Source organism: Amycolatopsis speibonae (assembly GCF_042647925.1).
Taxonomy (GTDB): domain Bacteria; phylum Actinomycetota; class Actinomycetes; order Mycobacteriales; family Pseudonocardiaceae; genus Amycolatopsis; species Amycolatopsis speibonae.
The window spans coordinates 56,617-111,923 of the sequence record NZ_JBHRWK010000003.1; the positions used below are offsets into that span (position 1 = coordinate 56,617).

At 69.0% G+C, this 55,307-nt stretch carries 57 protein-coding genes and 1 pseudogene (2 of these 58 only partly in view); 27 read left to right on the forward strand and 31 right to left on the reverse strand.

Annotated features, from left to right (window positions below):
• The 5 genes in view from ACFOSH_RS01115 to ACFOSH_RS01135 are tightly spaced (at most 31 nt apart) and all read left to right on the forward strand, a layout consistent with a single transcriptional unit that may run on beyond the window.
• Positions 1-500 carry the 3' portion of an enoyl-CoA hydratase family protein gene (locus tag ACFOSH_RS01115; RefSeq protein WP_378236667.1) on the forward strand. 250 nt of this gene lie to the left of the window's left edge, so the window shows 500 of its 750 coding nt (coding positions 251-750); its start codon lies beyond the left edge, outside the window; its stop codon occupies positions 498-500.
• Positions 500-1,360, forward strand: a complete 861-nt coding sequence (locus ACFOSH_RS01120) for a CoA transferase subunit A (protein ID WP_378236668.1) — start codon at positions 500-502, stop codon at positions 1,358-1,360. Before ACFOSH_RS01115 ends, ACFOSH_RS01120 begins: the two co-directional genes overlap by 1 nt.
• On the forward strand, positions 1,357-2,082 hold the full coding sequence (locus tag ACFOSH_RS01125; RefSeq protein WP_378236669.1) for a CoA-transferase subunit beta: 726 nt from the start codon (positions 1,357-1,359) through the stop codon (positions 2,080-2,082). The genes ACFOSH_RS01120 and ACFOSH_RS01125 overlap by 4 nt, the downstream gene beginning before the upstream one ends.
• Positions 2,079-3,125 carry an NAD(P)H-dependent flavin oxidoreductase gene (locus tag ACFOSH_RS01130; RefSeq protein ID WP_378236670.1) on the forward strand — a complete coding sequence of 349 codons (1,047 nt, stop codon included), beginning with the start codon at positions 2,079-2,081 and terminating at the stop codon, positions 3,123-3,125. The genes ACFOSH_RS01125 and ACFOSH_RS01130 overlap by 4 nt, the downstream gene beginning before the upstream one ends.
• A 31-nt stretch (positions 3,126-3,156) precedes the next feature.
• Complete coding sequence (locus tag ACFOSH_RS01135) at positions 3,157-3,948, forward strand: alpha/beta fold hydrolase (protein WP_378236671.1); 792 nt, start codon at positions 3,157-3,159, stop codon at positions 3,946-3,948.
• A gap of 3 nt (positions 3,949-3,951) precedes the next feature.
• On the opposite strand, the gene ACFOSH_RS01140 is transcribed toward ACFOSH_RS01135, so the two are convergent.
• Entirely contained in the window at positions 3,952-4,428 is a 477-nt protein-coding gene (locus ACFOSH_RS01140; RefSeq protein ID WP_378236672.1) for a DUF2000 domain-containing protein, read from the reverse strand.
• 103 nt (positions 4,429-4,531) lie between these two features.
• On the opposite strand from ACFOSH_RS01140, the gene ACFOSH_RS01145 reads away from it, so the two are divergent.
• Positions 4,532-4,999, forward strand: coding sequence for an Lrp/AsnC family transcriptional regulator (locus ACFOSH_RS01145; protein ID WP_378236673.1), 468 nt, complete (start codon positions 4,532-4,534; stop codon positions 4,997-4,999).
• A 3-nt stretch (positions 5,000-5,002) separates the two neighbouring features.
• On the opposite strand, the gene ACFOSH_RS01150 is transcribed toward ACFOSH_RS01145, so the two are convergent.
• The 4 genes from ACFOSH_RS01150 to ACFOSH_RS01165 form a co-directional block, all read right to left on the reverse strand.
• A complete protein-coding gene (locus tag ACFOSH_RS01150) occupies positions 5,003-5,560 on the reverse strand; it encodes a sugar O-acetyltransferase (protein WP_378236674.1) in 558 nt (185 codons plus the stop codon).
• 252 nt (positions 5,561-5,812) lie between these two features.
• The gene (locus ACFOSH_RS01155) at positions 5,813-6,997 is read right to left on the reverse strand and encodes a DUF1996 domain-containing protein (RefSeq protein ID WP_378236675.1); all 1,185 of its coding nucleotides are present in this window, start codon (positions 6,995-6,997) and stop codon (positions 5,813-5,815) included.
• 155 nt (positions 6,998-7,152) lie between these two features.
• Complete coding sequence (locus ACFOSH_RS01160) at positions 7,153-7,905, reverse strand: anti-sigma factor family protein (protein WP_378236676.1); 753 nt, start codon at positions 7,903-7,905, stop codon at positions 7,153-7,155.
• Positions 7,902-8,453 carry a sigma-70 family RNA polymerase sigma factor gene (locus tag ACFOSH_RS01165; protein WP_034317190.1) on the reverse strand — a complete coding sequence of 184 codons (552 nt, stop codon included), beginning with the start codon at positions 8,451-8,453 and terminating at the stop codon, positions 7,902-7,904. The genes ACFOSH_RS01160 and ACFOSH_RS01165 overlap by 4 nt, the downstream gene beginning before the upstream one ends.
• Before the next feature lie 283 nt (positions 8,454-8,736).
• On the opposite strand from ACFOSH_RS01165, the gene ACFOSH_RS01170 reads away from it, so the two are divergent.
• The 5 genes from ACFOSH_RS01170 to ACFOSH_RS01190 are packed head-to-tail and all read left to right on the forward strand — an operon-like array spanning position 8,737 to position 12,260.
• Positions 8,737-9,297 carry a hypothetical protein gene (locus ACFOSH_RS01170; protein WP_378236678.1) on the forward strand — a complete coding sequence of 187 codons (561 nt, stop codon included), beginning with the start codon at positions 8,737-8,739 and terminating at the stop codon, positions 9,295-9,297.
• Entirely contained in the window at positions 9,281-10,048 is a 768-nt protein-coding gene (locus tag ACFOSH_RS01175; protein WP_378236679.1) for a DUF4142 domain-containing protein, read from the forward strand. Before ACFOSH_RS01170 ends, ACFOSH_RS01175 begins: the two co-directional genes overlap by 17 nt.
• The gene (locus ACFOSH_RS01180; RefSeq protein ID WP_378236680.1) at positions 10,041-10,646 is read left to right on the forward strand and encodes a ferric reductase-like transmembrane domain-containing protein; all 606 of its coding nucleotides are present in this window, start codon (positions 10,041-10,043) and stop codon (positions 10,644-10,646) included. Before ACFOSH_RS01175 ends, ACFOSH_RS01180 begins: the two co-directional genes overlap by 8 nt.
• 32 nt (positions 10,647-10,678) lie before the next feature.
• Complete coding sequence (locus tag ACFOSH_RS01185) at positions 10,679-10,915, forward strand: ferredoxin (protein ID WP_378236681.1); 237 nt, start codon at positions 10,679-10,681, stop codon at positions 10,913-10,915.
• The gene (locus tag ACFOSH_RS01190; protein ID WP_378236682.1) at positions 10,908-12,260 is read left to right on the forward strand and encodes an NAD(P)/FAD-dependent oxidoreductase; all 1,353 of its coding nucleotides are present in this window, start codon (positions 10,908-10,910) and stop codon (positions 12,258-12,260) included. The genes ACFOSH_RS01185 and ACFOSH_RS01190 overlap by 8 nt, the downstream gene beginning before the upstream one ends.
• Positions 12,261-12,826: 566 nt before the next feature.
• On the opposite strand, the gene ACFOSH_RS01195 is transcribed toward ACFOSH_RS01190, so the two are convergent.
• Positions 12,827-13,279 (reverse strand): winged helix-turn-helix transcriptional regulator, encoded by a 453-nt coding sequence (locus tag ACFOSH_RS01195; protein ID WP_378236683.1) that lies wholly within the window; start codon positions 13,277-13,279, stop codon positions 12,827-12,829.
• A 69-nt stretch (positions 13,280-13,348) separates the two neighbouring features.
• On the opposite strand from ACFOSH_RS01195, the gene ACFOSH_RS01200 reads away from it, so the two are divergent.
• The gene (locus tag ACFOSH_RS01200; protein ID WP_378236684.1) at positions 13,349-14,497 is read left to right on the forward strand and encodes an MFS transporter; all 1,149 of its coding nucleotides are present in this window, start codon (positions 13,349-13,351) and stop codon (positions 14,495-14,497) included.
• Here the strand turns inward: ACFOSH_RS01200 and ACFOSH_RS01205 are convergent.
• From ACFOSH_RS01205 to ACFOSH_RS01220, 4 genes are read right to left on the reverse strand one after another with little or no spacing between them, the layout of a single operon-like run.
• Positions 14,481-15,632: an acetyl-CoA C-acetyltransferase gene (locus tag ACFOSH_RS01205; protein WP_378236685.1), complete on the reverse strand. Its 1,152-nt coding sequence runs from the start codon at positions 15,630-15,632 to the stop codon at positions 14,481-14,483. The two genes, ACFOSH_RS01200 and ACFOSH_RS01205, sit on opposite strands and share 17 nt — an antisense overlap.
• Complete coding sequence (locus ACFOSH_RS01210; RefSeq protein WP_378236734.1) at positions 15,625-16,230, reverse strand: TetR/AcrR family transcriptional regulator; 606 nt, start codon at positions 16,228-16,230, stop codon at positions 15,625-15,627. The genes ACFOSH_RS01205 and ACFOSH_RS01210 overlap by 8 nt, the downstream gene beginning before the upstream one ends.
• Before the next feature lie 7 nt (positions 16,231-16,237).
• Positions 16,238-17,005, reverse strand: a complete 768-nt coding sequence (locus ACFOSH_RS01215) for an SDR family oxidoreductase (protein WP_378236686.1) — start codon at positions 17,003-17,005, stop codon at positions 16,238-16,240.
• On the reverse strand, positions 17,002-18,120 hold the full coding sequence (locus ACFOSH_RS01220) for an acyl-CoA dehydrogenase family protein (protein WP_378236687.1): 1,119 nt from the start codon (positions 18,118-18,120) through the stop codon (positions 17,002-17,004). Before ACFOSH_RS01220 ends, ACFOSH_RS01215 begins: the two co-directional genes overlap by 4 nt.
• A 71-nt stretch (positions 18,121-18,191) precedes the next feature.
• Here ACFOSH_RS01220 and ACFOSH_RS01225 point away from each other — a divergent pair, with 71 nt between their 5' ends.
• From ACFOSH_RS01225 to ACFOSH_RS01245, 5 genes are read left to right on the forward strand one after another with little or no spacing between them, the layout of a single operon-like run.
• Positions 18,192-19,682, forward strand: a complete 1,491-nt coding sequence (locus tag ACFOSH_RS01225) for a FadD3 family acyl-CoA ligase (RefSeq protein WP_378236688.1) — start codon at positions 18,192-18,194, stop codon at positions 19,680-19,682.
• A complete protein-coding gene (locus tag ACFOSH_RS01230) occupies positions 19,679-20,518 on the forward strand; it encodes an enoyl-CoA hydratase (RefSeq protein ID WP_378236690.1) in 840 nt (279 codons plus the stop codon). The genes ACFOSH_RS01225 and ACFOSH_RS01230 overlap by 4 nt, the downstream gene beginning before the upstream one ends.
• Positions 20,518-21,651 carry an acyl-CoA dehydrogenase family protein gene (locus ACFOSH_RS01235; RefSeq protein ID WP_378236691.1) on the forward strand — a complete coding sequence of 378 codons (1,134 nt, stop codon included), beginning with the start codon at positions 20,518-20,520 and terminating at the stop codon, positions 21,649-21,651. Before ACFOSH_RS01230 ends, ACFOSH_RS01235 begins: the two co-directional genes overlap by 1 nt.
• Positions 21,648-22,577, forward strand: coding sequence for an acyl-CoA dehydrogenase family protein (locus ACFOSH_RS01240; protein WP_378236692.1), 930 nt, complete (start codon positions 21,648-21,650; stop codon positions 22,575-22,577). Before ACFOSH_RS01235 ends, ACFOSH_RS01240 begins: the two co-directional genes overlap by 4 nt.
• Positions 22,574-23,554, forward strand: coding sequence for an acyl-CoA dehydrogenase family protein (locus ACFOSH_RS01245; protein WP_378236693.1), 981 nt, complete (start codon positions 22,574-22,576; stop codon positions 23,552-23,554). Before ACFOSH_RS01240 ends, ACFOSH_RS01245 begins: the two co-directional genes overlap by 4 nt.
• A 139-nt stretch (positions 23,555-23,693) precedes the next feature.
• Here the strand turns inward: ACFOSH_RS01245 and ACFOSH_RS01250 are convergent, their stop codons facing one another.
• Positions 23,694-24,614, reverse strand: coding sequence for an RNA polymerase subunit sigma-70 (locus ACFOSH_RS01250; RefSeq protein ID WP_378236694.1), 921 nt, complete (start codon positions 24,612-24,614; stop codon positions 23,694-23,696).
• A 94-nt stretch (positions 24,615-24,708) separates the two neighbouring features.
• Between ACFOSH_RS01250 and ACFOSH_RS01255 the strand changes: the two genes are divergently transcribed.
• Complete coding sequence (locus ACFOSH_RS01255; RefSeq protein ID WP_378236695.1) at positions 24,709-25,077, forward strand: nuclear transport factor 2 family protein; 369 nt, start codon at positions 24,709-24,711, stop codon at positions 25,075-25,077.
• A 170-nt stretch (positions 25,078-25,247) separates the two neighbouring features.
• Here the strand turns inward: ACFOSH_RS01255 and ACFOSH_RS01260 are convergent, their stop codons facing one another.
• The 4 genes from ACFOSH_RS01260 to ACFOSH_RS01275 all read right to left on the reverse strand — a co-directional run bounded on the left by ACFOSH_RS01260 (position 25,248) and on the right by ACFOSH_RS01275 (position 27,761).
• Positions 25,248-26,429, reverse strand: coding sequence for an HNH endonuclease signature motif containing protein (locus ACFOSH_RS01260; RefSeq protein ID WP_378236696.1), 1,182 nt, complete (start codon positions 26,427-26,429; stop codon positions 25,248-25,250).
• Positions 26,430-26,537: 108 nt separating this feature from the next.
• Positions 26,538-27,161, reverse strand: coding sequence for a transposase (locus tag ACFOSH_RS01265; protein ID WP_378236736.1), 624 nt, complete (start codon positions 27,159-27,161; stop codon positions 26,538-26,540).
• Positions 27,109-27,261, reverse strand: a complete 153-nt coding sequence (locus ACFOSH_RS01270; protein ID WP_378236697.1) for a helix-turn-helix domain-containing protein — start codon at positions 27,259-27,261, stop codon at positions 27,109-27,111. The genes ACFOSH_RS01265 and ACFOSH_RS01270 overlap by 53 nt, the downstream gene beginning before the upstream one ends.
• Positions 27,262-27,455: 194 nt before the next feature.
• Positions 27,456-27,761 (reverse strand): DUF6881 domain-containing protein, encoded by a 306-nt coding sequence (locus ACFOSH_RS01275; protein ID WP_378236698.1) that lies wholly within the window; start codon positions 27,759-27,761, stop codon positions 27,456-27,458.
• Positions 27,762-27,846: 85 nt separating this feature from the next.
• On the opposite strand from ACFOSH_RS01275, the gene ACFOSH_RS01280 reads away from it, so the two are divergent.
• Entirely contained in the window at positions 27,847-28,893 is a 1,047-nt protein-coding gene (locus ACFOSH_RS01280) for a fatty acid desaturase family protein (RefSeq protein WP_378236699.1), read from the forward strand.
• Between the two features lie 292 nt (positions 28,894-29,185).
• Here ACFOSH_RS01280 and ACFOSH_RS01285 read toward each other — a convergent pair.
• From ACFOSH_RS01285 to ACFOSH_RS01310, 6 genes and pseudogenes are all read right to left on the reverse strand, one after another.
• Positions 29,186-29,955 (reverse strand): annotated as a pseudogene (locus ACFOSH_RS01285) (S8 family peptidase); the annotation flags it as partial.
• Positions 29,956-30,037: 82 nt separating this feature from the next.
• Positions 30,038-30,583, reverse strand: a complete 546-nt coding sequence (hsaB, locus tag ACFOSH_RS01290) for a 3-hydroxy-9,10-secoandrosta-1,3,5(10)-triene-9,17-dione monooxygenase reductase subunit (RefSeq protein ID WP_378236700.1) — start codon at positions 30,581-30,583, stop codon at positions 30,038-30,040.
• A 5-nt stretch (positions 30,584-30,588) separates the two neighbouring features.
• On the reverse strand, positions 30,589-31,503 hold the full coding sequence (hsaC, locus tag ACFOSH_RS01295; RefSeq protein ID WP_378236701.1) for an iron-dependent extradiol dioxygenase HsaC: 915 nt from the start codon (positions 31,501-31,503) through the stop codon (positions 30,589-30,591).
• Positions 31,503-32,351, reverse strand: coding sequence for a 4,5:9,10-diseco-3-hydroxy-5,9,17-trioxoandrosta-1(10),2-diene-4-oate hydrolase (gene hsaD, locus ACFOSH_RS01300; RefSeq protein WP_378236702.1), 849 nt, complete (start codon positions 32,349-32,351; stop codon positions 31,503-31,505). Before hsaD ends, hsaC begins: the two co-directional genes overlap by 1 nt.
• Positions 32,351-33,526, reverse strand: coding sequence for a 3-hydroxy-9,10-secoandrosta-1,3,5(10)-triene-9,17-dione monooxygenase oxygenase subunit (hsaA, locus tag ACFOSH_RS01305; protein WP_378236703.1), 1,176 nt, complete (start codon positions 33,524-33,526; stop codon positions 32,351-32,353). Before hsaA ends, hsaD begins: the two co-directional genes overlap by 1 nt.
• Before the next feature lie 43 nt (positions 33,527-33,569).
• Entirely contained in the window at positions 33,570-35,168 is a 1,599-nt protein-coding gene (locus ACFOSH_RS01310; RefSeq protein ID WP_378236704.1) for an FAD-binding protein, read from the reverse strand.
• 99 nt (positions 35,169-35,267) lie between these two features.
• On the opposite strand from ACFOSH_RS01310, the gene kstD reads away from it, so the two are divergent.
• From kstD to ACFOSH_RS01345, 7 genes are all read left to right on the forward strand, one after another.
• Positions 35,268-36,938 carry a 3-oxosteroid 1-dehydrogenase gene (gene kstD, locus ACFOSH_RS01315; RefSeq protein ID WP_378236705.1) on the forward strand — a complete coding sequence of 557 codons (1,671 nt, stop codon included), beginning with the start codon at positions 35,268-35,270 and terminating at the stop codon, positions 36,936-36,938.
• Positions 36,935-38,074, forward strand: a complete 1,140-nt coding sequence (locus ACFOSH_RS01320) for a Rieske 2Fe-2S domain-containing protein (RefSeq protein ID WP_378236706.1) — start codon at positions 36,935-36,937, stop codon at positions 38,072-38,074. The genes kstD and ACFOSH_RS01320 overlap by 4 nt, the downstream gene beginning before the upstream one ends.
• Positions 38,071-38,331 carry a hypothetical protein gene (locus ACFOSH_RS01325; RefSeq protein ID WP_350583845.1) on the forward strand — a complete coding sequence of 87 codons (261 nt, stop codon included), beginning with the start codon at positions 38,071-38,073 and terminating at the stop codon, positions 38,329-38,331. Before ACFOSH_RS01320 ends, ACFOSH_RS01325 begins: the two co-directional genes overlap by 4 nt.
• Positions 38,328-39,353 carry a 2Fe-2S iron-sulfur cluster-binding protein gene (locus ACFOSH_RS01330; protein ID WP_378236707.1) on the forward strand — a complete coding sequence of 342 codons (1,026 nt, stop codon included), beginning with the start codon at positions 38,328-38,330 and terminating at the stop codon, positions 39,351-39,353. The genes ACFOSH_RS01325 and ACFOSH_RS01330 overlap by 4 nt, the downstream gene beginning before the upstream one ends.
• 10 nt (positions 39,354-39,363) lie before the next feature.
• Positions 39,364-40,227, forward strand: coding sequence for a MaoC/PaaZ C-terminal domain-containing protein (locus ACFOSH_RS01335; RefSeq protein ID WP_378236708.1), 864 nt, complete (start codon positions 39,364-39,366; stop codon positions 40,225-40,227).
• 52 nt (positions 40,228-40,279) lie between these two features.
• Positions 40,280-41,029, forward strand: a complete 750-nt coding sequence (locus ACFOSH_RS01340; RefSeq protein ID WP_378236735.1) for a methyltransferase domain-containing protein — start codon at positions 40,280-40,282, stop codon at positions 41,027-41,029.
• 99 nt (positions 41,030-41,128) lie between these two features.
• Complete coding sequence (locus ACFOSH_RS01345; RefSeq protein WP_378236709.1) at positions 41,129-41,587, forward strand: riboflavin kinase; 459 nt, start codon at positions 41,129-41,131, stop codon at positions 41,585-41,587.
• Positions 41,588-41,637: 50 nt separating this feature from the next.
• Here ACFOSH_RS01345 and ACFOSH_RS01350 read toward each other — a convergent pair whose 3' ends face one another.
• The 7 genes from ACFOSH_RS01350 to ACFOSH_RS01380 form a co-directional block, all read right to left on the reverse strand.
• A complete protein-coding gene (locus ACFOSH_RS01350) occupies positions 41,638-42,225 on the reverse strand; it encodes a DUF5134 domain-containing protein (protein WP_378236710.1) in 588 nt (195 codons plus the stop codon).
• 74 nt (positions 42,226-42,299) lie between these two features.
• Complete coding sequence (locus ACFOSH_RS01355; RefSeq protein ID WP_378236711.1) at positions 42,300-43,469, reverse strand: lipid-transfer protein; 1,170 nt, start codon at positions 43,467-43,469, stop codon at positions 42,300-42,302.
• The gene (locus ACFOSH_RS01360; RefSeq protein WP_378236712.1) at positions 43,469-43,864 is read right to left on the reverse strand and encodes a MaoC family dehydratase; all 396 of its coding nucleotides are present in this window, start codon (positions 43,862-43,864) and stop codon (positions 43,469-43,471) included. Before ACFOSH_RS01360 ends, ACFOSH_RS01355 begins: the two co-directional genes overlap by 1 nt.
• Positions 43,861-44,775 (reverse strand): bifunctional MaoC family dehydratase N-terminal/OB-fold nucleic acid binding domain-containing protein, encoded by a 915-nt coding sequence (locus tag ACFOSH_RS01365; protein ID WP_378236714.1) that lies wholly within the window; start codon positions 44,773-44,775, stop codon positions 43,861-43,863. The genes ACFOSH_RS01360 and ACFOSH_RS01365 overlap by 4 nt, the downstream gene beginning before the upstream one ends.
• Complete coding sequence (locus ACFOSH_RS01370; protein ID WP_378236715.1) at positions 44,772-45,944, reverse strand: acyl-CoA dehydrogenase family protein; 1,173 nt, start codon at positions 45,942-45,944, stop codon at positions 44,772-44,774. The genes ACFOSH_RS01365 and ACFOSH_RS01370 overlap by 4 nt, the downstream gene beginning before the upstream one ends.
• Before the next feature lie 2 nt (positions 45,945-45,946).
• On the reverse strand, positions 45,947-47,011 hold the full coding sequence (locus tag ACFOSH_RS01375) for an acyl-CoA dehydrogenase family protein (protein WP_378236716.1): 1,065 nt from the start codon (positions 47,009-47,011) through the stop codon (positions 45,947-45,949).
• A gap of 108 nt (positions 47,012-47,119) precedes the next feature.
• Entirely contained in the window at positions 47,120-48,511 is a 1,392-nt protein-coding gene (locus ACFOSH_RS01380; RefSeq protein WP_378236717.1) for a WS/DGAT/MGAT family O-acyltransferase, read from the reverse strand.
• 66 nt (positions 48,512-48,577) lie between these two features.
• Between ACFOSH_RS01380 and ACFOSH_RS01385 the strand changes: the two genes are divergently transcribed.
• Complete coding sequence (locus tag ACFOSH_RS01385) at positions 48,578-49,825, forward strand: alpha/beta hydrolase fold domain-containing protein (RefSeq protein WP_378236718.1); 1,248 nt, start codon at positions 48,578-48,580, stop codon at positions 49,823-49,825.
• A 53-nt stretch (positions 49,826-49,878) separates the two neighbouring features.
• Here the strand turns inward: ACFOSH_RS01385 and ACFOSH_RS01390 are convergent, their stop codons facing one another.
• The 3 genes from ACFOSH_RS01390 to ACFOSH_RS01400 all read right to left on the reverse strand — a co-directional run.
• Positions 49,879-51,063, reverse strand: a complete 1,185-nt coding sequence (locus ACFOSH_RS01390; RefSeq protein ID WP_378236719.1) for an SWIM zinc finger family protein — start codon at positions 51,061-51,063, stop codon at positions 49,879-49,881.
• Entirely contained in the window at positions 51,063-53,828 is a 2,766-nt protein-coding gene (locus ACFOSH_RS01395) for a DEAD/DEAH box helicase (RefSeq protein ID WP_378236720.1), read from the reverse strand. The genes ACFOSH_RS01390 and ACFOSH_RS01395 overlap by 1 nt, the downstream gene beginning before the upstream one ends.
• A gap of 129 nt (positions 53,829-53,957) precedes the next feature.
• Positions 53,958-55,307: the 3' portion of an acyl-CoA dehydrogenase family protein gene (locus ACFOSH_RS01400; RefSeq protein WP_378236721.1), read on the reverse strand. It continues 726 nt past the right edge of the window; 1,350 of the gene's 2,076 nt are visible here — the last part of the coding sequence; its start codon lies off the right edge, out of view — the gene reads right to left on this strand; its stop codon occupies positions 53,958-53,960.

Sequence of the window (55,307 nt, forward strand, 5' to 3'; positions counted from 1 at the left end):
CGGCGGCGTTCTCCGCCGTGTACGACTGCGCGGTCCCGGTGATCGCCGCGGTGCAGGGCTTCTGCCTCGGCGGCGGCGTCGGCCTGGTCGGCAACGCGGACGTGGTGATCGCCAGCGACGGCGCGACCTTCGGGCTCCCCGAGGTCGATCGCGGCGCGCTGGGCGCGGCGACCCATCTCGCGCGGCTGGTCCCCCAGCATCTGATGCGGGCGCTGTACTACACGGCTTCGACGATCACCGCGGCCCAGCTGCACCACCACGGTTCGGTCTACGCCGTGGTCTCGCGGGACGAGCTCGAGGAGACCGCGCTCGGCGTGGCGCGGCAGATCGCGGCGAAGGACACCCGCGTGATCCGCGCCGCGAAACAGGCCATCAACGGCATCGACGTCCAGCCCGTGCACCGCAGCTACCGCTTCGAGCAGGGATTCACCTTCGAACTCAACCTGGCGGGCGTCTCGGACGGCGCGCGCCAGGAGTTCTTGGACGGTAAGGGGAAGTGATGGCCGACAAGCGGATGACGCCGGACGAGATCGTCGCCGAACTCAGGGACGGCATGACGATCGGGATCGGCGGCTGGGGCTCCCGGCGCAAGCCCATGGCACTGGTGCGCGCGCTCCTGCGCTCACCGGTCAAGGACCTCACCGTGGTCTCCTACGGCGGCCCGGACGTCGGACTGCTGGCGTCGGCGGGCAAGATCAAGCACCTCGTCTTCGGCTTCGTCACCCTGGACACGATCCCCTACGACCCGTGGTTCTCCCGGGCGCGGGAAACGGGGGCGATCACCGTCACGGAGTACGACGAAGGTGTTTTCGGGACAGGCCTTTCCGCTGCCGCGCAACGACTTCCGTTCCTGCCGACGCGCGCGGGCCTCGGCTCCGGCGTCCTGGACCTGAACCCGTCCTTGCGGATCGTCCGATCGCCGTACGACGACGCCGAGGAACTTCTGGCGGTGCCCGCGCTCGACCTCGACGTGGCCTTCGTCCACCTCAACCGCGCCGACGCGCGGGGCAACGCGCAGTACCTCGGACCGGATCCGTATTTCGACGAACTGTTCGCGCTCGCCGCCGACAAGTGTTACGTGTCCACGGAAAAGATCGTGGAGACGGCCGAGCTCGCCGAAGCGGGGCCGGTGCAGAGCCTGCTGCTGAGCCGGATGCTCGTCACCGGGGTCGCCGAAACGCCGAACGGCGCGCATTTCACCACCGCCGCCCCCGACTACGGGCGCGACGAACGCTTCCAGCGTCACTACGCCGAGGCCGCCAAGGATCTCGACGCGTGGCCGAAATTCGTCGACAGGTTCCTGTCCGGGGACGAAGCGCACTACCAGAAGGCCGTCGCAGAATTCGGGGAGTCCGCATGAGTGACCTCAGTCGTGCCGAAGTGGCGGTCGTCGCCTGCGCCGAACTGTTCCGCGGTGACGGTGAGATCGTGGTGAGCCCCATGGGTTTCATCCCGTCGCTGGGCGCCAGGCTCGCCAGGCTGACGTTCGAACCGGACATCGTGCTGTCCGACGGCGAGGCGTACCTGATGACCTCCGACGCCGTCGTCGAAGGCTGGCAACCGTTCCGCAAGGTCCTCGACACGGTGGTACCGCGCGGAAAACGCCATGTGGTGATGGGCGCCAACCAGATCGACGGTGAAGGAAACCAGAACATCTCGGCGATCGGTGACCATGCCCAGCCGAAGAAGCAGCTTCTCGGCGTCCGAGGCGGGCCGGGCAACACGGCCAATCACCGCACGAGCTACTGGGTTCCCCGGCACAGCAAGCGGGTCTTCGTCGATCAGGTCGACATCGTGTCCGGTGTCGGCTACGCCAGGGCACGCGAGGCAGGCTTGCGGTATCACGACGTCCACCGCGTCGTCACCAACCTCGGCGTCCTCGACTTCGGCGGCGAAGACCACGCCCCGAGGCTGGTTTCCGTGCACCCGGGGGTTTCCGTGGACGAGGTCGTCGAGGCGACGTCGTTCCCGCTGATCACCGATGGCGTCACGGAATCCCGGCTGCCGACCGAGTCCGAGCTGCTCCTGATCCGGACCAGCCTGGATCCGAAGTCCTTGCGGGACAAAGAAGTCCCGTCGTGAAGACCGCGCTGACCGAACTGGCCGGGATCCGGCATCCGGTCGTGCAGACCGGTATGGGCTGGGTCGCCGGGCCGCGGCTGGTGTCCGCGACGGCGGAAGCGGGCGGCCTCGGCGTCCTCGCCTCCGCGACGATGACCTACGACGAGCTGGCTGCGGCGATCAAGGAGGTCAAAAGCCGTACCTCACGGCCGTTCGGGGTCAACCTCCGGGCGGACGCCGAAGACGCCCAGCGCCGGGTCGAACTGCTCATCACCGAGGAGGTCAAGGTCGCCTCCTTCGCGCTCGCGCCGAAGAAGGACATGATCGCGCGGCTGAAGGACAACGGCGTCCTCGTCGTCCCGTCGGTCGGCGCGGCCCGGCACGCGGAGAAGGTCGCGGGCTGGGGCGCCGACGCCGTCATCGTGCAGGGCGGCGAAGGCGGCGGGCACACCGGTGGGGTCGCGACGACGCTCCTGCTGCCGTCGGTGCTGGACGCCGTCGACATCCCGGTGGTCGCGGCGGGCGGCTTCTTCGACGGCCGGGGGCTGGCCGCCGCGCTCGCCTACGGGGCCGCCGGGGTCGCCATGGGCACCCGGTTCCTCCTGACGAAGGAAAGCACCGTCCCCGACGAGATCAAGCAGGCGTACCTCGCCCGTGACCTCAACGGCACCGTCGTCACCCGCAAGGTGGACGGGATGCCGCATCGCGTCCTCCGGACGGAGCTGGTCGACCGGCTCGAATCCGCCGGTCCGGTGAGCGGGCTCGCCAGGTCGGTCCGTAACGCCGCGAAGTTCCGGAAGCTGAGCGGGCTGTCGTGGCGTTCCCTGGCCACTGAGGGCCTGCGGATGAAACGAGGCGGCGACCGGACGTGGTCACAGGTGCTGATGGCAGCCAACACGCCGATGCTGCTGCGCGCCGGGCTGGTCGAGGGCGATCGGAGCGCCGGTGTACTGGCGTCCGGGCAGGTCGTCGGCCTGCTGGACGACCTGCCCGCGGTCGGCGAGCTGATCGAGACGATCGTGGCCGACGCCACCGACGCGCTGCGGCGGCTGGGCTCCGGGTGAAGGACCGAGCGCGCTGTGCTTGACTTCGGCCATGATCTCGGAGAGTCGTTGTCCGGTCGAGGACGGTGAGCTGTATGTCCGCAGTACCGGCGAAGGGCCGCTTCTGCTCCTGATCGCCGGTGGGCTGGGCTCGGCGGACACCTTCCGGGCGATGACGAAGCTGCTCGCCGACGACCACACCGTCGTCACCTACGACCGGCGCGGCCATTTCCGCAGCACCGACACCAGCACCGGCCCGGTCAGCGTGCCGAAGCAGGCCGACGACGCCCACGCCGTCCTCCAGCACGTCGGCGGCGGGCCGGCGAGCGTGTTCGGGACCAGCGCGGGCGCCCTGATCGGCCTCGACCTCGTCGCCCGCTACCCGGACGCGGCGAACGTCCTGGTCGCGCACGAGCCCCCCGCCGTCCAGCTGCTCCCGGACGCGCTCGGCTGGCTCGACGAGGCCAACGCCCAGGTGCGGCTCGCGCAGGCCGGTGACCTGATGGGGGCGTTCAAGCGGTTCACCGACGGGATCGCCGGTGCCGCGCTGCCCGAACTGCGCGCGATCCGGCTGCCGAACGAGGAGGACTGGAAGCGGCTGTTCGGCCGCGAGCTGGCCGAGATCCTCGACTACCTTCCCGACCTGCGGGCGCTGCGGCGGAGCACCACCGAGATCTTTCCCGTCGCGGGCGTCGGCAGCCGGGGGCACTACCACTACCAGCCGGCCAAGGTCCTCGCGCTGGAGCTGGGTTTGCCGTTCACGGAGGTGCCCGGAGCGCATCTGGCGCCGCAGCGGAACCCGGCCCGGTTCACCGAAGCACTGCGGGATCTCCTCGACGGCTGAGGCTCACGCCATCAGAGGCAGCTTCCCGACCAGCTTGTCGATCCGGTTGCGCGGGCCGACGATGCCGATCGCGCAGAAATCCATCTCCTCGGTCGGGATCTCCTTCATTGTCGCGAGGAAATCGGTGTAGACGCGGATCTGCTGGGCGACCCCGGGCATGTCGGCGACGTGGCAGCCCGGCGAGGCCGCGGCCTTGGCGCGGATGGCTCGCAGCTTCTCGGCGTCGGCGGTCAGGATCGAGCAGCCGACCCACGGCAAGCCCGTGTAGTGCTCGCCGTCGGCGTCGACAGCTTCGTCGCCGAGGAGACCGGTCACGGCCTGCGTGGTGGCGACCGCGGTGCAGACCGCCGCGTTGACCGCGCGGCCGGGCGGCAGCTCGCTGTTGACCACGATGACCCACTTCAACCTGGCCGATCGGGTGGAAGCGGTGAAGTCGATCTCGTCGGGGGCGAACCCGATGGCCGTACCGTGCTCGGACATTCAGCTGGACTCCTGCTCACATCAACGGATGAACAAGGTCAAACTAAGAGGACATACGAGTAGAGTCCACCGTGTTCGTACTTAATACGGTGAGAGGGCTGAGATGGCGCGCTTGGACGAACTTGATAAGGCGATCCTGGCGCAATTGCAGTCGGACGCACGGAAGACCAACCGCGAAGTGGCCGCCGCGGTGGGGGTTTCGCCGACCACCGCGCTGGACCGCACCCGCGGTCTGCGGGAACGCGGCGTGATCCGCGGCGCGCTGCTGGACGTGGACCTGCCGTCGATCGGCCGCGGGGTGCAGGCGCTCATCGCGGTGCGGGTGCGCCCGCCCTCACGGCGGAACATCGAAGGCTTCCGGAACTGGGTCAACGCGCTGCCCGACCTCGTCGGGCTCTACGTGACCACCGGGACCGAGGACTTCATCCTCCACGTCGCGGTCCCCGACAACGACAGCCTCTACGCCTTCGTGATCGACAAACTGACCGAGCGCTCGGAGGTGGCCGACGTGCGCACCTCCATGGTCTTCGAGCACAGCCGGCGCACCCGGATCACGCCGGTGGACCGGTGAGCCTCAAAGCTCCCGGATGACGCGGGCCGGGTTGCCCGCGGCGAACACCTTCGACGGCAGATCACGGGTGACGACGCTGCCCGCGCCCACCACCGTGTCGTCTCCGATCGTCACCCCGGCACAGACGATGACGCCGCCGCCGAACCAGACGTTGTTCCCGATGGTGATCGGCGCGGCCGATTCCCAGCGGGCTCGCCGCAGCTCGTGGTCCTCCATCGGATGCAGCGCGGTCAGCAGCTGGCAGCGCGGGCCGATCGAGCAGTCCGAGCCGATCTTGATCGGGGCGCAGTCGAGGAGGATGGCGTCGTAGTTGAGGAAACTGTTGGCGCCGATCTCGATCAGAGAGCCGTAGTCGCACTGGAACCGCGGCATGATCCAGGAACCCTCACCGAGTTTTCCCAGCAGCTCGCGCAAAATCGTGTCCCGCTCACCGGTCTCCTCGGCGCCCGTGCCGTTGAACCGGTCCACAAGCGCCTGCGCGCGCCTGCGGTCCTCGACCAGCTCGGGATCGTTGTCCCGGTACAGCTCGCCGCGCAGCATGCGGTCCTTCTGCTCACCCATGTCGCCAACCTACCGAAAAGAGCCCTGCCGGCGGCTTCCTCGGGAAGCTGCCGGCAGGGCGGGTAAAACGCTGGCGGAGCGTTCTTCAGTTGTGTCGATCGTTTCGAGTAGGGCCGGCCCGGCGGGTGGGTGAGGTGTAGGGGGGGACCCGCCGGGCCGGAGTATTTTCCTCCTGTTCGCCGGTCTGGCTTGGCGTTGACCGCCTCGGCCGTCGGAGTGAGCCGAGGACGTCTGGAGTGGTCGCTCAGCGCCTCATTCGCGGCACTTGCGACCTTCGTTGACGCAGTCGACGAGGCGATCCATGATCTGGTTCGACATCACGTTCGCGAAATCGTCGTGGTCGGAGAAGGGGTTGTGGTCCTCTTCGGGGAAAGAGTCCACTTTGTACTGTCCGTTGACCTGGATGTCCCGGGGGATCTTGTAGGTCAGCGAGATGGTGAGCTCCGGGACCGCGGTCAGGCCGTTGGCGCATTCGCCGTTCTCATCGGGATACTTGATGTGGTCCCGGTGGTTCTCGCTGTCGATGTTGTCGCCATCGAGACAGCTCGGGAACGTGTGCACCCGCTTGACGTCACTGCCGCCGGGGCAGATCGGATACTGCTTGATGACCCTGTCCTCGAAGCCGGTGCAGGTCCAGCTTTCCCGCGCGTTGGCGGGACCGTTCGTGGTGACCTTCGCGTCACCGTAAAGGATCCGGAGGAACTTCGGCATCTCCTTCACCTTCTCCTGGGCGTTGCCCTTGAAGGTGATGTCGACGGTCGCGGGGCGCTGGATCTCGCCGTCGTTGCCGGCGAGTTCGTTGTTCGCGTTCGGCTCGTCCAGCTGGGCCTGCTCCTGGTCGTTGTTCTGCTGGTCGTTCTGGTTGCCGTTGTTCTGGTCTCGGCCTTGCCGCTCGTCGCCCTGATTCCGTTGCCGGTTCCGGTCGCCGCCGCGGTCCTGGTTCTGACTCTGGTTCTGGTTCTGCTCGCCTTGCCGCGCTTCGTCTTCCTGACCGGTGTCGATGCGCACCACCGGCCAGAAGTACGTCGATTCGTCGCCGTTCTCACAGGTGGTACCGGCGCCCAGCAGGCTGTTGTTGTCCGAATCCGCGTTCGTGGAAAGGTTCCCGACGTAATCGTGCAGATGCTGGGCGCCGTTGCGGATACCCGGCTGCGCGATGAAGTTGTCGGGATTGAAGTGCCCGTTCTCGTTCCGTCCACAGTCGACGGTGAACGAGCCCGTGGAAGCGTTCCGGCCCGGCCGTGGTTTGTCGGCGTTCGGCCGCACTTTGGTGATGTCCACGAACTGCGACTTGTCCACCTCGTCCGCGGAAGCGCGGTCGGAGTCGCCGGTCGTGGTGGCCACCACCAGTCCACCGACCGCGATCGACAGGCCCAGCAACGCGGTCGCGATCTTGGTCCTGCGGGCGATACGGTGGCGCCCTTGATTTCGTGCCATTGATTCGCTCACCTCATTCGTTTCCGAACACATCGAAAACTCATGTCCGGTATGAGCCACGCCTTTGCCGAATATCCATCCGGCTACTGGGAGATACGGTTCCCGACGACAAGCGGTTCAAAAAGCGATCCCGCCGTTATCTTTCCGTTATATGACTAGCGGCGCACGACGGCCAGCACGGTGCCGTCCTGCTTGTGCACCTCGAAGCGTTCGATGTCGGCCTTCCGCAACGCCGTCGAGCCTGTGACGACAAGAGGCTCCGGGGAGCCGGGTACGCCGTACCCCTTGGACGGCACGCTCCAGTTGTTGACGACGTAGGCGTCTCCGCCGTGGGAGTAGGCGAAGAGCTGGCAGGTCATCGGCCCGATGAGGCCGCGCAGTTCGAGTTCGACCGCGCTGCCCCACTCCTTGTCCTGGACCGTGACTTCGGCGGCGACCGCGTTGCCCGCCTCGGACCAGCCGAAGGGGGCGGCGCCGCCGTCCGGGCCCGCCTCGCGGGACAGCGGCGCGGGCGACGGCACCACCGAGGTGACGACGGTGGGCGCGGCCTGCGTGACGACCGGTTCACGGTCGGTGAGCGAAAGAACGGTGAGCGGTCCGCCGACGACGAGCACGAGCACGGCGGCGGCCGTCGCGAGCCGGATGACCTTGCGACGGCGGCCCGCCCTGGCGGCGTCCGCGAGCAGCATCCGCAGCACCCGCGGCCCGGGGCCCTTCACGGGCGGATCCGGCCAGCTCTTCTTGACCATGTCGAGGATGTCGGGCAGGTGGTACATCTCCACCAGCTCGACCTGACACTCGGGGCACTCCAGCAGATGCGCCTCGAAATGGGCGTGATCCTCCTCGCCGAGGACGCCCAGCACGTAGGCGGCGATATCCGTGTGCGGCTCTCCGGACACCTCGCTCACCCCCGCTCCTGCAGCGCCCTGCGCAGCGCGCGCACAGCGTGGTGGATCCGCGATTTCACCGTACCCGGCGGAACCCCGAGCGTCGCCGCGACCTCGTTCACGGTGCGGTCACGCAGGTAGGTCTGCTGGACGGCTTCACGTTGCTCCGGGGAGAGATTGCGCAGGGCCTCGTAAACGATCATGGCCGCGAGCGTCTTCTCCGATTCGTCCGGCACTCCGATCGAATCCGACTCGAGTTCCTCCACCTCTTGAGGGCGGGCGCTCCGGCTCCGCCAGCCGTCGATGACGATGCGCCTGGCCACGGTGAACAGCCAGGCACGCAGCATTTCCGGCTGCCGGTCGAGTTTGCCGGCGTTGCGCCACGCCTTGATGAGCGTCTCCTGGACCACGTCCTCGGCCCACTGGCGATCGTGGCCGGTCAGCTTCAGCACGAACGCCATCAGGCTCGATCCGAACTCCTGGTACAACGCCCTGATGAGGTCGTCATGCCCGTTCGAAGCGGGTTCATGATCGACTATTGGCTGCAGTATCCGAGAGTGGCGTCCCACGCGGCACATCTTTGTGCGATCAGGGGCGATAAGTCCAGTACCAAAACTGTTCCTGCCCGGTTCACCGAGCGTGGCAAAGTTTTTTGAACCGTTCCCGACTCGTGACCGTATCCCCTACCGAAGACCCCGACCCGGCGCTGTCCCCCGCATCGCCGAATCCACTGTGGATCATGAGAGTCCGGCTTGAATGTCCGACTTGACCGTCCACAGTGGACTTGAACCTGCCTGCACACCATCTCCCCGCGGCGATGGCGTTCTCCTCTGCCCCGACAGGAGGATTTCCGTGAACCCCGTGTCACGCTCGGTCATACCTCTGACCCTCACCTTGTCCGCGATCGCGCTGACCGCGGCCTGCACCACCGGTACCGCGGGACCGAACGGCTCTCCCGGCGCGGCCCCCGCCGCCGGCGTGGCGCAGATGCCGGGAATGCCCGACCCGGCTGCCGAACCGGCCCCCGGTGTCACGGCGGCGATCCTGTTCGACCTCGGACCGATCGTCACCGACACGAACGGCTTCACGCTTTACCGCTACGACAAGGACACCGTCAACCCGCCCAAGTCGAACTGCGTCGAAACCTGCTCGCAGACCTGGATTCCCGCCAAGGCCGACGGCGACCTCGTGGTGACCGGGATCGACCGCGCACTGATCGGCACCGTGACCAGGGGCGACGGCGTCGAGCAGGTCACCCTCGCGGGCTGGCCGCTCTACCGCAACGCGAAGGACGCGATGCCCGGCAACACCGGCGGGCAGGGCGCCGACGACGCGTGGTTCCCGATCAAACCGGACGGCACGAAAGTGCTGCTCACCGCGGACACCTGGCAGGCCGATGACCTCGGCATCTGATCTCCCCCGATTCTCCCGTCCGCTGATCGTGCTGCTGGCGACGGCCGCGGTGACCCTCCTCGGCCCCGCCGGTGAAGCGCACGCCCAAGAGCTCAGCGCGGCGGACAAGAACCTGATCGTCAACGTCAAACTGGCCGGGCTGTGGGAGATGCCCGCCGGGATGTGGGCGCAGGAACGCGGGAAGAGCAAGCGGGTCCGCGAAGTCGGCCGGACGCTGATGATCGACCACGGCAGGCTCGACACCGCGACACACGCCATCGCCGACAAGTTCGGCATCACCCTGCCGCGCGAACCGTCGGACCAGCAGTCGGCGTGGCTCGGCGAGATGAAGGCCGCCCGCGACGACACCGAGTTCGACCGGATCTTCACCAACCGGCTCCGGTACGCGCACGGCGTGCTGTTCCCCCTCATCTCCCAGGTCAGGGCCGGTACCCGCAACGACGTCGTGCGCGACTACGCCACCACGGCCAACCAGGCCGTGCTGCGGCATATGACCCTGCTGGAAAGCACCGGTCTCGTCGACCAGTCGCTGATGCCGGAGGCCCCGGTGCCCCAGGCGAACACGGCCAACGCCGCGATGGACGTCGGTTTCGGCGACCTCGCCCTCGGCCTGCTGCTCGCGGTGGTGCTCGGCGGTGGACTGTTCTTCGCCGTCCGGACCCTGCGCAGCAAGAACACCCGGACCCGCAAACGCGCGGCCGCCGACGAACCGGAACCGGTTCCCAGTGCCCCAGGAGCGACCCATGTATGACCAGTGGTCCGAGGTGGTGCTCGTCCTGACCCAGAAGACGGACACGGACCCCGGTATCAAGGGCATGGCGCAGACCTCCGCCCGGATCGCGTACGGCTTCATGTGCCTGACCCTGTGCTGGGGCGTGTTCACCGCGACCGGCTGGATCACATCGCTGACCGGGCGGAAGGCGCTGCGCAACTCGCATATGGTGCTCGGCATCCTTGCGCTGTCGTTCGGCGTCGTGCACGCGATGTCGTTCCTGTTCCTGCCCGACGGTTTCACCCTGGCGCAGATCTCGATCCCGCTCCTGCCGGGCACGCTGGCGCGCCACGAACTCGGCGTCATCGGGCTCGAGGTCATGATCGCCGTCTCGCTGACCGGCGGGATCAGCCGGTTCAGTTCCTACCGGCGCTTTCTGTGGATCCACCGGCTCGCCTATCCGGCGGTCGCGATCACGGCACTGCACTCGTTCTTCGGTGCCATGGCCAACGGGCACCTCGGCCTCCTGTGGTTCGGCGGGATCACCCTGCTGGTCCCGGCGGTCCTGCTGACCGCCCTGCGGTTCACGCCAACCCGGTACCTGGAACGGCTGGGCCTGGTCGAGGAACTGGTCTGACCGGGGAGCGAAACGACTTGGAGAAACGAAAAATGATCTTCGGAAGCGTCCGGCGCGGCACGCGTGTCAGCGTCGACAACGAGCGGTGCGAGATCTTCGGGTTCTGCGAGATGGAAGCACCGGCCACGTTCAAGATCGGCCCGGACGGCAAGCTCCGCATCCGCCGGATGATCGACCGGGATGGCTTGGACCAGGCCATTTCCGCGGCCAGGCTCTGCCCGAAACAAGCCATCAGAGTCAAGGGAGAAGGAGCGTACGACGATGAGTGACGGAGATCGGATCGTCATCGTCGGTGCGGGCGTCGCCGGGCTCCGTTCCGCGGAACGCCTGCGGGAACTCGGCTTCGACGGCGAGATCGTGCTGGTCGGCGACGAACCGCGCAAGCCGTATCACCGGCCGATGGTGTCGAAAGAACTCGTCACCGGCGGGGTGAAACCGGTGGCCGCGAGCCTGGAGCCGTACCTAGACCTCGACGTCCACTGGCGGCTCGGCACCCGCGCGACCTGGCTCGACACCAAGGAACGCACGGTGCACCTGCCGGGCGGGGAATCCCTTTGGTACGACGGCCTGATCGTCGCGACCGGGGTCTACCCCCGTCATCTCCCCGGCTCGCCGCGCCACGACCCGCGGGTCCGTGTGCTGCGCACCGTGGAGGATTCACTGGCCGTCCGGCGGGCTTTGGGGAACAGCAACAAATCCGTCGTGGTGATCGGCAGCGGCCTCATCGGGAACGAGTTCGCCGCGTCGATGCGGTACATGGGCCGCGACGTCACGCTCATCGGCCACGCGAAAGCGCCTCTGCACCGCTTCGGGGAGCGGATCGCGTCGGCGCTCACCAAGGAACACCAGCATCACCGCGCCAAGCTGGCGATGAACACCGAGGTGCGGAACTGGATCAGCACCAAGGAGACGGTCGGGCTGCACCTGACCAACAACCAGTTCCTGGTGGCCAGCTGCGTGGTGCTCTCGATCGGCAGCGTGCCCGCCGTGGACTGGCTGCGCGGCTCGGAGCTGACCATCGACGACGGTGTCCTGTGCGATCCCGCGCTGTTCGCCGTCGGGGCGGAGGACGTCGTGGTCGCCGGCGACGTGGCGAAATGGCCGAATCTGCGGATCGACGAGACCCCGCGCCGGGTCGAGCACTGGATGAACGGCGTCGAATCCGGGCGTGCGGCGGCGGAAAGCCTGATGCTGGGCCGGGGCAACGCGCGGCCGTACACCCCGCTCCCCCGCGCTTGGTCGTCCCTGTACGACGCGCGGCTTCAGACCGTCGGGATGCCGTCGCTGGGCAAGGACACGATCGAACTTTCCGACGGGGTCACCGGTTTCGTCCGCGACGGCAGGCTCGTCGGCGCGGCGGGCTGGGATCGGCCGAAGGCGATGATCCACTGGGCCGCCGAACTCGACCGGCGGCTGCCGGTGCCCGAGCCGGTGTTCCCCGTCCCCGCCGCGGAGCCTTCGTTCGCCGCGAGTGCCACGGGCGGCGGCGCCGAGCCGACGCCGATCGGAGAGGACATCCTCGCCCCGTTCGAACGGGACTTCCTGTCCGACACCCCGACCGCGGCCGTACCCGCACAGGAGGAGATGCCCTGGGCTCGCGTTCCCGCCGGGTGACCCGGGTTCGCGACCGGACCGGGGCCGCGCGCGGCGGCCGCGGTCCCCTCAGGTGGCGGTGGGCAGCCGGGCCTCCGCACCCACCGCCACCCCTTGGGGCGCCGGGAGGATCCGGGACCGACGGTGATTCGGGCTCCGTCGGGAACCGTCCTTCACGGCTCTCCGCATCCGGTCGGGGCCCTTCCAGGCAGGACTCACCTGGGAGGGCCCCGATCTATGACTTCGTGACTCGCGTGACCAGGGACGTGACTCGCGTGACTGGATACTGCACTCAGGTGTGCGGCGCTGATCACGCGAGTTCCGTCCCTGATCACGCGAGTGCGGCGTCGCATCACGCGAGTGCGGGTGGACTTCACCGCATCGCACGCGCGGACGGCTCCTTCGCGGCGAGCGGCCCACGGCGGAAACACGTTGCGAAAGTGGCTTTCACGACACCGCCCGCCGAGGTAGTGGCCAGAGGGCAGGGGTGCTCACCCGGCACAGACGCTCGCCAAGTCCGTGAAGGTCTCCTTGCCTACCCTGAAGGTAGTGAAGGAGGCCTTCACGGACTTGGCCGTCCTCGCCACTCACGAGGCCGGCGCCTTCACCACCACGGTGTCGTCCGGCCCGACGACGCGGCCGTCCGAGGCGTGGACCTCGAGCCCCCGCAGCGGACGCCCGCCGTCGCGGTCCACCAGTTCCGACCGCGGCTCGCCCTCGGCGAAGAAATGCGCCTCGCCCCACTGCCGCAGCGCGACGATCACCGGGAACAGGTCGCGCCCCTTGGCCGTCAGGACGTACTCGCTGTACGTGCTCCCGTCCGAAGCCGGGACCACGTCGAGCACCCCGTGCCCGACGAGCGCCCGCAGCCGTGCGGACAGGATGTTCTTCGCGACGCCGAGGCCGCGCTGGAACTCACCGAAGCGGCGGACGCCGTCGAAGGCGTCGCGCACGATCAGGAGCGACCACCAGTCGCCGATCGTGTCGACCGAGCGCGCCACCGGGCACGGGGCTTCGTCGAACGTCGTCCGCTTCACCATGGTTGCATCTTACTACCGGAATGCCCTACCGTCGCCAGTGGTAGCAAGTTGAAACCATCTGGAGGGATTGTGCGTCGCGGAGTCGTCCTGTTGTTCGCCGTGGCCGCCGGGACGGCCGTCGCCACGATCTACTTCGCCCAGCCCTTGCTCGTCACCATGGGCGCCGACCTCGGGATCGCCGCGTCGACCGTCGGCGGCATCGTCACGCTGACGCAGCTCGGCTACGGACTCGGCCTGTTCCTCCTGGTCCCGCTCGGCGACCTGCTCGACAGGCGACGGCTCGTCGCCGGGCTGCTGGCGCTCCTGGCGATCGCCGAACTGGTCGCCGCGACCGCCGCGAACGGCGTGGTGCTGCTCGCCGGGATGCTGGCGATCGGCGTGCTCGCGGTGGTCACCCAGCTCCTGGTCGCGTTCGCCGCGTCGCTGGCCGCCCCCGCCGAACGCGGGCGTGTCGTCGGTCTCGTGACGACCGGCGTCGTCCTCGGGATCCTGCTCGCGCGCACGGTGTCCGGCACGCTGGCCGACCTCGCCGGCTGGCGCGCGGTGTACGTCGCGTCCGCGGGCGTGACCGTGCTGATCGCGATCGTGCTGTACCGCGTGCTGCCCTCCTCGACCGGAAACGGCATGGACTACCGGCGGCTGTTGCGTTCCACGCTGTCGCTTTTCGTCGAGGAACCCGTCTTCCGGACGCGCGGAACGCTCGCGCTGCTGATCTTCGCCGCGTTCGGCACGCTGTGGAGTTCCGTCGCCCTGCCGCTCACCGAGGACGGCCTGTCGCACACCGCCATCGGCGCGTTCGGGCTGGCCGGGGCGGCGGGCGCGCTGGCGGCGGCACCGGCCGGACGGCTCGCGGACCGCGGCCGGGCACAGTGGACGACCGGACTGGCGCTGGGCCTGCTCCTGCTGTCGTGGCTGCCGCTGGGTTTCACGCGCGCGTCACTCTGGGCCTTGGTGGCGGGCGCCATCCTGCTCGACCTCGCCGTCCAGGCCGTGCACGTCACGAGCCAGACGCTGATCTACCCGCTCCGGCCGGACGCCGGCAGCAGGCTGATCGGCGGGTACATGATCTTCTACTCCGTCGGCAGCGGCGTGGGCGCCATCGGCTCGACAGCCGTCTACGCCGTCGCGGGCTGGACCGGTGTCTGCCTGCTCGGCGCGGCTTTCAGCGCGTCGGCGCTCATCGTCTGGAGCAGGCAGAGCGTCAAAGCCGCTCGATGATCGTGACGTTCGCCGTTCCGCCGCCTTCGCACATCGTCTGCAGCCCGTAGCGGCCGCCGCGCCGTTCGAGTTCGTGCAGCAGGGTCGCGAACAGTTTCGTCCCGGTCGCCCCGATGGGATGGCCGAGCGCGATCCCGCCGCCGTTGACGTTGACGCGGTCCGGATCGGCGCCCGTCTCCTCGATCCACGCCAGGACGACGCTCGCGAACGCCTCGTTGACCTCGAACAGGTCGATGTCCTCGATACTCAGCCCGGTTTTCCGCAGCGCGTGCGCGGTCGCCGGGATCGGCCCGGTGAGCATCCACACCGGGTCGGCCGCCCGCACCGAAAGATGGTGGATCCTGGCGCGCGGGGTGATGCCGTGTTCCTCGACGAACTTCTCCGACGCGATGAGTGTCGCGCTGGCGCCGTCCGAGATCTGGCTGGCCACCGCCGCGGTGATGCGCGAACCGTCGCTGAGCGGCTTCAGCCCGGCCATCCGCTCCAAGCTGGTGTCGCGCCTGGGCCCCTCGTCCAGGCCGACGCCGCCGAACGGCGAGGTTTCGGCGGCGAACCGGCCTTCGTCGATGGCCGCGATCGCGCGCTGATGGCTGCGGAAGGCGTACTCCTCCATCGCTTCGCGGGTCAGATCCCAGTGCTCGGCGATCATGTCGGCGCTGCGGAACTGCGAAACCTCGACGCTGCCGTAGCGCTCCTGCCAGCCCTTCGAGCCGGAGAACGGGTCTTCGAACCCGTACTCGCGCCCGGCCAGCATCGCCGCGCCGATCGGGACGGCGCTCATGTTCTGCACGCCGCCGGCGAGCACGAGGTCCATCGTCCCGGACAGCACCGCCTGCGCGGCGAAGTGCACGGCCTGCTGGCTCGAACCGCACTGCCTGTCGATCGTCACGCCCGGCACGTGGTGCCCGAAGCCCGCCGCGAGCCACGCCGTCCGCGCGATGTTCCCGGACTGCGGCCCGAGTGTGTCGCAGCAGCCGAGGATGACGTCGTCGACCAGGTCGGCGTCGACACCCGATCGTTCGACGACGGCCTGGATGACGTGGGCGCCGAGGTCGGCGGAGTGGACGCCGCTGAGCGCTCCCCCGCGTTTGCCGACGGGGGTCCGGACCGCGTCCAGTACGTAAGCTTCAGCCACGGCGCTTCCTTGTCTTCGTCGCGATGCCGTCCAGGAGGATCCCGAGGTACTGCTGAGCGACGTCGTCCGCGCTCAGCGATCCGTCGGGGTTGTACCAACGCACCGCCACCCAGACGGTGTCGCGGATGAACCGGTAGGTGAGTTCGACGTCGAGGTCCTCGCGGAACACGCCGGCCGCGATGCCGTCGGTGAGGATCGCGTTCCACAGTTTGCGGAATTCGGTGTTGCGGTCGGTGAGGTAGTCGAAGCGCGGCAACTGCATCAGGTGCTTCGCTTCGGACTGGTAGATCGCCACCTCGGCGGGCCGCCGGTGAATGGATTCGAACGATGCCACGACGACGGCTTCGAGCGTTTCCCGCGGGCCTCTGCCTTCCGCGACGATCTCGGCGTAGGCGCCGAAGAGCTCGTCGAGGAACACGGTGAGGATCTCGTCGGCCATCGACTCCTTCGAGTCGAAATGGTGGTAGAGGCTGCCCGAAAGGATTCCCGCCGCGTCCGCGATGTCCCGCACGGTGGTGGAGACGTAACCGCGCTCGGCGAACAGCTTCGCCGCGAGGGCGAGCAGTTCGGCGCGGCGGGACCCTGGGCTGGACTTCATCGGTACCTCACGCATGCTGGGAACTCACGGACACGACCTCGCCGGTGAGGTACGACGAGTACTCACTGGCGAGGAACACCATCACATTCGCCACTTCCCAGGGTTCCGCCGCCCTCCCCGACACCTCGCGCGCGGTGAGTTCGGTGAGCAGTTCCTCGCTGGTCACCTTGGCCAGGAACGGATGCATCGCCAGGCTCGGCGCGACGGCGTTGACCCGGATGCCGTGTTCGGCGACGTCGACGGCCGCGCAGCGGGTGAGCGCCATGACGCCCGCCTTCGCGGCGGCGTAGTGCGCTTGCCCGGCCTGCGCGCGCCAGCCGATCACGGACGCGTTGTTGACGATCACCCCGCCGCCGCCCTGCTCGATGAACCGGTTCACCGCGGCCCTCGTCGCGCGGAACGTGCCGTTGAGCGTCACGTCGATGACCCGCACCCATTCTTCGTCCGCCATGTCCACTATGGACTTCGTGCCGCCGAGGCCGGCGTTGTTGACGAGCACGTCGATCCGGCCGTAGTGCGCGGCGGCTCCGTCGATGAGCGCCCGCACCTGGTCCTCCTGCGTGACGTCACAGGGAATCGCGTGGACGTCGCCGAGTTCGGCCGCCTTCTCGCCGAGGCGCCGCTCGTGCCAGTCGCTGATCACGACGCGGGCGCCCTCTTCGAGCGCGCGTTTCGCCACCGCGGAACCGATCCCGGTGCCGGCCGCCGCCGTCACCACGACCACCTTGTTCCGCAGGAGATTCGCCCCCTCGGGGTACTTCGGCACCGGAATCACGGTCGCACCTCTCTTGGCAGGCCGAGCACCCGCTCGGCGATGACGTTGCGCTGGATCTCGTTGGAGCCACCGTAGATCGTGTCGGCCCGGGTGAAGAGGAAGAGCCGTTGCCAGGCGTCGAGCCCGTCTTCCGCGAGCATGCCCCGCGCGCCGCGGACGAGCATCGCCAGCTCTCCCAGGTCCCGGTGCCAGTTCGCCCAGACCAGTTTGGACACTTCGGCCACGCCGGGCGACGAGTCGCCGAGGGTGCGGATCGCCTGTGCCCGCATGACCTCCAGGCCGACCCAGGCGCGGTCGATCCGCTCGGCGATCACCGGGTCGTCCGGCGCGATCCTGGTGAGTTCTTCCAATTCCCGGCGGAAGCCGACCTGTTGCCCGAGCGTCGCGACGCCGCGTTCGAAGGCGAGGGTGCCCATCGCCACCCGCCAGCCGTCGCCGGGTTCGCCGACGACCAGGCCCTTCGCCGTGCGGGCGCCGTCGAAGAAGACTTCGTTGAACTCCGACGTCCCGGTGAGCTGCTGGATCGGCCGGACCTCGACGCCGGGCTGCCGCATCGGGACGAGCAAATAGGACAGTCCTTTGTGGCGTTTCGAACCGGGTTCGGTCCTGGCGAGGACGAAACACCAGTCGGCCACGTGCGCGAGCGACGTCCACACCTTCTGGCCGTTCAACACCCACTCGTCGCCTTCGAGGGTCGCGGTGGTCGACACCGCGGCGAGATCGGAGCCGGCGCCGGGTTCGGAATAGCCCTGACACCACAGTTCCTCGACGGCCACGATCGGCGGCAGGAACCGTTTCTGTTGCTCCGGCGTACCGAACGCGATCAAGGTCGGGCCCAGGAGTTCCTGGGCCAGATGACTCACCCGCGCCGGGGCGCCCGCTCTCGCGTACTCCTCGTGGAACACGACCTGTTGTTCCAGCGTCGCACCCTGCCCGCCGTGCTCGACCGGCCAGCCGACGCAGGTCCAGCCCGCCGCGGCGAGACGCCGTTCCCACTCCACCCGTTCTTCGAAGGCTTCGTGTTCGCGCCCCGGACCGCCCAAACCACGCAGTTCCGGCGGCAGGTTGTCCGCCAGCCAGGTGCGCACACGGTCGCGGAAACCGTCCTGAGCCACACGTGCCTCCTCTAGCCAAACCAGAGCCTGCTGCGTAGGCTACCCTACCAAGCACTTGCTAGGGAGGCTCGATGTCGAAAGGGACCATCCCGGCGGCGCTCGACGAGGCCGCGGAGCGCTTCGCCGGACGGGAAGCACTCGTCGACGGCGAAGTCCGGCTCACCTATGCCGAACTCGCGCGGCGGGTGCGGCAAGCGGCGCGGTTCTTCGAAGGCCATGAACGGATCGCGATCTGTTCCCCCAACACCTGGCACTGGGTCGTCGCCGGACTCGGCGCGCTGCACGCCGGCGCGACCCTGATCCCGGTCAACACCCGGTTCACCGCCGGCGAAACCATCGACGTCCTCGAACGTGCGCGGGTTTCGGCGCTGGTGATCACCGGAACGTTCCTCGGCACGGACCGGCTGGCCGACCTCGGCTCCTCGGTGCCCGGCACGGTGCTGCGGATCCCCGTCGAGGGCACTGAAGAGCCAGTCGAAGGCGTCACCGAATGGGACGCGCTCGACGGTCTCGACAGTGATTTCGTCAGCCAGGTGGAGCCCGGCGACGTCAGCGACATCCTGTTCACCTCCGGGACCACGGGCCGCAGCAAGGGTGCGATGAGCAGCCACCGCCAGGCGCTGAGCGTCGCCGAGGCTTGGGCCGACTGCGGTGAGCTGACCGAGGAAGACCGCTACCTCGTGATCAACCCGTTCTTCCACAGCTTCGGGTACAAGGCGGGCATCGTCGCCGCCGTGCTGCGCGGGGCCACGATCCTGCCGCAGCGCACGTTCGACGTCCGGGAAACCTTGCGGCTCATCGAAACCGAGCGTGTCACGGTGCTGCCCGGTGCCCCGACGATCCATCAGGTGCTGCTGGACGCGCCCGAACGCGCGAACCACGATCTGTCCAGCCTGCGGCTCGCCGTGACCGGGGCCGCCACGGTGCCGGTCACCCTCGTCGAACGCATGCAGACGGAACTGAGTTTCGAGACCGTGCTCACCGCGTACGGGCTCACCGAAGCCGTCGTGGCGACGATGTCGCGCCCTGGCGACGACGCGAAACTGGTGGCGAACTACACCGGCCGCGCGACGGCGGGCTTCGAGGTGCGGCTCGGCGAACACGACGAGGTCCTGCTGCGCGGGCCCAACGTGATGCTCGGCTATCTCGACGATCCGGAGGCCACCGCGGCGGCCGTGGACGCGGACGGCTGGCTGCACACCGGCGATGTCGGCGTGCTGAACGAACTCGGCTACCTGAAGATCGTCGACCGGATCAAGGACATGTACGTCTGCGGCGGGTTCAACGTCTACCCGGCCGAGATCGAGCAGGTGCTCAGCAGGCTGGACGGCGTCGCGGAGTCCGCTGTCGTCGGTGTGCCGGACCACCGGCTCGGCGAAGTCGGCAAGGCCTTCGTCCGGCTGCGTCCCGGAGCGGAACTGTCCACAGAGGACGTACTGGCTCGGTGTAAGGCCGAGTTGGCCAACTACAAGATTCCTCGATTTGTCGACTTCGTCGCGGAGCTTCCGCGAAACCTGTCGGGCAAGGTACTGAAACGCGTGTTGCGGGAGGAGAACGGATGACCGTCGAGTACGAGCGACGCGGGCCGGTGGCCGTCGTCACGATGAACCGGCCGGAGTACCGGAACGCGCAGAACTCGGCGATGACCTACGCGCTCGACGCCGCGTTCACCCGCGCCGTCGACGATCCCGAAGTCAAGGTGATCGTGCTGGCCGGGGCGGGCAAGCACTTCTCCGCCGGGCACGACATCGGCACGCCGGAACGCGACGTGGACGTCTCCTTCGAGCGCAAGGCCGTCCTGTGGTGGGACCACGTCGGCGCCGAGGGCGGTGACCAGCGGTTCGCGCGCGAGTCGGAGGTCTACCTCGGCATGTGCCGCCGGTGGCGCGAGATCCCGAAGCCGACCATCGCGAGTGTGCAGGGCGCGTGCATCGCGGGCGCGCTGATGCTGGCGTGGGTGTGCGACATGATCGTCGCCTCCGACGACGCGTTCTTCGCCGATCCCGTGGTGCGCATGGGGATTCCCGGCGTCGAGTACTTCGCGCATCCTTGGGTTCTAGGGCCGCGCGCGGCCAAGGAGGTGCTGTTCACCGGTGAGCGCTTCACGGCGCAGCAGGCCAAGGAATGGGGCATGCTGAACCGCGTCGTCCCCCGCGCCGACCTCGAAACCGAGACGATGGCGCTGGCGGAGAAGATCGCGGTGATGCCGCGGATGGGGCTCGCGCTCGCCAAGAAGGCCGTCAACCAGGCCGAAGACCTGATGGGCCTGCGGTCCGGAATGGACTCCGTGTTCGGGCTGCACCACTTCGCGCACGCGCACAACGCCGAGATGTCCGGCGGTGACTCGCTGGGCGGGCAGGACGCGCGCTCGATGCGGGACGCGAACAGGACCTCGTGATGGATCTCGATCTCGACGAGCGCACGCTCGCCTTCCGCGACGAGGCCCGTGCCTGGCTCGCCGCGAACGTTCCCGCCGAGCCGCTGAAGTCGTTCGACACCGCCGAAGGATTCGCTCAGCACCGCGAGTGGGAATCCCGGTTGGCCGACGCCCGCTGGTCGGTCGTCTCGTGGCCGCGCGAGTTCGGCGGCCGGGACGCGAGCCTCCTGGACTGGGTGCTGTTCGAGGAGGAATACTACGCGGCGGGTGCGCCGCTGCGGGTCAACCAGAACGGCATCTTCATGCTCGCGCCCACGCTGTTCTCCCATGGCACGGAAGAACAACAACGCCGCATCCTGCCGAGGATGGCGCGCTCGGAAGAGGTCTGGGCCCAGGCCTGGTCGGAACCCGAAGCGGGCAGCGACATCGCCGCTCTCCGGAGCACCGCGACCCGCTGCGACGGTGGCTGGCGGGTCAGCGGGCAGAAGACGTGGAGTTCACGGGCGACGTTCGCCGACCGGGCCTTCGGTCTGTTCCGCAGCGATCCGGATTCGGCGCGGCACAAGGGACTCACCTATCTGATGGTGGATCTGCGGGCCGAGGGTGTCACCGTCCGGCCGATCCCCCAGCTGGACGGCGAACCGGGCTTCGCGGAGATCTTCTTCGACGACGTCTTCGTCCCCGACGAGGACGTGATCGGCACGCCGGGCGAAGGCTGGCGGGTCGCGATGACGACGGCGAACAACGAACGCGGCCTGTCCTTGCGCAGTCCCGGCCGGTTCCTCGCCGCGGCCGACAGGCTGGTCTCGCTCTGGCAGGACAGCGGGCGCCCCGCGCACACCGCCGACAGGGTCGCCGACGCGTGGATCGGCGCGCGGGCCTATCAGCTGTACACCCTCGGCACGGTCACCCGCCTCGCGGACGGCGCCGAACTCGGGCCGGAATCGAGTGTCAACAAGCTGTTCTGGTCCCATCTCGACGTCGCCCTGCACGAAACCGCGCTCGACGTACTCGGCCCGGACGCCGAGCTGCGGGGCCGCTGGAGCGACGGCTGGCTGTTTTCCCTGGCGGGCCCGATCTACGGCGGGACCGACCAGATCCAGCGGTCCATCGTGGCCGAACGGCTGCTCGGCCTGCCGAAGGGGGCTCGATGAGGTTCGCGCTTTCCGGTGAGCAGGAGCAGTTCTCCTCGAGCCTGCACGATCTGCTGTCCGGTGTGGACACCGACTCGGCCAACCGGTCCTGGGCGGGCGGCGATCACGGCCCCGGTCTCAAGATCTGGCGGCGGCTGGCGGAGCTCGGGGTGACCGCGCTGGCCGTGCCCGCGAAGTACGACGGGCTCGGCGCCACCCCGGTCGATCTGGCCGTCGGCTTCGAGCGGCTCGGGTACCACTGCGTTCCCGGCCCGTGGACCGACACCGTGGCCGTGCTGCCGTCCTTGCTGGACGACGAACTGCTGACCTCTGTCGCGTCCGGTGAGACGCTGGCGTCGGTCGCGTTCGCGCCGCAGGTGCCGTACGCCTTGGATGCCGACGTCGCCGACGCGCGTCTCACCGTCGAGAACGGCAGGCTCCGCGCGTTCGCTCCCGGCGCCCTTTTGTCCTCTGTGGACAGTTCTCGTCGGCTGTTCCCGCCGGTGTCGGGAGACGATCTCGGCAGGGCGCTCGACGCGGACCGCGCGTTCGAACTGGGCTGCCTCGCCACCTCCGCGCACCTCCTCGGCGCGGGACGGTGGCTGCTCGACACCTCCGTCGCGTATGCCGCGCAACGCAAGCAGTACGGGCGGGAGATCGGCGGGTATCAGGCGGTCAAACACCTGCTGGCCGACGTCGCGACCGGGCTCGCGCTGGCCGAACCGCTACTGCTCGGCGCGGCCGTCACCCTGGACCCACGCGATGTCTCGGCCGCCAAGGTGGCGTGCGGCGACGCGGCGCATCTCGCCGCCCGGACCGGGCTGCAGGTGCACGGCGCGATCGGCTACACCGCGGAACACGCGCTCGGCCTGCGGCTGACCAGGGTCCGCGCGCTGGTCGGCGCCTGGGGCACGCCGCGGTTCCATCGGGAGCGGGTGCTGGCATGACGTTCACCGCCGAGCAAGACGCGCTGCGGGACAGCGTCCGGAAACTCCTGGACCGGGAAGCGGATCCTTGGCCGGAGCTGTGCGAGCAGATCGGTGTGGCGGCACTGGCCGTCCCCGAGCGGTTCGGCGGGCTCGGCGCCGGGACGGCGGACCTGCAAGTGGTCGCGGAGGAACTGGGCCGGGTTCTCGCCGACGTCCCGTTCCTCGGTTCGGCCGTGCTCGCCGTGCACGCGATTCTGGCCACCGGCGACGACGAGGCTTGCGAACGTCTGCTCCCCCGCCTCGCCGGAGGCGTGGTCGGCGCGGTGGCTTGGACCGACGCCGACGGCCGTTGGGACGCGCCCGCCTGCCGTGTCGCCGACTCCGCCGACTCCGTTGTGGAGGGCGAGGCGCACTACGTCCTCCACGGTGACGAGGCCGAGATCCTCCTGGTGGTGGCGGACGGCTCGCTGTACGAGGTCGCCGGGGCCCACCGTGTCCGGACCCCGGCGATGGACGAAACGCGACGGCTGGCCCGCGTGACCTTCGACCGTGCCCCGGCCCGGCTGCTCGGCCCTGTCGACCTCGGCGCGCTGCGCGACGTCGCGTGTGCTGTCCTGGCCGCCGAGCAGGCCGGGGCCGCCGCGCGCGCCTTCGAGCTGACAGTGGAGTACAGCAAGCAGCGGCACCAGTTCGGCAGGCCGATCGGCGGATTCCAGGCGCTCAAGCATCGGATGGCGGACCTCCACGTCCTGGTGGAAACCGCCCGCTCCGCGGCCTACGCGGCACCGGAGTCGAGCCGGCTGGCCGCGGTGGCGAAGGTGCACTGCTCGGAGGCGCTGGCGACGGTGGCGGGCGAGATGATCCAGCTGCACGGCGGGATCGCGATCACCTGGGAGCATCCTGCGCACCGCTACTTCAAGCGGGCTTATGGGGCGGCGCAGCTTTTCGGGTCGCCTGGCGAACACCTGGGGCGAGTGCGACCGCAGGTGTCGTGAGCCGGTGGACTGTGCGATCTGTGCCAAGCACCGCGGTGATGACCCGCTGGTGAGGCTGGTCATCTGGGTGGATGGACGGTCCTTCGTGGAGCGGGGCACCGGTGATCGACGTCGGCGCGCTCTGTCGCCGCCTGGCGGGCTACTTCTGATCCAGGAACCGGGTAAGGGCGCGGATCCGGTCGCCGTCCATCGTGAGGACCATCAGCCCGGCGGGGCTTTCGCCGTGACGGCACTGAAACGCGGGCTGGTTGTTCGCCCGCGTCGGCGTCATGGAGTACCCCTCCGGAACCGGAACGGCCATGGTGACGCGGAGGAAACCAGCGATCGCTTCGAGGCCGTGGTACTCGTGCGGCGCCGGGGGCATGGCGAGCCAGGCGTCGTCGGTGAGCAGGCCGATGACGCCGTCGAGGTCGCCCGCCGTGAAAGCGTCAGCGAACCGCTTGGTCAGCTCGCGTTCCTGAGGCGAGGGCCGATGCCGGGCGCTGTCGCGATGCTTGTCGAGCGAGGCGCGGGCACGCTGGAGGATCCCTTTGACCGCGGTTTCGGTGGTGCCGAGCATGCCCGCGACCTCCCCGGCGGGGAAGCACAGGACGTCCCGCAGGACGAGCGCCGCGGCTTGTCTCGGCGGGAGTAGCTGGAGTCCGGTGACGAAGGCGAGCTCGATCGCCTCCCTTGCGGTGTAGCGCGCTTCGGGGCTGGGGTTGCTGTCGGCGACGCGCTCGAGGAGCTCGTCCGGGTACGGCTGCAACCAGGTCACCTCGCCGCGACGGCTGGGCTCCGGCGGGTCGAACGGCGGCACCGGCTCGGGTGGTCGGCGGCGGCCCGCGTCCCGCAGCGCGTTGAGGCAGCGGTTGGTGGCGATGCGGTACAGCCAGGTGCGCAGCGATGAGCGTCCTTCGAAACCGTCGAGGCCGCGCCACGCGGCCAGGAGCGTCTCCTGGACGGCGTCCTCGGCCTCGGTGAGGGAGCCCAGGATGCGGTAACAGTGCAGGTGCAGCTCGTGCCGATAGGTGTCGGTGAGCTCGCGAAAGCCCCGCTCGTCCGTTGTCCCGATGCCCACGGGTCGATCCTGTCACGACCTTTTTCGCGGCGCACCGTTCCGTTTCCGGCCGGGCTGGTGTCTGACGGGGTGAAGGTCGACGAAAGGAACCATCATGACCAGTCCGGCTTTGGAGGTCGCGCTCGCCTACCACCAGGCGTGGACCGGCAAGGACTTCGAGAAGGCGATGACCTACGTCGCCGACGACATCGTCTGCCACACGCCCGCCGGGCCGCTCTCCGGCGCGGAGGCGTTTCGCGGGTTCATGGGCCCGTTCACCGAGATCCTGACCGGCTCGACCCTGCTTTCGGCGTTCGGCGACGAAACGACGGCGCTGCTGATGTACGACACGGCGACCTATCCGGTGGCGAACGCTCCCGGGGCGGAGATGCTGACCGTGCAGGAGGGGAAGGTCGTGGAACTGCGGATCATCTTCGATCGGACTCCTTTCGATGCGGCTCGGGAGGCTGCTGCCAAGGCATAGGCCGCTGGACGCGTACTCGACCGGCACCGGAAACAGGTCCCCCGCGGGTTGAGCAGCTCGGCCGAGATCACGCAGGATTCGGCAGAGCGTCATTCGCGATCGACAAGCACCGCCTACGCCACCGCCCCGCCCTTCTGACCGGCACGAGGGCCTGAACACCCTCGTGCCGGTCAGAAGGGCGGGGCCTCGTCCTCCGGCTCGGGTCGTGGGTCGTGGAGCGGTTCCGGTGTCGCGTCGTAGGTCCGTCCGGACGGGGTCGTGATGGTCATGCCGCCGTTGCCGGTGGGCGCCGCGGACCAGCCTGGTTCCTCCTTGAGCAGATTGTGGATCCTGCAGGAACCGTGACAGTTGTGGTGGTCGGTCGTGCCGTTCCGCGCCCAGGAGACGATGTGGTCGATCTCGGAGAACTCCGCCGGACGGTGGCAGCCGGGATGGGTGCATTCCCGGTCCCGCGCCTTGATCAACCGGGCCAGCGAGGCCGGTGACCGGTACTGCTCGGCACCGGCTTCCAGGAGCTGGCCGGTGGCGGGGTCGGTGATCAGCCGTGACCAGGTCGAGCCGGGATCGGAGGCGATCTCCCGCACGAGCCAGTCCGGAATGGGCCCGTAACCGGCCAGGGTCGCGGGATCGTCGCGAGCGCCGGCCAGGGTCAGGAAGTCGACGTAGACGTGGATGTGCGCGCGAGGCTTTCCGTGACCGTCCTCGGCCAGCAACCGTTCGGCGAACACGTCCGCGCGATGCTGATCCAGGGTCCGCGACTTGTCCCGCGCCCGGCGCGCTTGCGCGGCGCGGCTCATCGACGCGTAAATCGAACTCGCCACCTCGGACGGCAGAAGACCGGAGAGGGTCGACATGGTCTCGTCTTCGTGCTCCAGCGAGATATGCCGTCGCGCGCGTTTCTTCTCCGCACGCTCCTTGTAGCCCGCGCGGTCGAACTTCTGCACCGCGCCGTTCACCGATTTGCGAATCGCCCCGGCGTCACGCTGGGCGAGCCGTTTGGCCATGAACGCGTCCACCTGCGCGGCGACCTCGTCCGAGACCTCGCGGGTCAGCTGACTGACCTTCGACGCCTTGTACAGATCGATGTCACCTTTTTCCAGTGCCGCCAACGTGTTCGGCAAGCGCGCCACGAGCGCACAGGAGGTTTCGATCAGCAGGAAGGCTTGATTGCGAGAGACCGAGAAGCACAAGGCGACCTCCTCGGTCACCGATCTTCGCGAACCACCCACGGCGGCGAACTCGGCTATGAACCGCACCTGACGACCTTGCGCCTGACGAAGCGAGACTTCTTCGTCACAGGCGGCATCAAGAAGGCGAGCGGCTTTCGGATTGAAAGCAAGAGGTGTGGTCATGCCCATGATAATACTCGAACATGCGTTCGATTGCCAGGAATTAGGCTGGTGGGTTCAACTGGTGAGTGCACCGCCTCTGGTCTAGCGATACTTTGCCGAACGCTTCGATCAGCTTGAGCCATCCCAGCGCCTGCCGCGGCCGGTCGTTGAGTTCGCCTTGTGAATACCCGGACAGGTCGGTTCCTTCGGGAAGGTACTGGCGCAGCAAACCATTGGTGTTCTCGTTGCTGCCGCGTTGCCAAGGTGAACGCGGGTCACAAAAATACACCGGCATCCCGGTGGCCATGGTGAACTTCCTGCGGCCGCCCATCTCCACCCTGATCCCAGGTGACGCTGTTTTTGAGAACGTCGGGCAAGGTGTTCATCTTGGCGGCCAGCCGTGGGGGCCACATTCTCGGCCGTGCGATCGTGAGGAATACGCATCAGCATGACGAATCGAGTGCGCCACTCGACCAAGGTCGCGATCTGTGACTGATTGTTCGCGCCGACGATCGAATCGCCTTCCCAGAAGCCCGGCACGGCACGGTCCTCGGCCACCTCCGCCCGCAACGTCCCTTTCGCCTGCACGAACAACGCCTGATAAATCGCATCATGTGACACCCAGCGAGAATGATCCAACGGATGGTCGAGCCGCAACCTGCACGCGATCTGCATCGGTGCCCACTTCTTCCGCAACCCCTCATGCACCACGCGAGTCAGAAACGGCGATTTCCGCACCTTGCGTTCCTTCAACCTCGCGGGACACCACCGAATGATCCCGCCCAATCCAGGCCCCGATCTCCCGAAACGACTCCCCCTGCCTCAACCCGAACGCGATCAACTCGCGCTCCACCGACCGCAACGGAACACCCCTTCGCTACCCAGAACGATCATCATCTCAGGCGACTCACCGGCCATCCGAGCCCGAGTCGCGTGCCTCCTGCAGTTCAACCAAGGTCATTCCCTGGCCATCGGCCCAGATGTCGTTCGCCGACAGATCGCACAGAAGCCAGAACTGGCGCTGAGTCCAGCCCTTGCCGCGGACGCTCAGTCCTCGCCCCCACCCAGAGCCTTGGTCCACACCCGTTCGAACTCGACGTCGTCGATCCGCGACGCCGAGAACTCTCGCTGCGCGTTGATCTCGTCAAGGGGCGGGACGGGAACCTGCCCCAAGCCCGTGCCGCCCACTTCGTGCTGCTCGTCAGCCCAGCCGAGACGGCCGCCCCGGAAGCGCTCCACCTTCCGGCACTCGTAGCCATCGACGCCGACTTCACTGAAGATCTCCACGGGTTCCTCGGCGAACTCATGCGACCACACGCACCTCAGGTACCACATCCGCGCATCACTACTCACCGCCCTCAGGGTAGGGCCAGCCCCAGCACCGACCCACCGGCGCGCCGCATTCATCTGACCCTGCCCCTGGTCCAGACTCACCATCGTGACCGCAAACCTCCGCACAGGCAGTGATTTCGCCCGCCTGTCCCGCCGCATCAGCGAAGCGGGCCTCCTCGACCGCCGTCCCGGCTACTACGTCTTCCGCATCGGCCTGGTCGCCACCCTCTTCGTCGCCGGCTGGATCGCCTTCTTCGCGATCGGAGACTCCTGGTGGCAGCTGGGGATCGCCGTCTTCCAGGCGGTGATGTTCGGCCAGATCGCCTTGCTGTCGCACGATCTCGCGCACCGCCAGGTGTTCCGGACCCGCCGTCCGAGCGAGATCGCCGGCCGGATCGCGGGCAATCTCGGTGTCGGCATGAGCTACGGCTGGTGGATGGACAAGCACACCCGCCACCACGCGAACCCGAACCACGAGGACCTCGACCCCGACGTCGACCCGGACATCCTCGTGTGGTCGAAGGAGCAGGCGAGGGCCAGCAAGGGGCTTCCGCGGTTCATCGGCCGCTACCAGGCGTTCCTGTTCTTCCCGCTGCTCACCCTCGAAGGCCTGAACCTGCACGTTTCCGGTATCCGCGCAGTGGCGAAGCCGGGCATCCGGGGGCGCTGGATCGAAGCGGCCTTGCTGCTGGCGCATTTCGCGCTTTACTTCAGCGCGCTGCTCCTCGTCCTCTCCCCCGGCAAAGCGCTCGTGTTCTTCGTTATCCACAAAGCACTGTGGGGCGTCTACATGGGATCGATCTTCGCGCCCAACCACAAGGGTATGCCGATCCTGTCCGGTGACACCGAACTCGACTTCCTTCGCAAGCAGGTGCTCACGTCCCGTAACGTCCGCGGCGGCAGGATCATCGACGTCGCGCTCGGCGGGCTCAACTACCAGATCGAGCACCATCTGTTCCCGAGCATGCCGTCGCCGCGTCTTCGCCGCGCCCGGCCCATCGTCCAAGGATACTGTGAGGAAATCGGCGTCCCGTATCACGAGACGGGGCTCATCGAGTCGTACCGGCTCGCGTTGCGCAGTCTGCACGAAGCGGGCGAGCCGATCCGACTTTCGGAGGGTTCACCGGCTGAGACGGCCACCGGACGTCGTTGACACTCCAGATACGGCTTCTTACTTTCAGTGCATGACGCCCCCGAAGATCTTCCCCGGCGCCACCCCGCATCCAGAACCGTTCCCGCTGGCACTGCGCGCGGCGATCACGGCCAGCGGGCTGCCGCTGGCCCGGATCCGCCACCGTCTCGAAGTGCGCGGCGTCTCCATCAGTGTGCCGACGCTGAGCCCTTGGCAGTTCGGCAGACGCAGACCGGAACGCCCGGAATCCCTCCGGGCGCTCGCCGAGCTCGGTCCTGGCGCCACGTCGGGACCGAGCCACCACCGGGGGAACCTACCCGACGTAGAGCGTGCGGTTCGGGCTACCGCTACCGGGGTTGGTGACCAGCCCCGGAGTCGACGCGCTGATCAACGCCTGGGCGACCTGCGCCGCGGTGGCGCGAACGAGGTGCCGTCACCGGTGTAGGTCGCGGTGTCGTTGTCCTTCCGGGCCGAGGTGATCGAGACGCCCGGCGCGAACAGGTCGACCACGGAACCGTAGTTGGAGAAGGAAGCGCGGCGGTCGGTGCGGTCCGCCGCGGCGGACGTCAGCGCTTCGGTGACCCGGGCCGGCGAGGTGTTGGCGGCGTTGACGTTCGAATTCCCCGCCGCGATCGTCCAGGTGACGCCCGCCTTGATCGAGTTCCGCACCACGGTGTCCAGCGCGGCCGACGCGCCACCGCCGAGGCCGGCGTTGGCCACGGCGGGCTTCTTGGCGTTCTGGGTGATCCGGTTGACACCGGAGATCACGCCCGCGGTCGTGCCGCTGCCGTCGGAACCGAGGACTCGCACGGGGTACAGCGAAGCACCCTTGGCGACACCGTACTTCGCGCCCGCGATCGTGGCCGCGACATGGGTGCCGTGACCATAGCCGTCGTCCGCGTTCGTGTCATTGTCGACGAAGTCGTAGCCCTGTTTCACCCGGCCGCCGAAATCACATTCGAAGCGGTGGTCGCGTAGTTGTACTTGTCGTCCAGCGGAAGTTTTGCGCTGATCGATGCGGTCGAGCCCCCACGACGGCGGATTCGCCTGCGTCGCTTCGGCACCCAGCACCTTGTTGCTGTCCCCATTCCTTGGTGAGCTTCCGCCGAAAACGCTAAGCGGAAGCCACCGGAAAGGACAGCTTTACATTTTTTCGTTTATACGTTTATAGCCAATCATCAGGACGCGGCCAAGGCATCAAAGCGGCGAGCGCGTCCGTCACCGGTTCGGTCACCGTGTACCGCCCGCGATGGAACAGCAGCGGGCGCTCGTCGGAAGGTTCCCCGAGCGCGGTCACCCTGCCGACGACGACGTAGTGGTCACCCGCCTCGTGCACGGCTTCGAGCGTGCAGTCGATCCACGTCAAAGCCCCTGTCAGCAAAGGAGATCCGGACGGCGCGGGCGTCCAGTCGACCGACGCGAACTTGTCCGCGCCCCGGGCGCCGAACACCGCGCTGACGTCCTGTTGGGCCTCGGAGAGCACGTTGACGGCGAACCGCCCGGACTCGGCGAGCACCGCCCACGTCCGGGAAGCCTTGGCGGGGCAGAAAAGTACCAACGGCGGGTCCAGGGAGAGCGCCGCGAACGACTGGCACGCGAAGCCCACCGGCGCCGTGCCGTCGTGCCCGGTCACCACGGCGACGCCGGTGCAGAAGTGCCCGAGCACCGAGCGGAACCTCGCGGCGTCGATCCCTGATCCGACATCCGTCATCGGGGTCACGACTGACCCGGAGGGCGTGCGCCGACTGTAAAGTCGTGTCCCCACAACGAAACCGCCGTACTCTCTCGGGCGATCCAGCTCTCGTCGTCCACTTGCCGCCCCTCGCAGCCGTATTCGACGTCGAAGCCGCCGGGGGTCTTCATGTAGAACGAGAGCATCAGATCGTTGACGTGCCGTCCGAGGGTGGCCGACATCGGCACCTTCCGGCGGATGGCCCGGTCGAGGCAGAGGCCGACGTCGTCGGTGTTCTCCACTTCGACCATGAGGTGCACGATGCCGCTCGGAGTCGGCATCGGGAGGAACGCGAGGCTGTGGTGACGCGGGTTGCAGCCGAAGAACCGCAGCCACGCCGGGGCTCCGTCGGCGGGCCTGCCGACCATCTGCGGGGGCAGTTTCATCGAGTCCCGCAACCGGAATCCGAGCACGTCACGATAGAACCGCAGGGACGCTTCATCGTCGTGTGTGGACAGTACGACGTGCCCGAGCCCTTGCTCCCCGGTCACGAACTTGTGGCCGTACGGGCTCACCACGCGCCGGTGCTGCAACGCGACGCCGTGGAAAACTTCGAGCGTGTTGCCTGACGGGTCCTCAAAGGACACCAAGCCGTCGACCCGGCGATCGGCCAGCTGATCCGGGGTGCCTTCCTTGTACGGCACGGAATGCGCGTCGAGCGAATCCCGGATATCGTCGAGTTCGCCGGCGGTGGCGACCTCCCAGCCGGCCACGGCGAGCCTGTCGTGTTCACCGGGGAAGACCACAAGCCGCGCCGGGAAGTCGTCCATGCGCAGGTAGAGCGCTTCCGGATTCGTGCCGGAACCCTCGACCATGCCGAGGACCTTCAGCCCGTATTCGCGCCACGCGGCCATGTCGGTGGCTTCGATGCGCAGGTAGGCGAGCGAACGGATACCCATCAGGAGGCTCCCAAGAAGTCGAGTGCCAGCCGGTTGAACTCGTCGAACTTCTCCAGCTGCGCCCAGTGCCCGCAGCCGCCGAACACGTGCAGCTGGGCACGCGGGATCGTCTTGAGCGCGAGCAAGGCGCCGTCGAGCGGGTTGACCCTGTCCTCCCTGCCCCAGATGAGCAGCACCCGCTGGCGCAGGCGATGCGCCTCACGCCACAGCATGCCCTCTTCGTAGGAATCGGGCTGGGCGAACGACTTGCCCATCGCCTTCATCGCCGCCAGGGACTCGGGCGCGCTCGCCGCGGCGAACCGCTCGTCGATCAGTTCTTCGGTGATCAGCGACTGGTCGTGCACCATGATCCGCAGGAAGGCTTCGAGCTTCTCCCGGCTCGGCCCCGGCGGGGCGCTGAACCGGCCCAGGTTCTTGATGCCCTCGGTCGGATCGGGCGCGAACAGATTCACGCTCAGCCCGCCCGGACCCATCAGCACCAGCCGTCCGGCGCGTTTCGGGTGGTTGAGCGCGAGCCGCACGGAAGCCCCGCCGCCGAGCGAGTTGCCGACGAAATGGGCCCGCTCGATGCCGAGTTCGTCCATCAGCCCGACGACGGCGTCCGCGCTGTGCCGGAAGTACTGTGGATGTTCGGTCGGTTTGTCCGAGCGGCCGAACCCGGGCTGGTCGATGGCCAGCGTGCGGTAGTTCTTGCCGAACACCGGCAGGTTGCGGCCGAAGTTGCTCCACGCCGACGCGCCGGGACCGCCACCGTGCAGGAGGATCACCGTCTCCGGATGCTCCACGCCCGCCTCGTGGTAGTGCAGCTTGAGTCCGCCTTGGACAGTGAGATACTTGCCTTCGGTCATCAGACCATCGCATTCTCGACGGGCAGCCCGAAGGCGCCGGTTCCGAACATGACGTACGCGCGCTCGGCGTCGTTCGCCGCGTGCACCCGGCCGGCGTGGGCGTCACGCCAGAAGCGCTGGATCGGCGTCCCGGCCTTCAGAGCGCGGCCGCCGGAGTTCTCGAAGAGCCTGTCGATCGCGAAGATCGCGCGCTCCGTGCCGCGGACCTGGTCGCGGCGGACCCGCAGCCGCGTGGGGAACGGCAGCTTCTCGCCCTTGCACGCCAGCTGGTACAGCTCGTCGATGTTGTGCGTCAGCTGAAGCCAGGCCGCGTCGATCTCGCTCGCCGCCTCGGCGATCCGCACCTTGGCGAACGGGTCCTCTTTGGACTGTTCGCCCGCGTACGCCGCGCGGACCCGCTTGCCCTGGTACTCGACGTGCGCGTCGTAGGCACCTTGGGCCATCCCGATGATGGGCGCGGTGATCGTGCTCGGATGCACCGAACCGTACGGCATCTTGTACAGCGGCCCGGGGTTGATCTCCTGCCCGGGCGTCTTGCACTTCGACGTCGCGATGAAGCTCAGCGCGCGGTGCTTCGGGACGAAGACGTCGTTCACGATGATGTCGTTGGACCCGGTGCCGCGCAGGCCCACGGTGTCCCAGACGTCTTCGATCGTGTAGTCGGAGATCGGCACCAGATAGGTGCAGAAGTCGACCGGCTTGCCGTCCTTGAACACCGGTCCGCCCAGCAGCACCCAGGTCGCGTGGTCGCAGCCGGAGGAGAAACTCCAGCGCCCGCTGAGCCGGTAGCCGCCGTCGACGACGTCCGCCTTGCCCATCGGCGCGTACGACGAGGAGATGCGGACGTCGACGTCGTCGCCCCAGACGTCCTGCTGTGCCTGCGCCTCGAACAGGCCGAGGTGCCACGGGTGGACGCCGAGGATGGAGGCGACCCAGCCCGTGGACCCGCACGCGCTCGCGACGAGTTTGACAGCGGTGTAGAAGCTGACCGGGTCGGCTTCGAGGCCACCGAACGTCTTCGGCTGCAGGAGCTTGAAGAAACCGGTCTCCTGCAGGGATTTGACGGATTCCTCGGGAACGCGCCTGGCGTCCTCCGCCTCCTGCGCTCGCTCCCGCAGGACCGGCAGCAGCTCCCGAATCCCCGCGATCACGTCCTGCGCGGCGTGCTCGCTCATATGCGTTCCCTCTCTCGCCATACTCCGTGAACCAGATCCAAGACTAGAACACGTTCTCGTTTTTGTCGACCGATCCCCGGTCGAGGGCACTGTGCAGCCCCGCACGGCGGCCGGAAAACACGCAGTCGGCCAGCGAAAGACCGCTCACGTAGGACCTAGAACAGATTCCCACCGCGGTCCGGCCCGCCGCGTACAGACCGCGGATCGGAGTACCGGAAGACGCACGTACGGCGCCGGTCTCCTCGTCCACGACCAAGCCGCCCAGCGTCAGCATCGGGCACGGATAGCCGAGGTTCGGCTTGATCGAGACGTCGATCAGCGAGTACGGCGCCTGATCCAGCGGGCGCGCGAACTCCGCGGGTTTACCCATCGGATCGGCACCGGAGCGCGAGGCTTCGACGCTGGCGATCAGCCCGCCAGGGTCCACACCGGCCTTGCGCGCGACGTCTTCGAGCGAACCCGCGACAACGCGTTGACGCAGCAGGAAGCGCACCTGGAGCCCTTGGAACCATTGACTTTGCCCGCGCGCGTCCCGTTTGACCTCCCGGACGATGGCGTCGTCGACCAGCAGCCAGCCACGCCCTTCGTGCTCGGTGATCATGCGTTCGCCGACGGCAGCGCCGTACCGGGATTCGTCGATGATCCGGCCGCCCGTCTTGCTCACGAGCAGGCCGCCGAGGAACGCCGACGGCGGGGTGATGAACCGCCAGGCGGAGATCCGCCCGAGTTCCGCGGTGGCCCCGCCCGCCTCGACGCCCATCCGGATCCCGGATCCGTCGTCGGCGGAGGTCCCGAGCGCCAAGCCGCCGCGGTACGCGGGCGCGTGTTCGCGCACCATCTCCCGGTTCGCGATGAACCCGCCCGCCGCGAGAACGACCCCTCGCGAGGCGGAGATCCGCAGCTCACGGCCGTAGCGGCGTTCGATCCGCTCCACCCGGCGATGCAACGACTTCCGCAGCGACGGCACGTAGATCCCCGGCTTGGCGGCGTACGCGGCCAGCTTCCGGTGCAAGGCCCGAACCCGGGCGGGAGCGTCCCGCAGAGTGGACACGACGACACCGGTCACGACCCCGTCGGCGTCCACGATCAGATTTCGAGCGGCCGTCTGTGGCAGCACCTGGATCCCGCGGCTCCGGACGGCGTCGGCCAGGCGTTTCATCAGTAGCTTTCCGGAGGTCCCCGGGCCCTTGACCCGATGTCCGCGCGGCGCGGGCTTGGCCGCGTCGCGGAAGCCGCCCGCCGCCTCACTACCCGAGTAGTACAGATAGTGCTTGTCGCTCGGGTACGACGTCTTATAGGGACAGAGACTGCCCTCGAAGGGGACACCGTTGCCTTCCAGCCAGGAGACCATCTCGGTACTGCCCGCGCAGAACCGCCGAAGTGTCTCTTCGGAGACGACGTCACCGACTTCGAGCCGCAGGTAGTCGTACATCGCGTCGACGCTGTCGTCGACGCCCGCTTCCCGCTGCTGCGCCGTCCCGCCACCGGCGTAGACGACACCTCCGCTGACGGCGCTCGCGCCACCGCCGGAAAACCGGTCCAGGATGAGCACCTTGGCTCCGGCGTCGGCGGCTTCGATCGCCGCACAGGCGCCGGCCGCCCCGAAGCCCACGATCACCACATCCGCGACGAGGGAGTCCATGACCCCACCCTAGAACTAGAACACGTTCTCGTCTATGGTGACTGGAGCAGCGAAGATGCCGCTACATGCTTCCTACAACGTGTTTCAGGTGAGGGGCGTATGGAGTACGACGTGATCGTGGCGGGCAGTGGTGCCGCCGGGATGACCGCCGCACTGTCCGCGGCCCATCGGGGACTCGACGTCCTGGTCGTGGAGAAGGCCGCCCACTTCGGCGGCTCGACCGCCCGGTCCGGCGGCGGCGTCTGGATCCCCGGCAACCACGCCTTGCGGGCAGCCGGGATCGAAGAACCCCCGGAGCGGGCGCACGAATACCTCGAGTCGATCGTCGGTGACGTCGTCCCGGCGGAACTCCGGTCGGCCTTCCTCGACCGCGGCCCCGAGGTCCTGTCGTTCGTCTGCGACAAGACGCCGCTGCGCTTCCGCTGGGTCCGCGGCTACTCGGACTACCACCCGGAGGCCCCCGGCGGGCGGCCCGGTGGACGGTCGGTCGAACCGGCCGCGTTCGACGGCAACCTGCTCGGGCCGGAACTGGCGAAGCTGGAGCCGCCGTACAGCGCTCCCCCGCTGGGCGTCCCGATCACCCAGGCGGACTACCGGTGGCTGAGCCTGCTCGCCCGCCATCCGCGCGGCATCCTCCGCGTCCTCGGCCTCGGCGGGCGCTGGCTGGTCGGCCGGATCCGCCGTCAACGGCTTCTCTCCATGGGGCAAGCGCTTGCGGCCGGGCTCCGCGAGGGTCTGCGGAGGGCGAATGTCCCCGTCTGGCTGAACACGCCGCTCATGGATCTGAAGGTCGAAGGCGATCGCGTGATCGGCGTCGTCGTCCGCCACGAGGGCGAGGAAAAACTGATCCGCGCCCGGCTCGGCGTCGTCCTCGGCGCGGGCGGGTTCGAGCGCAACGAGGAGATGCGGGTCAAGTACCAGCGAGCGCCCATCGGCACGGACTGGACCGTCGGCGCCGAAGCCAACACCGGCGACGCCATCGACGCCGGGCTCAAACTCGGCGCGGCCGTCGACCTGATGGACGACGCCTGGTGGGGCCCGTCCATCCCGCTGACCGGCGGCCCGTGGTTCGCGCTCGCCGAGCGCTCGCGGCCGGGCTGCCTGATGGTCAACGCGCGGGGGGAGCGCTTCGTCAACGAGTCGGCGCCCTACGTCGAGGCCGTGCACGCGATGTACGGCGAAGGTGACGGACCCGGCGAGAACATCCCGACCTGGCTGGTGTTCGACCAGCGCAACCGCGACCGGTACATGTTCACCGGCCTCGGCCCGCGCCAGCCGCTGCCCGGACGCTGGTTCAAAGCGGGCATCGCGGTCAAAGCGAGCACGATCGCGAAGCTCGCCGAGCGGATCGAGGTCCCGGCCGACGCGCTGGAGGCCACCGTGCGGCGGTTCAACGGCTTCGCGAAGAGCGGCGTGGACGAGGACTTCCACCGCGGGCGCAGCGCGTACGACCACTACTACGGCGACCCGCGGAACAAGCCCAATCCGAGCCTGGGACCACTGGACGTCGCGCCGTACTACGCGGTGAAGATCGTGCCCGGTGACCTGGGCACCAAGGGCGGCTTGAGGACCGACCCGCACGCGCGTGTCCTGCGCGAGGACGGGTCGGTGATCGACGGACTTTACGCGGCGGGCAACACGAGCGCGGCGGTGATGGGCCGCACCTACGCCGGCCCCGGCGCGACGATCGGCCCGGCGATGGTGTTCGGCTACCTTGCGGCCGAGCACCTCGCGAAGCAAGATCACACCAAAGCGGGAGGCAGCCGATGACGACGGAATCCGTACGGCAGATCGACGCGGGCGCGCTCCCTTCGCGGTTCGCGCGCGGGTGGCACTGTCTCGGCCTGGCCGAGTCGTTCCGGGACGGGAAGCCGCACGCCATCACGGCGTTCGGGACGAAACTGGTGGTCTTCGCCGATTCGTCCGGCAAGCTGAACGTGCTCGACGGGTACTGCCGTCACATGGGCGGCGACCTCACCCAGGGCGAGGTCAAGGGCGACGAGATCGCCTGCCCGTTCCACGACTGGCGCTGGAACGGCAACGGCAAATGCGTCTCGATCCCCTACGCCAAAAGGGTTCCGCTCCGCGCGCGGACGAAGACGTGGCAGGTGCTGGAGGAGAACAAGCAGCTGTTCGTCTGGCACGACCCGGAAGGCAACCCGCCGCCCGAGGACGTCGTCATCCCGCGGATCGAGGGCGTGTTCACCGGCGAGTGGAGCAACTGGACCTGGGATTCGGTGCTGATCGAGGGCTCCAACTGCCGCGAGATCATCGACAACATGGTCGACATGGCGCACTTCTTCTACATCCACTACGCCTTCCCGACCTACTTCAAAAACGTGTTCGAGGGGCATATCGCCACCCAGTACCTGAACACGAAGGGCCGCCCGGACAAGGGAATGGCGTCCAACTACGGCGGCGAGGAGAACCTGCTGCGGTCGGAGGCGTCGTACTTCGGACCGTCGTACATGATCAACACGCTGCTCAACACGTACCAGGGTTTCGAGATCGAGAACGTGCTGATCAACTGCCACTACCCGGTCACCGAGAACTCGTTCATGCTGCAGTGGGGCGTGAGCGTGAAGAAGTTCGAGGGTGTCTCGGACGAGCACGCGGACAAGATCGCCGGCAAGTTCGCCAAGGGCATCGGCGTCGGCTTCCTGCAGGACGTGGAGATCTGGCGCAACAAGACCCGGATCGACAACCCCTTGCTGTGCGAGGAGGACGGCCCGGTCTACCAGCTGCGCCGCTGGTACGACCAGTTCTATGTGGACGCCGCCGACGTCACCGAGGACATGACGCGGCGGTTCGAGTTCGAAGTGGACACCAGCCGCGCCAACGAGGTCTGGGCGGCGGAGGTGGCCGAGAACCTGGCGAGGCAGCAGGCGGAAGAGGCCGGGGTGTGAAGCCCGAGACCGTCGAGTTCCTCACCGCCGGGCTGCGGCCGCTGAGCTGCCGTTCGTGCGGGACGTGCGTGCTGGTCAAGAAGAACAGCATGCAGCACACCAGCATCCAGTGGACGAGCGACGCGTCCCGGAGCTGCCCGGTGTTCGCGGAGCAGAAGGCTTCCGGGGCGCAGACGGCGCTGCTCGACACCTGCGGCAATCTCAGCGAGAGCATCGAGATCGCCTTGAAGGACGGACTGCTGGAGGTGCCCGAATGAGCGGGCCCGTCACCGTGACCGTGGCCGAGGTGATCGCCGAGACGGCCGACGCGCGCTCGATCGTGTTCGAGATCCCGGCCGAGCACACTTCCGTTTTCGCTTACACGCCAGGACAGTTCCTCACCGTCCGGGTGCCGAGCGAGCGGACCGGATCCGTGGCGCGCTGCTATTCGCTCTCCAGCGCGCCGCACGAGAACCGGATGCAGGTCACCGTCAAACGCACCGCCGACGGCTACGGATCGAACTGGCTCTGCGACCACCTCCAAGCAGGCCAAGAGATCCAGGTCCTGCCGCCGGCCGGGGTGTTCAGCCCCGCGTCCCTCGACGAGGACTTCCTCCTGCTAGCGGGCGGCAGCGGCATCACTCCGGTGATGTCGATCCTCAAGTCCGCGCTGGAGCACGGAACCGGCAAGGTGGTGCTGCTCTACGCCAACCGCGATGAGGGCTCGGTGATCTTCGCGAAGGAACTCGCGGATCTCGCCGCGAAGCACCAGGATCGGCTGGTCGTGATGCACTGGCTGGAGAGCCTGCAGGGGCTGCCGTCCGAGGCTCACCTGCGGGCTCTGGTGGCGCCTTACGCCACGCACGAGGCGTTCATCTGCGGTCCCGGCCCGTTCATGGACGCCGCGCGCACGGTGCTCAAGGAGCTCGGACTACCGCGCAAGCGGATCCACCTGGAGCGTTTCCTCTCCCTCGGCGGGAATCCGTTCGAGGTGGCCGAGCCCGTCGCCGTCGAAGAGGCCGAAACCCCGGCGGCGGTCGAGGTCACCCTCGACGGCGAGACCAGGAACCTCGCGTGGCCGCGCCGGACGAAACTGCTGGACCTGTTGCTGGAAAAGGGTTTCGACGCGCCGTACTCGTGCCGCGAGGGCCAGTGCAGCGCGTGCGCTTGCCGGATCACCTCCGGTGAGGTGAAGATGCTGCACAACGAGGTCCTCGACGGCGACGACATCGCCGAAGGCATCGTGCTGGCGTGTCAGTCCTTGCCGCTGACCGACGAGGTCACCGTCACTTACGAGTAGGAGTTCCCCCGTGCCCATCGATCCTTCGGTCGCGATCGGCGCCGACCTCGGCGAGGTGAGCTTCGCCTGGACCGCGTCGGACGTGCAGCTCTACCATCTGGCGCTGGGCGCCGGCGCGGATCCGATGAGCCCGCGGGAGCTGCGCTACACCTACGAGGACGGCCTCCAGGTGCTGCCGACGTTCGCCACCGTGGCGGCGAACCTGCGCGTGTTCGAACCGCCCGCGGTCTCCTTCCCCGGCGTCGAGGTGGACCTCGGGAAGGTGTTGCACGGCAAGCAGGAAGTGATCGCGCACCGGCCCATCCCGGCCTCGGGCAAGGCCGTGGCCCGGACGCGGATCGTCGACGTCTTCGACAAGGGCAAGGCGGCCGTGATCGTGAACGAGACGGTCGCCACCGACTCCGACGGGACTCCACTGTGGACGCTCCGGTCGAGCATCTTCGCTCGTGGCGAGGGCGGTTTCGGCGGCGAACGCGGCCCGTCCGATCGCGTCGAACTCCCGTCGCGGGAGCCGGACGCGGTCATCGACACGCCGACTCTGCCGCAGCAGGCACTGCTCTACCGGCTCTGCGGTGACCGCAACCCCCTGCACGCCGACCCCGCGTTCGCCGCGGCAGCCGGGTTCGACAAGCCGATCCTGCACGGCCTGTGCACCTACGGCGTCATCGCGAAGGCCGTCACCGACGCGTTCCTCGACGGCGACACCTCCCGCGTCGCGTCGTTCTCGGCCAAGTTCGCCGGTGTCGTCTTCCCCGGCGAACCGCTGCGGACCCGCGTCTGGCGTGAGCCCGCGGGACTGCTCGTCACGACGACGGCACCGGAACGGGACGAGGCGCCTGTTCTTTCCGACACTTTCTTGACCACGACAGACTGAATATCCATACCCGCAGGTAGCGGCTCTGGCTAGACTCGGCCGGGTGCGCCCCTTGATCTCGGACCCGTATGCCGAACTCGGCCGGGACTACGCGCGATCAAGACGTCCGGACCCCAGGATCGCCGCCGCCGTGACAGCCGCCCTCGGCGGCGCGCGCTCGGTGGTCAACGTCGGTGCCGGGGCCGGTTCCTACGAGCCGGAAGACCGCGACGTGGTCGCCGTCGAGCCGTCTTCGCGGATGATCGCGCAGCGTCCCACCGCCGCTGCCCCCGCCGTCCAGGCGTGCGCGGAAGGACTGCCTTTCCCCGATGGCGCCTTCGACGCCGCCCTGGCGGTGCTCACCGTGCACCACTGGACGGACGTGACCGCCGGGCTGGCCGAACTGCGGCGCGTGTCCCGCCGCCAGGTGATCGTGACCTGGGACCAGGCGGTGTTCGCGCGGTTCTGGCTGGTGCGGGACTACCTGCCGGAGATCGCCGAGCACGAGAGCCGGTTGGCCTGTCTCGACAGGGTCGTCGAGGAGTTGCGCGCGGCGGGCGAGACCCCCGCGGTCGCTCCGCTGCCGGTGCCCTCGGACTGCGTCGACGGGTTCCTCGGCGCGTATTGGCGCAGGCCGGAGGCGTACCTGTCCGAGCGCGTGCGCGCGGGGATGTCCGGAGTGGCGCTGCTGGACCAGAACGTCGTCGCCGACGCTGTCGGCAGGCTGCGCGCCGATCTCGCCGACGGGCACTGGCACCGGCATCACGTCGGACTGCTGGGCCGGACGGAACTCGACCTCGGGTACCGGCTCGTCACGACGTGACCGAGTACACAGTGGACACTGTCCGGGGCGTGGACGGCGGTCGACCTCCGCTGCGAGGCGTGGTTTCATGGCTTTCGTGACAGCGAGGACGGGGGCGGCATGACGGCGGAGTACTTCGTGGTCCGTGGCCAGGTGGAGAAGGGCGATCAGCGGGGCCGGGAACTGGGCTTCCCGACCGCCAACATCGCGCTGCGCGACCAAGACGGCCAGGTCGGCGACGGAGTGTGGGCGGGCTGGGCCGAACGCGCCGACGGCACCCGGATCGCGGCCGCGGTCTCGGTCGGCAGGCGGCCGACGTACTACGGCGCGGACGGCTACCGCCTCGTCGAGGCGCATCTGCTGGACTTCGGCGGCGACCTCTACGGCGAGGTGCTGACCGTGTGGCTGGGGCACCACCTGCGGGAGCAGAAGGCGTACCCGTCGTCGGAGGCGCTGATCGCCGCGCTCGACAAGGACATCGCCAACGCGGGCAAGTGGGCCGCGGACAATCCGGCCGAGGACCTGCCGGACGCCGGCAGCGCCGAGGCAGGCGTCGTCCGCCGCGTTCCTCGCAATTAGTCACCTACTTGCGAGGAACGACAGGCGCAAGCAGGTGACTAATTGCGTGGTCAGAGGGCCGCGCCGACCAGCATGTAGCCCATCCCGGCGCCCATGATGACCCGGCACACGCGCCGCGACACCTGACCGGATTCGCCGGCGGTACCCGATTCCCTGGTACCCCGAGCCGCCAGGACACCGGCGCGCACGGCGTCCACCGCGAAATACGCGGCCACGACACCGAAGACCAGCGAAAGCCACAACGCCGAAGTGCCGCCGGGGCCGGACATCACCAGCCACGGACCATGCGAAACCGCACTGTGCGGCATGAACGTCACCATGAACAGCATCGCGACGGCGGAGACGGCGTGGTGCCCGCAAGCGGTGTGCCCGGACCGCCGCCCCTTCCACCACGAGACGGCGAACCAGCCCGCGGTCAGCGCCAGCACCGCCTGCCAGCCCGCGGCGGGGATCGGGCCTCCCACCGGCGACAGCATCGCGACCATGGCGACGACGAGCAGCAGTTCGGCCAGATCGCCGTTGCGGACCGCCGTGCCGTGGCGCCCGTAGTCCAGCCGGACGAGCCTCAGCACGCAGGGCAGGACGAGCGCGGCGAACACCGCGGTCAGGGTCCACGCGACGACGAGTGGTCCAGACATGTCACCCTCCTGGCCGGTTTGCCTCTCACCGTCGCAGGTGGCGCACTAGTACACCATCGGGCATTGAGGTGATCTCAGTCCGCGGTCAGGACCAGTCCGCTCGTAGGTACGCCGGTACCGGCGGTCACGAGCACCCGGGCGGCCCCGTCGACCTGGTTGGCGGCGTCGCCCCGTAGCTGCCGGACCCCTTCGGCGATCCCGTTCATCCCGTGGATGTAGGCCTCCCCCAGCTGACCGCCGTGCGGGTTGAGCGGGAGTTTCCCGTCGAGTTCCAGGGTGCCGCCACCGATGAAGTCCTTGGCCTCGCCCTTGCCGCAGAAGCCGAGTTCTTCCAGCTGCATCAGGACATAAGGGGTGAAGTGGTCGTACAGCACGGCGAGATCCATGTCACCGGGCCCGAGCCCGGACTGCGCCCACAGCTGCCGTCCCACGACGCCCATCTCGGGCAGCGCCGGGAGGTCGTCGCGGTAGTAGCTGGTCATCACGTACTGGTCCGGACCACTCCCCTGCGCGGCCGCCGCGATCACGGCGGGCCGGTGCGGCAGGTCGCGCGCCCGTTCCGCGCTGGTGATCACCAGGGCGACCCCGCCGTCGCTCTCCTGGCAGCAGTCCAGCAGGTGCAACGGTTCGGCGACCCAGCGGGACGCTTGATGGTCTTCGAGGGTGATCGGCTTGCCGTAGAACCACGCCTTCGGGTTCGTCGCCGCGCGGGCGCGGTCGATGACGGCCACCCGGCCGAAGTCCTCGCTGGTCGCGCCGTACTCGTGCATGTAGCGCCGGGCCAACATGGCGACGGTCGCGGCCGGGGTCGCGATCCCCATCGGGTAGTGGAACGCGTTGTCGACGCCGGACGAGTTCACCTGCCCCGCCGCGGCCGAGGACACCTGCCCGAACCGCATCCCGGACCGTTCGTTGAACGCCCGGTACGCGACGACGACGTCCGCGACGCCGGTCGCGACGGCCATCGCGGCCTGTTGCACGGTCGCCGCGGCCGCGCCGCCACCGTAGTGGATCCGGCTGAAGAACTTGAGTTCGGGGATGCCCAGCTCCCGCGCCACGGCGATCTCACTGTTGCCGTCCATGGTGAACGACACCAGACCGTCCACATCGGACGGCGAGAGTCCGGCGTCCTTCAGCGCGCTCGAAACCGCTTCCGCCGCCAGCCGCAGCTCGCTGCGCCCGGAATCCTTCGAGAACTCGGTCGCGCCGATCCCGGCGATCGCCGCCCGTCCGGACAGGGTCATCACTCGCCTCCCAACGTGAGCGCCACGGTGCCCACCACGTGTTCGCCGAGACTGTCCACACCGGACACCGCGATCACTACGTCGGCACCGTCCCGTTCCGTGACCCGGCCGGTGAAGGTCAGGGTGTCGTAGGCGTAGCAGGGCACGCCGAGCCGGATCTTGATCGACCGCACGAACGCCTCCGGTCCCGCCCAGTCGGTGACGAACTTCTGCACCAGGCCGGTGTCGGTGAGGATGTTGAGGAAGATGTCCTTCGACCCGCGCCGCACGGCGGCGTCGCGGTCGTGGTGGACGTCCTGGAAATCGCGGGTCGCCAGCGCGGTGCTCACCACGAAGGTCGGGGTGGCCTCGATCGTCAGCGGCGGCAGTTCGGTGCCGACCGGACAGTCCTTCATCGCGCCACCCTCCAAGCGGGCAACGTCAGTTCCTCGTCGACCTTCACGAAAGCGGCTTCCACCCGGAGTCCGATGTGGACGGCTTCGGGATCGGCGTCGAGCAGTTCGCCCATCACCCGGACACCCTCCTCCAGTTCGACGAGCGCGACCACGAACGGCACGTCCTTGCCGGGGACCTTCGGATGGTGGTGCACCACGTAGCTGTAGACCGTTCCGCGGCCGGACGCGACGACATGGTCCGGTTTGGCGTCGAGGTCGCCATCCGGCGGCATGGGGCCGGGCGGATGCCGCAGGGTTTCGCCCCAGCGCTGGATCCGCAGCTCCCCTTCGCGCAGCCCGGCCCAGAAGAACTCGGTGTCCTTGCTGATCACCGGCCGCAGGACCGGGGCGGCCTGCTTGACGGGCTCGGCACCCGGCGGGCGGAACTTCAGCACCCGGAACACCATGTCCGCGACGGCCTCGTCGCCGACGTACCAGGTGGTCTTCGTGGTCACGAACCAGCCTTCGCCCAGCGCCGTGCGTTTCGGCCCGACGACGCTCTCCAGCTTCGCCGTCGCCTCGACCCGTTCACCGTGGCGGAGGTAGCGGAAGTAGTTCTGGTCGGAGTTGGTCGCGACGACCGAGGTGAACCCGGCCTCGTCGAGCACCTCCATCATCGCACCGAGCGGGTCGTCCGAAGCCCTGGTCCAGTGCAGCCCGCCCATGGTCCACACCTGCGCCATCGCGGGCGGCGCGACAAGTCCCTTGTGGACACTCTTGGCGGCGAACTCTTCGTCGACGTACACCGGGTTGCGGTCGCCGATGGCTTCGACCCAGTTGTTCACCATCGCCTGGTTGACCGCGTCACGGGCGGCCCTCGGCGCGGATTCCCCTTGCGCGGCGATGCGTTCGGCCGCTTCTTGGATACTCATCGCGGCACCCTCGGCAAGCCGAGCCCGGCGGTGGCGATCAGCTCGCGCTGGATCTCGTTGACGCCGCCGCCGAAGGTCAGCACCAGATTGCGTTTGGCCACCACGTCCAGCCACCGTGCCAGGCCCGCGGTTTCGGCGTCGGCCTGATCGCCGTGTCGCGCCACGATCTCCTCCAGTCTCCTGGCCAGCCGCTGGATGCGTTCGGAACCGAAGATCTTGGTGGCCGACGCGTCGGCCACCGCCACCGGTCCGGTCGCCGACGACGCCGCGACCTGCCAGTTCAGCAGTTCGTTGACCCGGGCGGTCGCCAGGGCTTCCGCGAGGACGCCGCGGACGTCGGATAGCTGGAGCAACGGCGTGCCGTCCGGGGTCTTCCGGGACGCCGCCCAGTCGCGGACGCGGTCGTGGAGCCCGCCGATGCGCCCGGCGGGGCCGAGCATGACGCGTTCGTGGTTCAGCTGGGTGGTGATCAGCCGCCAGCCCTCGTTCTCCTTGCCCACCAGCATGTTCGCGGGCACCCGGACGTCCGAGTAGTAGGTGGCGTTCACGTGGTGCGCGCCGTCGCAGGTGATGATCGGCGTCCAGGAGTAGCCAGGATCCCGGGTGTCCATGATGAGGATCGAGATCCCTTTGTGCTTCGGCGCGTCCGGCGCGGTCCGCACGGCCAGCCAGAGGTAGTCGGCGTCGTGCCCGCCGGTGGTGAAGGTCTTCTGGCCGTTGACGACGTACTCGTCACCCTCGCGCACGGCGGTGGTCCGCAGCGACGCGAGGTCCGTTCCCGCGTCGGGTTCGGTGTAGCCGATGGCGAAATGGACCTCGCCCGCGAGGATCTTGGGCAGGAACAAGGACTTCTGTTCCTCGGTGCCGAAAGCCTGCAACGTCGGCCCGACGGTCTGCAGCGTCACCGACGGCAGCTGGACGTCGGCACGGGCGGCCTCGTCGACGAAGAGGTGCTGCTCGATCTCGCCGAAACCCCGGCCGCCGTACTGTTCCGGCCAGCCGACGCCGAGCCAGCCGTCGCGGCCCATCCGCCGCACGATCTCGCGGTACACCGGTCCGTGCCGCTCGCGCAGCATCGCGCGCCGCTCGTCGGCGCTCACCAGACCGGCGAAGTACTTGCGCAGTTCCATACGCAGCTGCTGCTGCGCCGCGGTCAGTTCGATCAGCATTCTCACCCCGCCACCAGTTCGCCCAAGGCGGCCAGCCGATGCGTGGCGCCGCCGAGCGTTCGTCCCAGATCCTTGACCGCCGACGAGAATCGGTGCAGTGGATACGTTTCGTCCACGCCGATCCCGCCGTGCAGGTGATGGCAGACGGCCAGCGCCTCGGGCGCCTCCTCCGCCAGCCAGTACGCCGCGATGTCGAGTTCCGCTTCGGCGTCGAGCCCCGCCGCGAGCCGCCAGACCGCCGAACGCGTGGCCAGCTGGACGGTCCTCGACGCGACGTAGACGTCCGCGATCTGTTGCGCCACCGCCTGGAACGCCGCCAGCGGGCGCCCGAACTGCTCGCGTTCGCCGACGTGCTTGGTGGTCAGCGCGAGCGCTCCGGCCAGCAGCCCGTCACCGAACGCCACGGTGCCCGCGAGCGCGAACCGGTACAGCGTCGCGATCGATTCGCCGGGGCCGTGCCCGTTGAGGAGATCGGCGTCGGTGACGGTCACGGAGTCCAGCGTCATCGTGTAGTCCGGTGTGCCGGAAGAAGTTCTCGTCGGCGTCAGCGTCACGCCGTCGGCCTGCGGATCGATCAGGAAGACCCCGGTGCCGCCGGGCAGCGAGACGGGCGTGAGGATCCGGGTGGCCTCCGCCGCGAACGGCACGCCGACCTTGACCCCGCTCAGCCGCCAGTCCCCGGCCGATTCCGCGACGGTCGCGGGCCGGGTGGTGAACGGCGCGGAAGGTTCGTGCAGCGCGGCGGTGAGCACGGATTCACCCGCGGCGACAGGCGGGAGCATCGCCGCACGCTGGTCCGGGCCTCCGAGCGCCGTGACCGGCAGGACACCGAAGGCCAGCGACGCCAGCGCGGGCGTCGGCGAGGCGACGCGGCCGAGTTCGGTCAGCACCAAGGCGACTTCGGCGACGCCGAGGCCGTCACCGCCGAGTTCGGCGGGCAGCGCCAGCGCGAGCAGACCGGCGTCGGCGAGCGCGCGCCACGTGTCCGCGGGCTCGCGCTCCTTGCCGAGCACGCGCGCGGTCAGCGCGGTGACCTCGGTCTGCGTCTCGTCGAACTGGAAGTCCACACTGGCTCCTCACCGGGGCGAACGGGCATAATACTGAAACCTGTTCTAGTCTTAACCGGAAGGAGCCCGGACGGCAACCCCCATGGGAGACGGAGGCAGCGCGAAAGCTCAGGGCGTGGCTTCGAGCAGTTCCTCGAGAGCGCCGGGGAAGTGGTCGGCGAGCGGCCACAGGTCTCCGGTGAGTTCCCGGGCGCCGAGCAGGCCGACGTCGACCCGGCCCGCGTTGGACAGCACGGTGACGTTGAGCCCGGCGCCGTGGAACACCGGACCGAGCGGATAGAGCCCGGTGATCCGGCAGCCCAGCAGGTACAGCGGCAGCGGCGGACCGGGCACATTGGACACCACCAGGTTGTGCACCACCGGATGCCGTTCGGCCAGGCGCAGCGCGGAATACGCGCGCACCGCGAGGCCGAACATGGTCGCCGCCGAGAATTGGGCCCAGTCTCCGAGCATGTCGGCGTGGATGTCGTGGTGGTGGTCCTTGGAGAGCCGGTTCGACTCCGCGAGCATGAACACCCGCGCGGCGGGGTCTTCCAGATGGGTGGGCAGCGACGCGAAGAACGCCGAGACCTTGTTGCTGCCGTGGTCGCGTTCGGTACGTCCGTGCACCGACACCGGCACGGTCGCCACCAGCGGATCTTCCGGCAGTTCGCCGCGCTCCCGCAAGAACCGGCGCAGCGCGCCGGAAACGACCGCGAGGACGACGTCGTTGACGGTCACCCCGAAGGCGTTCTTGATCCGTTTGACCTCGTCGAGATCGAGTGAGGTGTACGCGACGCTGCGGTGTGCCGTGATCGTCCCGTTGAACGACGTGCGCGGCGCGGTGAACGGGACCGGCATTCCCTTGCCCTGCAGGGCTTTACCGAGCCATTTCGGCACCAGTTCGAGCAGGTCCGGGAGGAGTTTCGCCACCTCCACCGGACGTTTCGCGAACGACGTCAGACCGGCGCCGAGCAACGCGCGCCTGCCGGGGACGCCCCCGTTGTGGCGATCGTCACGCGCGATCTCCGGCGGCGGCGCGTCAGGTTCGAGGCCGGCGAGATAGGTGATCAGGCTGGCGCCGCTGACCCCGTCGACACTGGCGTGGTGCATCTTCAGCAGGACCGCGATCCCGCCGTCCGCCAGGCCTTCGATGACGTACAACTGCCAGAGCGGCTGCGCGCGGTCCAGCCGTTGTCCCGCGATGTGGGCGCACAGCTCGGCCAGTTCGCGCCGGTCACCGGGCGCGGGTACGCCGATCCGGTGAACGTGGGCTTCGAGGTCGAAGTCCTCGTCCTCGACCCAGACCGGATGCGTCAGATTCCAGAGTGGATTGTGCAGCTTGCGCCGGAATGCCGGGATCAGCTGGACCCGTTCGGCCAGTTTCTCCTTGAAGCGCTCGAAGTCGTAGCCACCGGGCATGGTCGAACCGTCCAGCGTGAGCAGCCCGCATACGTGCAGGACCTGGGTCGGTGTCTCCAGGTAGAGGAAACTCGCGTCCAGACCGCTCAATCTCTGCATAAGAATCACCTTAAGTGAACTTTGCAACCGGTTCTAGGCGGTCACCCGACGGTAGGATCGGTGCCCATGCAGCCGAGTTTCGTCGTCCGCCAGGCACTCCAGCTCGCGCTCACCGCGAACGCGCTGAAGCCGCCGAGAGGTGCCCGGACGGCGGTCCCGGCGTTCTTCGCGGGCTGGCTGACCGGGGAGCTCGCCCCGCATCTGCTCGCGCTCACCGCGGCCGACGCGGCGGCCCACGTCGCTCGGCACCGGGGCGGATCGAGCAAGGCCGGGCTCGCGCTCGCGGCGGCGTCGGCGGCCGGGCTGGGCGCGCTGATCACGCAGTCCCAGCGAGCCCGCGGCGAGATCGAGACAGCGCTGGCCGAAGGCATCGGCGAGGCCTACGCCGGCGAGCTCGGGCACCCGCCGAGCCCGACCGACCTCGCCACCCCCTGGGGCCAGCTGGCCATGCCGTTCCGCATGCGCGACCCGGAGGTCCGGCGGACCCGGAACATCGCCTACGCGCCCGGCGGGAAACGGTTCCTGCTCGATGTCTACGCCCCGCGCGAGCCGGTCACCGGCGCGCCGATCCTGCTGCAGGTGCACGGCGGCGCGTGGGTCATCGGCAACAAGGACCAGCAGGGCCTGCCGCTGATGCTGCACATGGCCAAGCGCGGCTGGATCTGCTTCGCGATCAACTACCCGCTCTCCCCCGCCGCCCGCTGGCCGGCGCATATCGTCGCGGCGAAACGCGCGCTGGCGTGGATCCGGGACAACGCCGAGTCCTACGGCGGCGACCCGTCGTTCGTCGCCGTCACCGGGGGTTCGGCGGGCGGGCACCTCGCGGCGCTCCTGGCCTTGACCGCGAACGACCCGGCGCTGCAGCCCGGCTTCACCGAAGCGGACACGAGCATCCAGGCGTGCGCCCCGCACTACGGCGTGTACGACTTCGCCGCGACCAGCGGGCGGCGGTCCAGCCAGACCCGGCTGAAGACGCTCATCGCCCGGCACGTCTTCGAGGCGGACAGGGATCCGGTGAACTTCCTCGACGACTACATCGCGGCGTCACCACTGGACCGGATCACCGAGGACGCGCCGCCGTTCTTCGTCATCCACGGCGTCCACGACTCGCTGGTGCCGGTGGGCGAGGCCCGCGAATTCGTGCGGCGCCTGCGGGAGAAGTCCCGGCGGGAAGTCGCGTACGCGGAGATCTCCGGCGCGCAGCACGCCTTCGACGTCTTCCCCTCGATCCGCAGCGCGCACGTGGTCCGCGGGGTGGAGCGGTTCCTGGAATGGAGCCACCGCACCCACCCACCGGCGCGATTCGTCCTCTAGTTGCGGTAGTTGCACGAGCAAGGACCGCAACCAGAGGACGAAACGCGGCGGGTCTAGGGTGGGTAGATCACGTCCGTCGGCCGCGCGGACGGCGGGCCGTCGACCCGCCAGCCCTCGCCGTCGCGCACGAAGCGGTACCAGCGTTCGTCACGGCCGTAGCGCAGTTGGAGGCCGCCCTGGGTGATCCGGTTCCGCCAGATCTTCGGCGCACCCGGCAGGCCCGATTCGGCGAGGTCCGCCTTGGCCTGCGCGAGCGGCGCCTGCCCTGGCGGCCAGACCTCCCGGACCACCGCCATCCCGCCACGGCCCGCCTCACGCCACGCCTGCGCCCAGACGGCCAGATCCCGCACCCCGACCCCGGCGGCCTCGGCGAGCTCGGCGGCCGCGCCCGGATCGACCGCCGCCGCCCGGCGCGCCAGGTCCTCCTCGAACGACAGCTCCGCTTCGCGTTCGGGCCCCATGACCAGCAGCTCCCAGGCCCGCGCGGCGGCGTCGGCGGCCAGTTCCGCGAACGTGTCGCTGCTCCAGCCCGTGCGATGCGGCGGATCGAGGTCCAGGACCGCGGGCGGCCCGACCGTGCCCGGGACGGCCAGTCGCGGCGGCAGCGCGGCGATCCGCCGGGTGTAGGCGCGTTTCGGGTCCACCCCGGGCGCGGCGGGGGCACGCACCCGCTTGCCCGGCTCGCTCGCGGGCGCCCGGCGGGCCCGCAGTTCCGCGAGGACGGCTTCCCTCGGCCTGCCCCGCAACAGGAACAGCACGAAGGGATCGGTGTCGACCTCGTCGGCGACCAGGTAGTACACCGCGGCGACGTGCTTGCACGGGTTCGCGCTGTCGGGACACGAACACTTCGGGCGCAGGTCACCGGGGCCGGGCAGCAGATCCGCGCCGGCGGCCCGCGCGTCCTCGGCCAGCTCGCCGGGCAGTTCGCCGTCGAGCAGGGCGGCGACGTGCCCGAGCCGGGAACCGGCCATGCCGAGCAGGCTCTCCCACTGCGCCTCGGTGAACGCCCGCATGTGGATGGTCACCCGGTACGGCACCGCCCGGCTGCCCTGCACCCAGGCCGTCACCTCGCCCGCGCCGACCACGAGCTTGCTGACCGTGCCCTTGCGCGCGTACGTGCGCCCGCGCGGCAGCCGGTTCGGGTCGAGGCTGGCGCGCTCCTCCAGGGCCTCGACCCACGCCGCGCCCCACCACGTGTTGCCGAAGGTGCGCCGTTTCCGCCCGGTCACGCCGGGCATCAGGTCTCCCCGAGCCGGACGAGGTCGGCGAGTTCGTCGTCGGACAGTTCGGTGATCCAGTTCTCGCCCGCGCCGATGACCGCGTCGGCCAGCCCGCGTTTGGTCTCCAGCACCGTGGCGATGCGCTCCTCGAGCGTGCCTTCGGCGATCAGCCGGTGCACCTGGACCGGCCTGTCCTGCCCGATCCGGTACGCGCGGTCGGTGGCCTGGTCCTCGACCGCCGGGTTCCACCAGCGGTCGTAGTGGATCACGTGGGTGGCCTTGGTCAGGTTGAGCCCGACGCCGCCCGCCTTCAGCGAAAGCAGGAACACCGGAACCTCACCCGCCTGGAACCGGGCGACCATCTCCTCGCGCGCCTTGGGCGTGCTCGACCCGGACAGCAGCATCGTCGGCAGCCCGCGTTCGGCCAGGCGTTTCTCCAGCAGGCGGCACAGCTGGACGTACTGGCTGAACACGAGCACGCTGTCGCCCTCGTCGAGGATGACGTCGAGCAGTTCCTCGAAGGCGGCGAGCTTGCCGGAACGGCCGTGCAGCGCGCCGGGTTCCTTGAGGTACTGCGCCGGATGGTTGCAGATCTGTTTGAGCTCGGTGAGCAGCTTGAGCACCTGCCCGCTCCGGGCCATCCCGTCCAGCTCGCGGATCATCGCGAGATTCTCCCGGACCACGGCCTCGTACAGCGTCGTCTGCTCGGCGGTGAGCGGGACGAACCGGTCGGTCTCGGTCTTGCGCGGCAGTTCGGGGGCGATGTCCGGGTCGGTCTTCTTGCGGCGCAACAGGAACGGCCGCACGGTCGCGGCCAGCCGTTCGGTCGCGGCGGTGTCCCGGTCGCGTTCGATCGGGCGGGCGACCTTGCGGCGGAACCCGTCGAGCGAGCCGAGCAGGCCCGGCGTCGTCCAGTCGATGATGGACCACAGTTCGGTGAGCCGGTTCTCCATCGGTGTCCCGGTCAGCGCGACCTTCGCCGCGGCCGGGATCTTCCGCAGTTCCTTGGCGGTGACCGAGAGCGGGTTCTTGACGTGTTGCGCCTCGTCGGCGGCGATCATCCCCCAGTCCACTTCGGACAGTGTCGCGCGATCCCGGCGGAGAACGCCGTACGTGGCGAGCACGACCTCGTCCGGCGCGACCTCGTCGAGATGCCGCCCGCCGCCGTGGAACCGGCGCACCGGGATGTCCGGCGCGAACCGGGCGAATTCGCGTTCCCAGTTGCCCAGCAACGACGTCGGGCACAGGACGAGCGTGGGCCCCTCCCCGCGCGGACGCCGGTGCAGATGCAGGGAGATGAGCTGGATCGTCTTGCCCAGCCCCATGTCGTCGGCGAGGCACGCGCCGAGACCGAGCCCGGTCATCGTCGCCAGCCAGGCGAGACCCGCCTTCTGATACGGCCGCAGGGTGGCCTTCAGTTCGGCGGGCTGCTCGATCGGCTCCGCGGCGCTGTCACGGATGCGCTGGAGCAGGTCCGTCAGCGCCGACGGGGCGGTGAACTCGACCTTCTCGCCGTCCAGCTCCAGTTCGCCGGTGAGCGCCGCGGCCAGCGCCTCGGCCCCGGACAGCTTCTTCGTGCGATGAGCACGCACCTTCGCGATCAGGCGCGCGTCGACCTTGACCCATTTGCCCCGCAGCCGCACCAGCGGCCTTTTCGCCTCCGCGAGCGCGGTGACCTCGTCGTCGGTCAGTTCCTCTTCCCCGAGGCTCAGCCGCCAGCGGAACTGCAACAGGCTCTTGAGCGTGAACGCGGGCCCGGTGACACTGCCCGGGGCCTGCGTCGCGCTCGCCTTCGCCTTGAGCTCGCCCGAGAAGAGGTCCTTCGGCCACTGCACCTCGATGCCGGCGCCGCCGAGCGCCGCGTCCCCGTGGGTCAGCAGGTCGACGACCTCTTCGTACTCCAGCGCCAGCTCGGTCGGCGCGGCCGACTGGAGGATGCGGCCGAGCGGCGCCCACGCCCTGGCGCCACGGCGCAGGCCGAGCAGCAACTGCGTCTCGACCTGCTCGCCCATCCGTTCCAGGACGGCTTCGGGCGCGTCCCACAAGGTCGCCGCCTCGACGATCAAGCTCGGATCGACGGCGCTTCGCACGGCGAGAACGGCCGCGAAAGCGGGCTCTTCGTCGGGGTGCTCGGGCTCGTACACCTCCATGCGCAGGACGAGATGCGCGCCCTGTGCCTGCCGGGCGCTCAGCTCCGCCAGCCACGCGGCACCGTCCGGCCCGACCAGCGTCGGCTCGGCCGAGGCGAACGCCGGACCGCCCGCCGCGACGCTCGCGGCGGGCGTGCGGACCAGCACGTCCGCCGTCGCGTCCCAGAACGCGCGGATCAACGACTCCGGCGAGTGCAGCCGGATCCGTTTCAGCCCGGACAGCGGCAGCGCGTGCGCCTCGGGCGGCAACGCGGCGGCGAGCCCGCGCAGCATCTCCTCGTCGGCGACGTCGAGCGGGCCGACCCGCCACGAGTCCACCCCTCCGGGTGAAGCCGCAGGAAGCAGCCTGCCACGGGCGATGAGGTTCACCCCGGCCTCGGCGACGGCCGACCACGCGGCGATGGCCGGGCTCAGCTCGCCGTCCGCCGTCAGCAGCCGCGGAATCGCGCGTGACAACGGGACGAGCGCCGCGTCGACCTTCGTGCGCCGGAAGACCTTTCCCGCCGGCAGCACGAGTTCGATCGCGGTGTCACCCGCTGTGCCGTCTCCCCAGAGCGCCAGCACACCGTCCCGCGGGGGATCCGAGGGGACGAAGGTGGCTTGGGTTCCTGTGCCGAACTCCACGCCCCGCACGCTAGAGCACGGGACCGACAGGCTGCGGGCAGCGGTGCTATGAAAGGTCCTTTCCTTGCAAATTTTGCAAGGAAAGGACCTTTCATAGCACGCCATAGAGCCGTGACCGGGACTTTCACGACCCGGCTCTCAGGACCGTGGAAGTCCCAGCAGCCGCTCGGCCGTCAAGGACAACAGCACCTGGGTCGTGCCGCCCGCGATACTGAGGCACCGGGTCAGCAGGAACTCGTGCTGCGCGGGGTCACCGGCCACGAGGGCGTCCTCGCCGAGCGCCTCCAGCGCGAACTCCGCCACCGCCTGCCGGTGCCGGACGCCCAGCAGTTTGCGCACGCTCGACTCGGCGCCCGGGTCCTGACCGTCGAGCCGCCGCAGCGTCGCCCGCAGGTCCAGGACCGAACACGCGCTCCCGTCGGCGATCAGCGCGCCGAGCCGCTCCCGATCCGCGTCATCGCCGAGGGTGGCCAGCAGGTTTTCGACGCCCTCCCCCACCGCGGACCCGCTGCCGAGGGCGACGCGCTCGTTCGCCAGCGTCGTCCGCGCGAGCCGCCAGCCGCCGTCGACCTCGCCGACGACCATGTCGTCCGGGACGAAGACGTCGTCGAGGAACACCTCGTTGAAGACGGCGTCGCCGGTGATCTCGCGCAGTGGCCGCGTGCTGATCCCCTCGGCGGTCATGTCGACGAGGAAGTAGGTGATCCCCTTGTGTTTCGGCGCGTCCGGATCGGTGCGCGCGAGGCAGATCGCCCAATCGGCTTCGCGCGCGAGCGAGGTCCACACCTTCTGGCCGTTCAGCAGCCAGCCGCCGTCGGTCCGCCGGGCCGTCGTGCGGAGCGACGCGAGATCGGAGCCCGCCTCGGGCTCGCTGAACAGCTGGCACCAGGTGATTTCGCCGCGCAGGGTGGGCGCGGCGAACCGTTCGCGCTGGGCCGGGGAACCGTGTTCCAGCAGCGTCGGCACGGCCCAGGCGCCGATGACCAGATCGGGGCGGCGGACGCCCGCTCCGGCGAGGGCGGCGTCGATCCGCAGTTGTTCGGCGGCCGTCGCGCCCCGGCCGTACGGCGCGGGCCAGTGCGGGGCCAGCAGTCCCGAATCGGCCAGCGCGACACGCCGTCCCGGCTCCGGCAGGGCGGCGATTTCCCCGACCAGGTCACGGAGTCCGGCGTCTTCCCCGACCTCGACGCTCAACGTGCGGCGGTCTCCGCGCAGCGCGAGTTCGGCGGCCCGGCGGCGCCAGCGGGCGGACCCGCCGAGCCACTGCCGCAGGGCCACGGCGCGGCGCAGGTAGAAGTGCGCGTCATGCTCCCAGGTGAAGCCGATCCCGCCGAGGATCTGGATGCAGTCCTTCGCGTTGGCCACGGCCGCGTCGAGGGCGAAGGCCGCGGCGGTCGCGGCCGCGAGGGCGTGCTGCGCGGGGTCTTCGGCCGCCCTCGCCGCGTCCCACGCGAGCGCGTCGGTGGCTTCGGCGCGGCAGAGCATTTC

Coding starts and splice junctions, on each gene's coding strand:
- ACFOSH_RS01120 (WP_378236668.1), top strand. CDS start 500: ATGGCCGACAAGCGGATGACGCCGGACGAGATCGTCGCCGAACTCAGG.
- ACFOSH_RS01185 (WP_378236681.1), top strand. CDS start 10,679: ATGATCTTCGGAAGCGTCCGGCGCGGCACGCGTGTCAGCGTCGACAAC.
- ACFOSH_RS01245 (WP_378236693.1), top strand. CDS start 22,574: ATGACGTTCACCGCCGAGCAAGACGCGCTGCGGGACAGCGTCCGGAAA.
- ACFOSH_RS01355 (WP_378236711.1), bottom strand. CDS start 43,469: ATGACCCTGTCCGGACGGGCGGCGATCGCCGGGATCGGCGCGACCGAG.
- ACFOSH_RS01320 (WP_378236706.1), top strand. CDS start 36,935: ATGACGACGGAATCCGTACGGCAGATCGACGCGGGCGCGCTCCCTTCG.
- ACFOSH_RS01225 (WP_378236688.1), top strand. CDS start 18,192: ATGTCGAAAGGGACCATCCCGGCGGCGCTCGACGAGGCCGCGGAGCGC.
- ACFOSH_RS01385 (WP_378236718.1), top strand. CDS start 48,578: ATGCAGCCGAGTTTCGTCGTCCGCCAGGCACTCCAGCTCGCGCTCACC.
- ACFOSH_RS01350 (WP_378236710.1), bottom strand. CDS start 42,225: ATGTCTGGACCACTCGTCGTCGCGTGGACCCTGACCGCGGTGTTCGCC.
- ACFOSH_RS01240 (WP_378236692.1), top strand. CDS start 21,648: ATGAGGTTCGCGCTTTCCGGTGAGCAGGAGCAGTTCTCCTCGAGCCTG.
- ACFOSH_RS01380 (WP_378236717.1), bottom strand. CDS start 48,511: ATGCAGAGATTGAGCGGTCTGGACGCGAGTTTCCTCTACCTGGAGACA.
- hsaA (WP_378236703.1), bottom strand. CDS start 33,526: ATGAGCGAGCACGCCGCGCAGGACGTGATCGCGGGGATTCGGGAGCTG.
- ACFOSH_RS01370 (WP_378236715.1), bottom strand. CDS start 45,944: ATGCTGATCGAACTGACCGCGGCGCAGCAGCAGCTGCGTATGGAACTG.
- ACFOSH_RS01135 (WP_378236671.1), top strand. CDS start 3,157: ATGATCTCGGAGAGTCGTTGTCCGGTCGAGGACGGTGAGCTGTATGTC.
- ACFOSH_RS01145 (WP_378236673.1), top strand. CDS start 4,532: ATGGCGCGCTTGGACGAACTTGATAAGGCGATCCTGGCGCAATTGCAG.
- ACFOSH_RS01210 (WP_378236734.1), bottom strand. CDS start 16,230: ATGAAGTCCAGCCCAGGGTCCCGCCGCGCCGAACTGCTCGCCCTCGCG.
- ACFOSH_RS01235 (WP_378236691.1), top strand. CDS start 20,518: ATGGATCTCGATCTCGACGAGCGCACGCTCGCCTTCCGCGACGAGGCC.
- ACFOSH_RS01140 (WP_378236672.1), bottom strand. CDS start 4,428: ATGTCCGAGCACGGTACGGCCATCGGGTTCGCCCCCGACGAGATCGAC.
- ACFOSH_RS01190 (WP_378236682.1), top strand. CDS start 10,908: ATGAGTGACGGAGATCGGATCGTCATCGTCGGTGCGGGCGTCGCCGGG.
- ACFOSH_RS01255 (WP_378236695.1), top strand. CDS start 24,709: ATGACCAGTCCGGCTTTGGAGGTCGCGCTCGCCTACCACCAGGCGTGG.
- ACFOSH_RS01125 (WP_378236669.1), top strand. CDS start 1,357: ATGAGTGACCTCAGTCGTGCCGAAGTGGCGGTCGTCGCCTGCGCCGAA.
- ACFOSH_RS01180 (WP_378236680.1), top strand. CDS start 10,041: ATGTATGACCAGTGGTCCGAGGTGGTGCTCGTCCTGACCCAGAAGACG.
- ACFOSH_RS01365 (WP_378236714.1), bottom strand. CDS start 44,775: ATGAGTATCCAAGAAGCGGCCGAACGCATCGCCGCGCAAGGGGAATCC.
- ACFOSH_RS01330 (WP_378236707.1), top strand. CDS start 38,328: ATGAGCGGGCCCGTCACCGTGACCGTGGCCGAGGTGATCGCCGAGACG.
- ACFOSH_RS01310 (WP_378236704.1), bottom strand. CDS start 35,168: ATGGACTCCCTCGTCGCGGATGTGGTGATCGTGGGCTTCGGGGCGGCC.
- ACFOSH_RS01195 (WP_378236683.1), bottom strand. CDS start 13,279: ATGGTGAAGCGGACGACGTTCGACGAAGCCCCGTGCCCGGTGGCGCGC.
- kstD (WP_378236705.1), top strand. CDS start 35,268: ATGGAGTACGACGTGATCGTGGCGGGCAGTGGTGCCGCCGGGATGACC.
- ACFOSH_RS01150 (WP_378236674.1), bottom strand. CDS start 5,560: ATGGGTGAGCAGAAGGACCGCATGCTGCGCGGCGAGCTGTACCGGGAC.
- ACFOSH_RS01155 (WP_378236675.1), bottom strand. CDS start 6,997: ATGGCACGAAATCAAGGGCGCCACCGTATCGCCCGCAGGACCAAGATC.
- ACFOSH_RS01230 (WP_378236690.1), top strand. CDS start 19,679: ATGACCGTCGAGTACGAGCGACGCGGGCCGGTGGCCGTCGTCACGATG.
- ACFOSH_RS01260 (WP_378236696.1), bottom strand. CDS start 26,429: ATGACCACACCTCTTGCTTTCAATCCGAAAGCCGCTCGCCTTCTTGAT.
- ACFOSH_RS01390 (WP_378236719.1), bottom strand. CDS start 51,063: ATGCCCGGCGTGACCGGGCGGAAACGGCGCACCTTCGGCAACACGTGG.
- hsaC (WP_378236701.1), bottom strand. CDS start 31,503: ATGGGTATCCGTTCGCTCGCCTACCTGCGCATCGAAGCCACCGACATG.
- ACFOSH_RS01345 (WP_378236709.1), top strand. CDS start 41,129: ATGACGGCGGAGTACTTCGTGGTCCGTGGCCAGGTGGAGAAGGGCGAT.
- ACFOSH_RS01175 (WP_378236679.1), top strand. CDS start 9,281: ATGACCTCGGCATCTGATCTCCCCCGATTCTCCCGTCCGCTGATCGTG.
- ACFOSH_RS01360 (WP_378236712.1), bottom strand. CDS start 43,864: ATGAAGGACTGTCCGGTCGGCACCGAACTGCCGCCGCTGACGATCGAG.
- hsaB (WP_378236700.1), bottom strand. CDS start 30,583: ATGACGGATGTCGGATCAGGGATCGACGCCGCGAGGTTCCGCTCGGTG.
- hsaD (WP_378236702.1), bottom strand. CDS start 32,351: ATGACCGAAGGCAAGTATCTCACTGTCCAAGGCGGACTCAAGCTGCAC.